Here is a 44,283-nt window from a genome sequence, read left to right as displayed (position 1 = left end):
GCACAACCCGCCTCGCGGGCAGTCAGGCACAACCCGCCTCGCGGGCAGTCAGGCACAACCCGCCTCGCGGGCAGTCAGGCACAACCCGCCTCGCGGGCAGTCAGGCACAACCCGCCTCGCGGGCGGCGCTGCGCGCCTGTGCCCGCGAAGCACAGCATGAACCGCCGGGGAGTTAAGCGACCGACGGGAGGGTGTCACCCGCGTACGCGGCATCCACGTCGCCGGTTTCGCCGGCCTGTGCCGCGCGGCGGCCGAGGATGAACACGTAGGCCAGGAACGCGAGTTCAGCCAGCACCCCGATCCCGATCCGGGCCGCGGTCGGCAGGCCCGACGGGGTCACGTATGCCTCGATGACGCCGGACACCAGCAGCACGCATACGAGCCCGAGCGCGATGGCGACCACGGTTCGGCCGTGGGCGGCCAGTGCCTCCGCGCGGGTTCTGCCTCCGGGATCGACCACGACCCAGCCCAGGCGCAAACCCGTGCCGGCGGCCACGAAGACGGCGGTCAGCTCGAGCAGGCCGTGCGGGGTGATGAGTCCGAAGAAGACCTCGCCGCGGCCCGCGGCGATCATCAGGCCGGCCGACACGCCGAGGTTGGCCGCGTTGGCCGCCAGGATCAGCACGACCGGCACCCCGAGCAGCACGCCCAGCACGAGCGCGCCCGCGGCGAGCCAGGCGTTGTTGGTCCACACCTGAGCGGCGAACGACGCCGCCGGTCCGGACGAGTAGTACGTCTCGAAGTCGCCACCCGGTCGGGTCATGGCGCGGATCTCCTCCGGCGCCGCGATCGTCGCCTGTACCTCCGGGGTGGCGGCGACCCACGCCGCGAGCACACCGCTGAACAGCAGGAAGACCACCGCGGTGAGCCCCCACCAGCGGCGGCTGTGGTACATCGCGGCGGGCAGCCGCCGGGCGAAAAACGTCCCGATCTCGCGCCACGTCGGGCTGGGCGCCCCGGTCACCGCCGCCCGCGCCCTGGCCACCAGCGACGACAAACGCCCGACGAGCACCGGGTCCGGCGCCGTGGCCTGGACGATCGACAGGTGCGTCGCGGCTCGTTGGTACAGCGTGACGAGCTCGTCCGCCTCCGGTCCGCGCAGCCGCGCGCCCTGCCGGAGCAACTCGGTCAACCGGTCCCACTCGGCCTGGTGGGAGGCAACGAAAACGTCCACGTCCATCGCGGCCCAGCCTATCGCCGCCCGCAGGCGTTCCGGCGCGGATCACGAAATGGCGTTCACCCCGGCCCGAGGTGTCGCAGTGGGCCGGGGTGAACGTTGCCAACTGATCAGGCGGTGGTGCAGGCGACGTCGTTGAGGGTGAACGACGTGACCGGTGCGTTGCTGCCGGAGTAGGTGCCGTTGAAGCCGATGCCGACCGAGGCGTTCGGTGCGATCGTTCGGTTGTAGTCCATGTTCACGGCCGACACTGCCGCGCTGCCGGGCGCCTGGGTCCAGGTCGCGTTCCAGCCCTGGCCGACACGTTGGTCGCCGGGGAAGGTGAACTTGAGCGTCCAGCCGGTGATCGGCGTCGTGCCGGTGTTGGCGATCGTCACGTTGCCGGTGAAACCGCTGCCTCCGCCCCAGTTCTGGGTCTGGTAGGTCACGCGGCACGGGCCGGTGACCGGGCCCGCCTGGGTGGTCACGGGGACCGCGCCGGAGTTGGCCGAGGTGTTGCCCGCCGCGTCCCTGGCGCGCACGGCGAACCGGTAGGTGCTCGACGGTGAGAGCCCGGTCGCGGTGAACGAGGTCGTCGCGCTGTTGCCCACCGGGGTGAACGTGCCGCCGCTCGCTCCTGGCGCGCGGAGGATCTCGTACCCGGTCACGCCGACGTTGTCGGTCGAGGCGCTCCAGCTCAGTGCCGCCGAACTGGAGGTCACGCCGGGCGCGGTCGGGGTGCCCGGGGTGGTCGGCGCCTGCGTGTCGACCGTCCCTCCACCGTAGATCGTCGCTTCCCGCGCGGTCTGCCGGATCCCGTTGGCGCCGTTGAAGATTCGCTGGCCCCACGAGGTGAGCTGCGCCGGGTTGAAGTTCGTCACCATGTCCAGGTACTCGACGCCGCCGCCGTTGCCGCTCCACGACCAGCCGATGTAGCCGAGCCCTCGGGCCTGTGCCTGCGCCATGATCGTGTCCTCGTCCGGGTTGCCGTCCGAGTGGTTGTGCCCGAACTCCCCGACCACCAGCGGCAGGTTGGCGGTGCGGAACGCGTCGAAGTAGGCGTTGATCTCCGCCGCCGTGTCGTACACGCCGTACATGTGGATCGAGAAGACGGTGTTGCGGTCCGGGTCCGCGGCGAAGACCGTCGCGGCGTTGTCACGCATGATGTTCTGCCAGTCCTGGCCCCACATCGGCGCGTCGACCATGATCAGGTGGTTGAACCCGTTGGTGCGCAGGCGGTTGACGGCGTTCGACGTGGCCGTCGCCCACGTCGAGCTCACCTGCTGGTTGTTGCCGAACGGCTCGTTGCCGATGTTGATGACGACGTGGCTTTCCTCGCCGACCAGCTCACTCTTCTGACTGATCCAGTAGGACACCGCCTGGTCCAGGGTCGCCGCGGCGCCCTCCTCACCGAAGCCCGTGGTGTCGTGCGCCTCCAGCACGCAGATCAGCCGGTTCTGCTTGCACAGGTCCACGATCGCGCCGACGTCCGTCGACGGACCCCACCGCTGCCCACTGCCGAGCACCACCCGGACCGTGTTCGCGCCGAGGCTCTTGATGTTCGCGAACGAGGACGTCTGGTTCGTGTACCAGACATGCGGGTGGCTCACGCCACGCATCACGAACGTCGACCCGTTGGCCTCCACGATGCGCGTGCCGTTCACCCGCAGCCCGACCGGGACGGACTGGGCTCCTGGCACATGGACGAGCATCGAGCACAGGACGGCGAGCACGGTCACGACTGCCGCCCGAAGAACAACTCTGTTCATTCGGTTCCTCGATCCTTCGATTCCTGGGAGCGCTCCCAGAATAACCCGATGTCAATGGGCGGGCGCCACTGTCGCACAGCCGCGACCACATCGTGCCCACCGCCGGATTGCGACCAATGTCCCGGTCCGTGCCACCGGAAATTTCGGCTTCGGAGTGTCCGAGGACGGTGTTGCCATGGCCCACGGGTGTGGGTCACTATGGGAACAAGCTCTGGGAGCGCTCCCAATAGTGGCGCTGCCGCCGCACTCAACGAGGAGTCGCGATGAGGCGTCTCGTTCGGGCCGTGATGACCGTGAGCCTGCTGGCAGGCGGGTTGACCGCCGGGATCGCCGCACAGCCGGCCCAAGCGGCCGTGACATGCGAGAAGTTCGCCACCGTCGCCATCCAGGGTGGACGGTACAACGTCCAGAACAACCTGTGGGGCGCGGACACGGCTCAGTGCATCGACACCACGGCGTCCGGCTTCACGGTGACGCAGGCCAACCACAACAAGCCGACCAACGGCGCGCCGGCGGCGTACCCGTCGGTCTACTTCGGTTGCCACTACGGGAACTGCACGGGCGGCAGCGGCCTGCCCCTCCAGGCCAGCACCGGCACGTTCACCGGGCTGCGCAGCAGCGTGTCCATGAGCTACCCGAGTTCGGGCACGTGGAACGCGTCCTACGACCTCTGGTTCGACCCGACCCCGCGCACCGACGGCCAGAACACCGGCGCGGAGATCATGATCTGGCTCAACCACCAGGGCTCGATCCAACCGATCGGGTCGCGGGTCGGCTCGGCCACCCTGGCCGGCGCCACCTGGGACGTCTGGTTCGGCAACGTCGGCTGGAACGTGATCTCCTACGTGCGGACCTCGGCGACCCCCTCGCTCGACTACAGCGTCAACGAGTTCTACAGCGACGCCGTCAACCGCGGCCACGCCCAGCGCAACTGGTACCTCACGAGCATCCAGGCCGGCTTCGAGCCGTGGATCGGCGGCGCCGGACTCGCGGTCAACGCGTTCTCGGTGACCAGCGGAGGCACCCAACCACCGCCGCCTCCCCCACCGACCGGGACCTGCCGCGTCACCTACGCGCCGACCTCGTGGCAGAACGGCTTCACCGCCAACGTCACCGTCGCCAACACCAGTTCCAGCACGGTCAACGGCTGGACGCTGGCGTGGACCTTCGCGGGCAACCAGCAGATCACCAACGGGTGGAACGCCACCATCACGCAGAACGGAAACGCCGTCACCGCACGGAACCTGAGCCACAACGGCGCGATCGCCCCGAGCGGCAACCAGGCCTTCGGCTTCCAGGGCACCTACTCCGGCACCAACAACACCCCGTCGAGCTTCACGCTCAACGGCACCGCGTGCACCATCGGTTGAGGGAGAAGTGATGCGCACTCGAACACTGCTCGTCGCCGTGCTCACCGCGCTGACGACCGGTTCCGCGGCGGGCGTCGCCGCCGAACCGGTCGGTGTGCGGGCGGTGCCGCCGACGCCCACGGTCGCCAGCACGGTGGCGACCGGCCTGGCCTCGCCATGGGGTACGGCGTTCCTCCCGGACGGTTCGGCACTCGTGTCCGAGCGGAGCACCAGGCAGATCAAGCGAATCGCGAACGGCACGGTCACCACGATCGGCACCGTCCCGGGTGTCGTCCCCGGCGGTGAGGGCGGGTTGCACGGCCTGGCCGTCAGTCCGAACTTCGCCACCGACCGGTTGGTGTACGCGTACTTCACCGCGGCGAGCGACAACCGCGTGGCGCGGATGACGTTCAACACCACCCTGGGCCAACCGCAGGTGATCGTCTCCGGCATCCCGAAGGCGTCGATCCACAACGGCGGCCGGCTGGCGTTCGGCCCGGACGGCATGCTCTACATCTCCACCGGCGACGCGGGCCAGTCCGGCAACTCGCAGAACCCGTCCTCGCTCGGCGGCAAGATCCTCCGGGTCACGCCGACGGGCGCGGCCGCGCCGGGCAACCCGACCGCGGGCAACCGGATGTGGAGCATGGGCCACCGCAACGTGCAGGGCCTCGCGTTCGACAACGCCGGCAGGCTGTTCGCGAGCGAGTTCGGCCAGAACACCTGGGACGAGCTGAACCTCATCCAGGCCGGCCGCAACTACGGGTGGCCGACGGTCGAGGGCATCGCCAACAACCCCAACTTCGTCAACCCGCTGGTGCAGTGGCCGACGTCCCAGTCCTCGCCGTCCGGCATCGCCTTCTCCCGCAACACGGTGTGGGTGGCGTCGCTGCGCGGCCAGCGGCTGTGGGCGGTGCCGGTACTGAACGGGGCACTCGACGGCAGCCCGGTGAACTTCTTCAACGGCACCCACGGACGGCTCCGCATGGTCACCACCGCACCGGACGGCTCCCTCTGGCTGATGACCAACAACACGGACGGCCGAGGCACCCCACGCCCAGGCGACGACCGAATCCTGCGCCTGACGTTCTAGTGAGCAGACCGTGAGCCGGGGCTCGGGCTGCGCTAGTTCCTGCCGGGCTGGTTGTTGCCCCTGCCGTTGCCCGGGCTCTCGGACGACACCACCTGGTCGGAGTTGATCAGTGGGGTGCCGTCGTCGGACACGGTGATCTCGTGCTGGAGGGTTTCGCTGACCTTGCCGCGGCCTTCCTGGGTGTACTCGATCTGGACCACGACCGTGCTCCCGTCGACACGGGGCGCGCCGGTGATGCGGAGATCCTTGACACCGGCCCAGTACGCCTCGAACTCGGGCCGGTTCTGTCCCTGCAGGTTCGGGCCGAGCAGTGCCCACGCGCTGTCGACGTCCTCCGGCAGCAGCGTGTAGAAGTCGGTGACGACCCGCTGGAACGCCTCGGCGTCGGGGGCGGGCGGCGGCTCCGACGAGCTGCTGGACTCGGTGGTGGTCGACGTCGTGGTCGGTGGTGTGGTCGAGGGCGGGGCCGTGGGTGAGTCGGCCGACGACGTGGCCGGCGGCGGGCTGAACGCGTTCGGTCTGTTGTCCTCCGGTTGTCTACTTGCGACCAGGAGGGTGAGCAGGCCCACCGCGAGCAGACCGACCGCGGCGAAAGTGAGGCGTCGCCACCGGGCGGCGGGTGTCCTCGGCACGACGGGGTCCATGTCGTCCAGCGTGGGGTCGCTCTCGACGTCCGTGATCGGGACGGGCTGGGTGTCGGAGTCGTCGAACGGGTGGTCGGTGACGACGTCCTCGAGTGTCTCCGCGACCTCGGACATCGTGGGCCGCGCGGCGGGATCGTCGCGGAGCATCTCGGTCAGGACCCCGGTCAGCGGGCCGGCGTGGCGGGGTGGCGGCGCCTTGCCCTCGGCGACGCGTTCGAGCTGGGCGACCGGGTTGCCGGCCCGGCCGAACGGCGGCTCGCCCTCCACCGCCGCGTAGAGCGTGGCGCCCAGGGAGAACACGTCCGACGCCGGCGTCGGCGGCTCACCCCACGCCGCTTCCGGGGACAGGAACGCCGGGGTGCCGGCCACCAGCCCGTCGCCGGTGACGTCGCCGCTGTACTGCGAGAGGCCGAAGTCGGTGATCTTCGCGCCGCCCTCCGGGGTGAGCAGGACGTTCCCCGGTTTGACGTCACGGTGCACGATCCCCGCGGCGTGCGCGGCGGCCAGCGCGGACGCGATCGCGGCACCGATGCGGGCGACACGCGTCGGCGACAGCGTGCCGTACTCCGCGATGGCGGAGTCCAGGCTCTCGGCCGCCAGATACTCCATGACCAGCACGGGGTGACCGATGTCGTCGGACGTGACGTCGAACACGGCCACCGCGTTGGCGTGCTGGAGCCGCGCCGCGATGCGCGCTTCCTTGAACACCCGTTGCCGCGCCCGTGTCGCGTCGTCGTCTGGCAGCCCGGGCGGCAGTCGCAGCTGTTTGAGCGCTACCTCCCTGGCCAGGCGCAGGTCGTCAGCCTGCCACACCACGCCCATCGCGCCGGCGCCCACCGCCGACCGCAACCGGTAACGCCCCGCGACCACCCGACCCGCACCCCACATCGCACCTGCCACCGCCGCATTGTCGTTGACGACCGTCCAGACGCCAACCTTCGTCCGTTGGAAATGAGCGCGGTAGGGCAGCACGAGCTGGGGGGAACAACCGGCGCCCTACCGCGCTCGACCGGGCGGCGGTGAGGGGGGTTCCGCCGCGCGGTTGGCTGGGGCCGTGACACAAGACTGCGCCGACTTCGCGGGCGGTACATCCGGAAACCTACGTAGCCGGTACGGAATTTGGGCGCAAAGGCTCACGGAGCGGAGTGTTGACTGCGCGCTCCGTCACCACTAACGTCCAGAGGAAAGCGCTTTCCAGTGAGGGACACCCACGATGTCCGAGCTGTCCAGGCGAAACCTCTTGATGGGCACCGCTTTCGCGGGCGCCTTCGGCTTACCGCGTCCGAAGGTTATCACCCCACCTGACCACGGTGAGGTGGGGCAGGCACGCTGGCTCGACGGGCGTGCACCGGCGGCCACGCCGGGCGTCACGTGGGGCATGCCGTGGCCGAGGGGCCGGTTCCCCGCCGGCCAGGACTTCACGGTGTCCACGGTGGACGGTGCGCCGGTACCCGCACAGACCTGGGTGACCGGCTACTGGCCGGACGGCTCGGTCAAGTGGACCGCCCACGCGATGGGCCAGCAGGCCGCGACAGCGGCGAGCTACCGGGTGGCTCCCGGCCAGCCGGTAGCGCCGGCCACCCCGGTGACGGTGTCGACGAACCGCGACACGGTCGACGTCGACACGGGCGCGATCCGGGTGCGGTTGGGTCGGCGCGGCACCGCGCTGGTGCGTTCGATCGCACGCGGTGACCGGGAGATCGCCCGTGATGGCGAACTGGTGGGCCTGCGGACCGACAGCGCCGACGACGCTTCGGCCCGGCGTGAGTCCTTCACCAGCGTCATCCGGTCCGTTCGGGTCGAGCAGTCCGGACCGGTGCGGGCGGTCGTGCGTGTCGAGGGCACGCACCGGGTCGGACGGCGGGAGTGGCTGCCGTTCGTGGTGCGCCTGTACTTCTACGCCGGCGGCGACGGCGTGCGAATGATCCACACGTTCGTCTTCGACGGTGACCACGAACGCGACTTCATCGCCGGGCTCGGTGTCCGCTTCCACGTCCCGCTGACCGACGAGCCGTACAACCGGCACGTCCGTCTGGCCGGCGCCGGGGACGGTGTGCTCGCCGAGGCCGTACAAGGAGTCACGGGACTGCGGCGCGATCCGGGCGCCGCGGTCCGAACCGCCCAGATCGCCGGGCAGCGCACGCCGGACATCGGTACCTGGGCCACGACCGTGTCCAACCGGATCCAGTACATCCCGACGTGGGGCGACCACTCGCTGCGGCAGCTGTCCGCGAACGGCTTCCAGATCCGCAAGCGCACGAAGCAGGGGCGCGGCTGGGTCAGCGTGCACGACGGCGGCCGAGCCTCGGGACTCGGTTACATAGGCGGGCCGAGCGGTGGGTTCGCCTTGGGAATGAAGGACTTCTGGCAGCTGCATCCCACACAGGTGGACATCCGCGGCGCCGCAGGAGAGGTGGCCGAGCTGACGCTGTGGCTGTGGTCGCCCGACGCGACGCCGATGGACCTGCGCTCCTACCACGACGGCATGGGCCAGGACACGTTCGCGAAGCAGCTGCAGGGGCTTGAGGTCACCTACGAGGACTACGAGCCCGGCTACGACACACCGCAGGGAATCGCCCGCACCAGCGAACTGATGTTCTGGGCGCTCCCGGGCACGCCGAGCGTGGAGCGGTTCGCCGAGCTGGCGGCCGCGGTCCGCACTCCCCCGCTGCTGATGGCGCCGCCGGCACACCTGCACGCGGCGGGCGTGTTCGGCGACTGGGCGCCGGTGGACCGGTCCACCCCGGCCAGGGCACGGATCGAGGACCGGCTGGACTTCCTGTTCGAGTTCCACCGCGGCCAGGTCGAGCAGCACGGCTGGTACGGCTTCTGGGACTACGGCGACGTGATGCACACCTACGACAACGACCGGCACGTGTGGCGGTACGACGTCGGCGGGTTCGCGTGGGACAACTCCGAGCTGTCCACGGACATCTGGCTGTGGTACCAGTTCCTCCGAAGTGGACGGTCGGACGTGTTCAGGATGGCCGAGGCGATGACGCGGCACACCGGTGAGGTGGACGTCTACCACCTCGGCCGCTTCGCCGGGCTCGGCACGAGGCACGGCGTGCGGCACTGGGGCGACAGCGCGAAGCAGCTGCGGATCAGCACCGCCGCCAACCGCCGGTTCTACTACTTCCTGACCGCCGACGAGCGCGTCGGCGACCTGATGCGCGAACTGATCCACACCGACCGCACGTTCCTGGCGGTCGACCCGATCCGCAAGATCCGCACTGAGCCGTACACGCCGGACCCGCACGCGCTGAGCATCGGCTTCGGCACCGACTGGGGCGCGCTGGCGGCGGCGTGGCTCACCGAGTGGGAACGCGGCGGCGACCCGCTCGCCCGGCAGCGGCTCGAGTCCACGATGCGCACGATCGGCGCGCAGACCAACGGTTTCGTGCAGGGCAGCGCGCTGTACGACCTGGACACCGGCGAGTTCGCGGTGGCGGCCCCGCCCGCGGTCAGCGTCTCGCACCTGTCGGCGGTGTTCGGCCTGGTCGAGATGTGCAGCGAACTGGTGGACCTGCTGGACGTGCCCGAGTTCAGACGCGAGTGGCTGCGGTACTGCCGCTTCTACAACGCGACCGCCGCCGAACAGACCGCCGAGTTCGGCGCATCGTTCGGCAACCTGAACCTGCGACAGGCACACGCCCGGCTCACCGCGTACGCCGCGGCCAGAACCGCCGACGCCGCACTGGCCGCCCGCGCGTGGCAGGAGTTCCACGCGGGCGCCGCCGGCTACGGGCCGAACGTCTCCTGGCAGACCACGCGGGTCGAGCCACCAACGGTGCTGACACCGAGGGACGAGACGGACTTCGTCTCCACCAACGCCTCCGCCCAGTACGGCCTGGCCGCGATCCAGTGCCTGGCACTGGTCGGCGACCACCTCACCTGACGGTGCTCACCTCGCGGCATGAGTGTCCCATTCGATCGAACTCGCGTGAGAAAGTTGTCCACAGGCCTTGCTGACCAGGGGTTTTGTCTCTGTGGGTTGGTACGATGGCCTCGGGGTGGCCCCCCGGGTATGGGTGGGGGATGCCTGCGCAACCATCTGTGTTGGCGTTGATCATGAATCGCTTGTCCGCGGCCCGTCGGCGTCGGTGTCCCATGGGTGCCCTTTGGGACGCTGAGCGTCCCGAGGTGCCCTTCAGGGCATACGGCCGGACCGCGCCAGGCCGAACGACGGGCGGCGATGTCACCGGAAGCCCAGTTCGCGGCCGGCCTCGGCGAACACCTCCAGCGCGCGGTCGAGGTGGTGCTTCTCGTGGGCCGCGGTGACAGTTGTGCGGATCAGGGCGTGGTTGGCCGGTACGGCGGGCGGGAGTACGCAGTCGGCGTGGACACCGCTGTCGAGTAGCCGCCTGGCGAACTGTCGGCAGACGAGTTCGTCGCCGATGTTCACCGGGACGACCGTGGTGCCCGCGGTGCCGGTGTCGAAGCCCAGAGCGGACAGGCCGGCGCGCCAGTACGCGGTCAGTTCCCGCAGCTTCGCGACCCGGTCGGGCTCGGCGGCGAGGATCTCCAGCGCGGCCGCGGCGGCGGCCACAGCGGGCGGTGCGATGGCCGAGGAGAACCGGCCGTGGAAGCGCACGTAGTCCACCAGGTCCGCCGGGCCGGCCAGCCAGCCGCCCACCGACGCGAGGCTCTCCGACAGGGTGCCGGTGAGCACGTCGGCGCAGCCGAGCACGCCCAGCTCCTCCTCGACGCCCCGGCCCGTCGGGCCCGCGGTGCCGAGCCCGTGCGCGTCGTCGACCGCGAGCGGGACGCCGTGCCGGTCGCAGATCTCCCGGAGCTCGCGGAGCGGCGCGAGGTCGCCGGACATCGAGTACACGCCGTCGACCATGACCATCGCCGGCGCGCCCGCCGTGGCCAGCTTCTGGTCCAGGTCGGCGACGTCGTTGTGCCGGAACTGGACGAACCGGCCGCCGCCGACGGCGACCCCGTCGTACACGCAGGCGTGGCACTCCTCGTCGGCGACGAGCACCGTGCCCGGCCGCAGGAACGCCGACAGCAGACCGATGTTCACCTCGTAGCCCGTCGCGAACAGCAACGCGTCCTGACGTCCGACGAACCGGGCGAGCGCACGCTCCAGGTCGCGCTGTGCCGGTGTCGAACTGTTCAACCGCGAGACGCCCTGCGCGAGCGCGGCGGCCGCGGTCGCCTCGCGTACTCGCGGGTCGGCGGTCAGCCCGAGATAGTCGTTGGCGCCCAACATGATCAGCTCACGGCCGGCGTGCTCGACGGGGTGGAACGGCATCAGGTCGGCGTCGGTGACCTGGCGGGTCCGGTCGAACTCGCGTGCCTTCGCGAAGACATCGCCGTGCCGGGTGGCGGCGGGCGCGGGCAGCAGCTCGGCCAGGTGCGCCAGCTCGGCCAGCACTTCGTCGCGTGGCGTGCTGAGGTCGACGAGGCAGGCCAGCTCGTCGACGCCGGCGGCGGCCAGCCGCTCGACCCGGGCGGCCACGTGTGTGGCCATGCCCGAGGACGCGCGGAGGTCCAGCAGGACGGTGAAGTGCCCGGGATCGTGACCGTGCGCGGCTCGGGCGTTGCGGTACGCGGCGATCTTGGTGCCGAGCTTGGCGGTGTCCTGGAACGACAACGGCGTGAGGACGTGTGCGCCGGCGGCGCCGGCCTGGGCGAACCGGTCGGTGCCACCCACGCACAGCAGCCACGGCCCGCCCCGCCACATCCGGCGGACCTTGCGGGCGCCGGCCAGCAGCTCGTGCTGGTACTCGGCGGCGAAGGCGAGGTCGACGCGGCCGTGCGAGAGGTTGTCGACGACGGTCCACTCCTGTGCGGTGGACACCGCGTCGCGGTCGGGCACGACGACGCTGCCGGGGCGGATCCGCAGCCGGCTGGTGGTCGTCGCGAGTGCCGCGCCGAGGACCGCCGGGGTGGGGAACGGGCCGCCGAACCGGGGGAAGTTCCGTTCCGGCACCCAGATCGCATGGAACCCGCGCTCGTCGGCGAACCTGGCGCACTCCAGGAACAGCGCGTGCTTGCCGGTGTCCTCCGGGTCGCTGGCGAAGCAGAAGAGGCTGAGCCGGACGTTCGTCGCGGGTGCCGGCTCGGCGGTCGTCAGCTCCTTGTGGGCCGCGCTGACGAGGAGCGTCGACTCCGCCAACCCGTGGCAGGGCAGGAAGCTCTCCGGCCGGAACCCGGCCGGCGCGAAGTGCCGCGCGAACCGGTCGAGCACGGCCGGGTTGACCGGTTCCGCGCCGACGAGGGCCACGTCCCACCGGCTCAGGTCGAGGTCCTCGACGTCGGCCGGTGCGACCTTCCGGACGGCGTGCTCGTAGCAGAGGTTGGGCCCGCCGCTGACCGCCCGGCCGCTCTCGGCGACCGTCCGCAGCCAGGCGAGCGGGTCGCGGAGGAACGCGGTGGGTGACATCAGGGTGACCGGGCAACCCGTGTGGACCGGGGCCAGCAACGCACCGACGAGGCCCATGCCGTGGTGGGGCGGCAACCAGGACACGACGTGGTGGTCGGGCTCGGCGCCGAACGCGTGCGCGATCGCATCGAGGTTGTGCATCAGGTTCGCGTGGCTGACCGCGACTCCGCGCGGTGACCGGGTGGTTCCGGAGGTGTACTGGAGGAACGCGATGTCGTCGCCGCCCGGCCGGACCGGCTCCGCGATCGGCTCGCCCGGCGCGTCGCTGACCAGCCGGGTGAGCGTGCCGTGCTCAAGGCAGTAGGCCTCCGGCGCCAGTACTGCGGTGGCGTCACAGTCGGCGGCGAGTGCCGTGAACGCGGCTGTGCCCGCCGCGCTGGAGGTGTACGCGGCGGGCACGGGTATGCGGGCGGCGAGGAGGCAACCGAAGAACGCGGTCACGAACGGCGGTCCGAAGACCGACGGGACCAGCACGCGGTCGCCGGGGGCGGTGGCCGACGCGACGGTGAAGGCGATCGTGGCGGCCCGCCGGTACAGCTCGCCGTAGTCGAGCGTCTCCCCGGTCAGGTAGGTGTAGGCGGGCCGGTCCGGCGTCTGCTCGGCTCTGGCCACCAACACGTCGACGAGCGTCGTGCCACGATCCCCCATGTCGCGTCCCCCTTGCGTCCCAGGGGGACTACGGGATCATGCCGCGTCGGGTCGCGTCAACTGGCGATTCGCCCAGGATGGTTCGCCGCACTGTGGACGCCAGGTGCCGAGGTGTGTCCACTGCCGACCCCATGAGTAGTACATGAGGATCGTGGGGCGGTGGCACCGTGGACACGGCTGTGGGGTCGAGTTGATTCTCACCTCGTCCTCCTCCAACTCTGGAAGTACTACGAGGCTGCCGCGCCCGACCGCACGGGCGAACCGGGGAAGATACGTAAACCGCTACGTAGATCCGCGCCCGGCCAGCCACGAGGCGACCTGGGTACGGGACGTGAAACCGAGCTTGACCAGGATGTTCTCGACATGGGTCTCGACGGTGCGCCGGCCGATGACCAGCGTCGCGGCGATGTCCTTGTTGCTCATCCCCTGTGCGACCAGTTCGGCGATCTCCTGCTCACGGCGAGTCAGCCCGCTGGACTCGGCGGCGCGGGCGTGCCGGGTGGTCGCCTTGACCGGCTTCTCCTCCAGGACGTACTGGATCACCTCGTCGAGCCCGTGGTCGGCCCCGATGGCGAAGGCGGTGTCGAAGGCCTCGGCGCCCAGTGCCTCCCGGGCCCGCCCGGCGCACTGCTCGTCGAAGCCCTGGTACGGGCTCATCTCGCCGACGCGGGCGCCGGACAGCCGCCAGACGGCGTTCGCGCAGCCGAGCAGCCGGGCCACCCGCTCGTGCTCGCCGGCGGACGAGTGGCACCACGCCAACGCCTCGACGAGGAACGCGAGCAGGGTGCGGTCGGTCAGTCGCAGAGCGACGGCCTCGCGCAGGAGTTCCGCGCCAGAGCGGTGCTGGCCCGCAAGCCAGCGGTGGACCGCGACCGCCCACAGCGCGTAGCCCCGCGACCACCGGGCCTGGTGCCGTTCGGTGAGCGCGAGGGCCTCGGCGGCGGCCTCCTCGCCGCGCGGGTCCTGGAGGAAGAACCGTACGGCGGCGAGCAGGATCAGTGTGTCGAACACCAGAAGCGGGTTGCCGGCCACGCGGTACCCGACCAGTGCCCGCTCCAGCGACTCGGCGCCGCCGGGCAGGTCACCGGCGAAGAACGTCGCCATCCCCGTGCACTCCGCGTGCGCGGCGCGGAGCTGGTCGTCGTCGAGCTCCTCGGCCAGTTCCGCCAGCTCGGCCAGCATGTCCCGCGCGGTGTCGCCGGCGCCGGTCTGGATCGCCAGGAACGACGCCGCGTACAGGGCACGGGCCCGCACCATGGTGCGCTCGCGGAAGAGCTCGAGCCCTCGGCAGAGGTACTGGTAACCCTCGAGCACGAAACCGGCGCCGTACCAGAAGTTCCACAGTGACGCCGCGATGTCCAGCGCGTGGCCGGCCTGGTCCGGTGTGGACAGACAGTGGTCGAGCACGGACCGTAGGCTCGGGTGCTCGCGCCGCAGCCGCACCAACCAGTCCAGCTGCCCTGGCCCGAACCCCTCCTGCCGGTACCGCCGCGCCAGGTTCGCGTAGTAGTCCGTCTGCCGGTCCAGTACGCCCTGCTCCCCGTCCCGCTCGACGAGCTTGCCGGTGGCGTACTCGCGGACGGTCTCCAGCATCTGGTACCAGGCCTGCCGGCCGAACGTGCCGTCCTTTCTGGACAGGACCGATTTGTCGACCAACCCGCTGAGGACGTCGAGCACGCTCGTGTCACGCACCTCGCCGACGTACTCGGCGGCGTCGAGGTCGAACCCGCCCGGGAACACCGACAGCTGCGCCCACAGCCGCTGCTCGTCCGACGAGCACAGGTCGTAACTCCAGTCGATCGTGGCCTCGATGGTCCGCTGTCGGGGCGACGCGGTCCTCGGGCCGGCGGTGAGCAGGCCGAAGCGGTCGACGAGCCGGGCGTCGAGCTGGTCGACCGACAGGACCCGCAGGCGGACCGCGGCGAGCTCCAGGGCGAGTGGGATGCCTTCGAGTCGCCGGCAGACCCTGGACACCGCCGCGCGGTTGGCGGCGGTGAGCTCGAAGCCGGGCAGCACCGCGGCGGCTCGCTCGACGAAGAGCGTCACCGCGTCGAACCGCGTCGCGTCGCCGTCGATGTCGGTCGGCACGGTGAGCGGGTCGAGGTGGAGAATGTGCTCGCCCTCCGTGTGCAGTGCGTGCCGGCTCGTGGCGAGCACCCGAAGACCACCGGCGGCGGCGAGGAGCTTCTGCACGAACATCGCGCACTCGTCGGTCAGGTGCTCGCAGTTGTCGAGCACCAGCAGCAGTTGCCTGTCCTCCAGGTACTCGGCGAGCGCGGCGGTCTGGTCGGCCGTGCTCCGCAGGCCGAACACGGTCGCCACGGTGTTCGCCAGCAGGTGCGGGTCACGCAGGTGAGCCAGTTCGACCAGCCACACGCCGTCGGGGCAGCCCCTGCGTATCTCGTCGGCGATCCGCAACGCGAGCCGGGTCTTGCCGACCCCGCCAGGGCCGGTCACCGTCAGCAAGCGGGCCGCCGCGAGGAGTCGCTTCGCCTCGCTCAGCTCACGCCGCCTGCCGACAAAGCTGGTCAGCTCTGCCGGCAGGTTACCGACACTGCGGCGCGGCCCGGCGCGCATGGGACCGAGTGTATGTCCGAATCGCCGTTATGCGACCCGGTCGTAGCCGAGCGGTCCTGTCCACTCCGTACGGTTACCTGTCAACCGCCGATGTCGGCCTGCGGACCCGCGTAGGTGCGCAGCAGGCCCGGCACCGAAGCGGCCGGGTCGAGCGTGTAGGCGTAGAAGGACGACGGGGTGAAGGCCGAACCGCCGGTCTCCTGCTGGCCGCTCGAGTTGACCACGATGCTGCCGGACTGCCGCAGCTGGGCGGCGTCGTCCCGGTAGTACGGGTCCTTCACGTTCTCGAAGTAGCTGTTCTCCAGCACCATCTTCGTCGCGCCGCGGGAGTAGTTGCCGTACGACCGGACGTTCTGGAGGTAGTTGTTGTAGAGGTGGGCGTATGCGACGTTGTCGGTGCTCGGGTTGCGCTGGTTGGTGTCGCGGATCCAGTTGTGGTGGATGGTCATCCGCGCGGTCACGTTGGTCGTCCACCCGATGCCGAACGACTTGTTGTTCTGTGCCAACACGTTCCAGGACACGGTGAGGTAGGACGTGTCCTTGCGACTGTCGATCAGGCCGTCGTTCATCCGCGTGATTGTGTTGTGGTCGATCCACACGTGGTGTGCGCCGTCGAGCTGGATGCCGTCGTAGTCGAAGTCCTTGTCGTCCGGGTCGTCGGACGCCATCAGGGTGTCGCGGATCGTGAGGTTGCGGATGATCACGTTGTGGACGCCCGTGCCGAGGAAGAAGCCGCCGTTCACGAGATGGCCGCGGGTGCCGACGCCGACGATGGTCTTGTTCGAGGCCACGCGTAGCTCGGTGCCGTACGGGGTCGCGGTGACCGTTCCGCCGACCCTGATCACGTACGGCTCTGCGGCCGTGGCGTACCGGACCAGGTCGGCGTAGGTGGTCACGGTGACGGTCGCTCCGCCCGCCCCGCCGGTCGTGGTCGGCACACCCATTCCGTTCGTCGCGGCGAACCCGTCGGACGTCGCCGGCCACGCCCGCGCGTCGGCCATCTGGACGGCGCCGACCGGGTTCCAGCCGTCGGTGCCGGCGAGGTAGCGCTGGGGCGTGTAGTTCGGGGCCTGCGCGTCGGGGAGCTGCGGACGGTTGGTGCCGGTGCCCGCGCCGGGCCCGGTGTTGCGGTACTCGGTGAAACGCGCGTTCTGCCAGACGTTGCCGGACATGTCGGTCCACGGCTGGCTGGTCTTGATCACCGCGTCCAAAGTAGATTCCCGGTACAGGACCTGGGCGTTCGGACCCCACGGCCGGCCGAGCTGGGTGCTGCCGGCCGTCGCGGCGCCGCGGATCCGCGAGCGGTAGACCAGGAAGCCGTACTGCTTCGTCGGCGCGGTCCGCGCGGCCGTGATCGGCGCGCCGGTGGAGCGCTTCTCGTAGATGTCGCAGTTGTGGAACACGGCGGTGCCGCCGCCGAAGATGAAGTCGACCGTGCCCTCGATGTAGGAGTCCACGATGTAGGCGCGTGCGGCGTCGTTGACCAGGAACGTGTCCTGGTCGCCCAGCAGCCGCACGTTCCGCAGCACCGCGCGGTCGGCGTTGAGGTGCAGCGCCACCGCCTGCTGCCCGCTGGGCACCGAGCTTTCGTTGAGGTCGTTGGAGATGGTCAGGTTCGTGGCCACGAAGTCCCGACCGTGCACGAACGCGGTGGCACTGTTGAAGGTGCCGTGCGTGTAGGCCGAGTTGTTGTACACGATCAGGACCTGCGAGGCAGAGGTGCCGAGGCCCTGCAGTGTGATCATCGGCTTGTTCGCCGGCACGGTCACGACCTCGCGGTAGGTGCCGGGCTTGATGGTGATCGTGGCGCGGCTGGCATTACCGGTGGGCACGGCGTTGATCGCCGCCTGCACGGTGCGGTACTGCCCGCTGCCGTCCGCGGCGACCGTGAGCACGGCGGCCGCCGCCGGTGAGGGCGCCACCAGGACGAAGGCCGCGAGCAACGTCAGCACGACCATGAGGGCACGCGACATCAAGTCCTCCCCATTGAGAGACATGTGATCGCTAACAAGTAGGAGCGCGTGACGGCGAAGCAAGGCAGGGAGGCCGTCACGCAACTGATGTGAACGCTAACAGATCGTGATTGCCGGATCAAGGCCGGCGCTTCGGTATGTTTCGAGGCCGCGCCGAAAATTGGGCGAAAATTCTGCCATGTATCGGTCATGGAGGTAGCGACAAATCGGCGCGAGACCAGGCGGGTCCGGGTTTCGGTGCTGTTTTCGGGCCGAGAATTCACCGAAACCGAGTCGGTTGACTATGTCGTCGACCAGCACGCAGAATCCCAGCGTCATCGTCCGATTGCTCAGTGTGAGGTGGCAGGTATGCGGGCGCACAGGGTCACACTCGCGGCGATCGTCTTCGTCGCGGTGGGCGCGGTGGGCGCGGTGCAGGGCGCGCCCACCGCGGCGCAACCCGGCTCCGCGTGGCCGATGGGTGGGCACGACCACGCGAACACCCGCTGGAACCCGGTCGAGCGGACCCTGTCCCCCGCGACCGTGCCCAACCTGACCGCCAAGTGGACACATGCCACGCGAGGAGATGTCTCGGCCACGCCGGCGGTGGTGGGCGGCGCGGTCTACTTCCCAGACTGGGGCGGCGGTTTCTCCAAAGTGGACGCGGCGACCGGGGAACCGCTCTGGCAACGCTCGGTTCCCGAGTACGTTGGCATCGCCGAGGCGGTGTCCCGCAGCAGCCCCGCCGTGGTCGGCGACACCGTCTACATTGGCACGCAACGCGGTGCCCGACTGTTGGCGATCGACACCGCGACCGGCGACCTGCGATGGTCCACCACGATGGACGACCACCCGTCCGCCATCCTCACCCAGTCGCCGATGGTGTCCGGCGGGATCGTGTTCCAGGGCGTCTCCTCCGACGAGGAGATCGCCGCCATCGACCCCGCCTACGACTGCTGCACCTTCCGGGGCAGTGTGGCGGCGGTCGACGCGGCCACCGGCGAGATCCTCTGGCGGACGTACCTGAACCCCGGCACGGAGGCCGGCTCCGCTGGCCGGTACAGCGGCACCGCGGTGTGGAGCGGCACGCCGGCGATCGACCCGCGAACCCGCACGCTCTACATCACGACCGGCAACAACTACACCGTGCCCGACAGCGTCGAGGAGTGCCAGGAGAGTGGCGGGACGCCGAGCGAGTGCGCGCCGGACAACCACCTGAACTCGATCGTCGCGCTCGACACGCGGACCGGCGCGATCAAGTGGGCTTCCGGGGAGGACACCTTCGACACGTGGAACGGCGGCTGCATCATCGGGCCGCCGCCGAACAACTGCCCGCCGATCGCGGGCCCTGACCACGACTTCGCGGACGGCGCGCATCTGCTGACCGTGCGCGGGCCGGACGGCCGTCCCCGCAAGCTGGTCGGCGCCGGGCAGAAGAGCGGCATCTACTGGATGGTCGACGCCACCACCGGCGAGATCGTGTGGAGCGCGGCCGCGGGTCCCGGCTCCCCCGTCGGCGGGATCCAGTGGGGCACCGCCACCGACGGGGACCGGGTGTACCTGGTGGAGACCAACTTCTTCCGCGCGGAGTACGGGCTGCCCGACGGCCAAGTGATCGACTACAGCTCGTTCGCCGCGCTGGACGCGGCGACCGGCGAGGTGGTCTGGCAGATCCCGGAGCCACACGGCGGTCTGGCCCAGGGCGCGGTCAGCGTGGCGAACGGCGTGCTGTACGCGGGTTCGCTGGCCGGCCACATGTACGCCATCGACGCCGCGACCGGCGAGGTCCGGTGGGAATCGCGTGGCGAGGGTTCGTCGAACGCCGGCCCGGCGATCGTGAACGGCACGGTCTACTGGGGCAACGGCTACCAGCGCGCCGGCATCGGCACCGCGAGCCGCACCTTCTACGCCTTCGACCTTCCGCGGAGTTAGCCCCATCCACCTCGCCAGCGACAACGAAGACATGAGCGAGGTGGTTTCCATGAGCACGAAGAACTTCACTGCCCGGCACCGTTCGATGTTGCGCGCGATAGCCGCCGGCCGAGGGCAGATCGTCGTCGACGGGCACGCGAACCTGACCGTGGACGGACTGTGGTGCGATTTCGCCGCCACCAACGACCTGGTCGACAACGACCTGGTGCGCCCGGCGTGGCCCGCCCCGGCCGGTACCGTCGCGCCGGCCGTGCTCACCCGAGGTGGCGTCGAGACGTTGGCGACCCTGACCGCCTGACTATCCTGTGACCACAGGAGACAGTCGGAAGGCGATCGATGGAGCACGGCAGTATCCACGCCGCGGACGGCACTCGTTTGGCCTATCAACGGCAGGGCACCGGCCAGCCGATGGTGCTCCTGGCGGGACAGGCGAACAACCACACGTGGTGGAACCGTGCCAGGCAAGACTTCCCGAGCACGATCACCATGGACTACCGAGGCACCGGCGCGAGCGACAAACCCGATGTGCCGTACTCCACAAGGCTTTTCGCCACCGACGTGATCGCCGTCCTCGACGCGCTCGGTGTCGGGGAGGCCGACGTCTACGGCACGTCCATGGGCGGTCGCGTGGCACAGTGGGTGGCCGCGCGCAACCCGACCCGCGTGCGACGCCTGGTCCTCGGCTGCACCTCCCCCGGCGGCGAACACGGCGTCGAACGCACGAACGAGGTACGCCGCACGCTGATCGGCCCGCAGGCCCGCGCGGCACTGACCGACCTGATGTACACACCGGAATGGCAGGCCGACAACCCCGGCCCGTACCGCGTGCTGGGCGATCCGAACATGCCACCCCACGCGGTCCGCCAACACCTCCTGGCCAGCAACGAACACGACGCGTGGGACGCACTCCCCGACATCGTGGCCCCAACCCTGATCCTGCACGGCGAGGACGACGCACTCACCCCGGCGGCCAACGCCCCACTACTCGCCGACCGCATCCCGAACGCCAGAACACACATCTTCCCCAAGGCACGCCACGCCTACTTCGACGAGTGCCGCCCACTGGCAAGCACACTGGTGACGGACTTCCTCACCGAGGACCTCTGACAGCGGCTCATCGTCCCGAAGGGCACCCTCGGGACGATGAGCACAGATCCACCGATGGTCTTGGTGGCTCGGGGTGCGCCCAATGGACTCGCTGCTGCGCGGTTTCGGGCGCGAAGCGCCCGAACCGCCTGACGTCACGAGGCGACGGCGAAGGGCCGGCGGCCATGCGAGGAAGGCTCACGTCGCGCTGGCAGCGCACCGGCAGCGCGAATGGCGTGTTCACGCCACGGGCGATGTCTCGAAAGACGCGCTCGTGTCGTTGAACGTCCCGATCGCGTCTTTCAGGACACCGGCCACGTCCCCAACGCGTCCTTCGCGAGACGGCACCTGCGGGTGCGCGCCGAGCGCTGCACGCGAAGCGGGCCTGACCAGGCCCGCACCTCCCCGCAAGGTGCGACTCCCGACAAGATCATCGGTGGATTGAGGCTGAGCGTCTCGAAGGGCACCCGTGGGGCACCGTCCGAGCCCGGCGCCGCTACATGTCGAGGTTTCGGCGGGTCTCCTCCGCGCTCTGGTCGCCGCCGATCTGGCTCTCGTCGAACAGGGGGCCGTCTTCGCGGACTTCTTCTTTGCCTTCGCCCGCGAGGCCTTTCGCGATGCCGATGCCCGCCTTGATGCCAGCGCCGGTGATCAGCGGGCTCAGGCCGGCGTCCAGGCCGAGCGCCGTCGTGACGACGCGGCGGCTCGGGACGAAGGTGGTCCGGTCGACGACCGGACCGAACAGGCCTGCTCGCTTGCCCGGCTCGATCATCTTGCCGACGCGGAACTTCGCCGCCACGACCTCGATCTTTCCGGAGACCTTCACGAGGAACTTCATGAAGTCGTCGAGCAGGCGGCCGAAGACGCCGAGGTGTTTGGTGACCTTGGCGAACACACTGGCGGCCTTGGCGATGGACGCGGTCATGGCCGCCGCGACGGAGCCGCCCAGGGTGATGACCGACGAGGCGAGCGCGGGGAGCCAGATGGTGATCAGCCACGACACCAGCTCGGAGATCAGGGCCTTGATCACCTCCTCGATGACGACCATCACCATCGACCACATCTTCAGCACCTCGGCGACCGAACCCGCGCTCGACCCGACACCGCGGATGCCCGACGAGAAGTCGCCCAGTGCGGCGCGCGCGGCGTCACCGGCGTCGTTCGTCCAGTCCTTCAGCGAGGTGTCGCCGGTCTTCTCGAAGTCCTCCGCCAGTGCGACGAAGCCTTCCGCGATCGAGACGAAGTTGTCCGAGGCGTGGCCGATGGCCGGGCCGTCGCCGCTGACCTGGTGCAGTGCGTCCTGCAGCGGCTGCACCAGTTCCAGCAGCATGTTCAGTCCGTGGCTGACCAGCCAGCCGATCGGGTCCATCGCGAAGAAGGTCACGTCCATGGCGGCGAGGCCGACGAACTTCGCGCCGTCGCCCACCAGTTGGCCCGACGCCGCGGCGAGGTCGCCGAAGTCGTCCGCCGCGGCGGCTTGCTGGGCGTGTTCTGCGACCGACTTGCCGGTCTTCCAGATCGGGCCGACGACCGGGGTCTTCTCGGCCGCACGGTCGAGGTTCGCGGGGAAGCTCTCGTCGTACTGGCTGACGTCCAGGCTGTCCGCGATGCTCGGTTTGGGTTCGGTCACGGAAAACCCCTCACTTCGGGCCGTCGAGCATGGCCTGGTGCCGGCCGAAGTCGATCACCCGGTCGTCCTCGTTGCCCTGGTAGACGGCGACGGTGTCCTTGACCTTCGTGGTGAGGTCGTCGACGCCCTGCTTCATCTCGTCCAGAAGGGAACGCAGCTCGGTGAGCCGGTCGGTGTAGGACTGCTTGGCCCAGGCCCCCATCACGCCCCAGGCCTCGTTGGTCACGTCGGCCTGGTCGATGGCGCGGCCGAACTTGTCCGCCTCGCTCGTGTAGTAACCGAGCTGGTTGGCGTAGCTCGACAGCGCGCCGAGGTCGACCTGCATCCCGCCGGACGGGTTCGTCATCGTGCTGTCCTCCCCGAATCAGCCGTAGATGGAGTCTTCGCTGTAGTCGTCGTCATCCCGCGCCGGGCGCCTGCGCGGCTCGGGCTGGTGTGACGGCGCTTCGTCCACAGTGGTTCCCAGCGCTTGCGCCTGGGCCTGCCGGACCTGGTCGACGGTGCTCGCGCCGAGTGCGCCGCCGACGGTGTCGTCGACGATGCCCGCCTGACGCCGCACCGCCTCGGCGACGGCCTCGCGCAGGGTGGCCATGATCGTCGCGGACAGCGCGGTGGACGGCAGCCGCATGGCGTCCGGGGTGAGCTGGATGTCCTTCACCGCGCCGCCGGCGGCGGCGACCACACGCACGGACCGGTCCGGTGAGGTCGCCACGACCTCGAGCTCCGCCAGTTTCTCCCGCATGTCACCGATGCCGCCGAACTTGCGCTCGGCCTGGGTGATCCTGGACCGGAACTTCTCGAACTCGGCGGCAAGCCGTTCCAACTCGGCGGACACGGGTAACTCCTTGATCATGTGGCGTTGGCGCACAGCATGCCAGGTCGACCACGTCCGGGAGGGCGAAACGTCCCATCTGATCCGCCGCTAACCTCACTGACCGTGGCACAACCGAAACCCGAGTACCAGCAGCTGGTCCGCGCGCTGGCCGAGAGCCAGTGGGGTGAACCTTCGGTCGTCGTCCACATGGGTGACGTCGGCCCGGCCTTCGACGTGCCGGGGCGCCGCAAGGACGGCACGGTCACGGGCACCAAACTCGTCCGGCGGTTCTTCTGGAACCTGTTCCGCGGCACCATCGGCGGCCTGGTCAGCCTGGTGCTGTCGGTCGCGGGTGGCGGCGCGGCGTCGGTCTTCACCCGGAGCGGCAAGGTCACCGGCCCGGCGAACGCCCAGGCGCTCGGGCTCGTCGACGCGGCGAAGGCGGCCCGAGGCGCGTGGCTGGTCGCCTCGCCGTCGCACCTCGCCGTGGTCGACACCGGCCCGGTCTTCTACGACCCCCAGGACAACCCGCCGCCGAGGATCGTCTGGCACGCGGAGAAACCGCACCTGCCCCGGATCGCGCCCGGCGGCCGGCGCATCAGCTGGCCTGACGGCTCGGTGTTCGAGTTCACCTTCTCGGCCAAGGAACTGCGGTCGGAGTGACCGGCCAAGTCAGCTCCCCGGTCGACAAGTACTAAAGCCAGCTTGAACAAGTTGCCTTGAAGATATAGCGTTGCGGCCGTGGATGTCTCCGAATCGGCCGCGCAGGCGGCACGCGAGCTGCGGGTCGTGTTCGGCCGGCTGTACCGGCGGTTCAAGGAGCTCTCGGACAACCAGGAGCTCACCCCGTCCCAGGCGTCGGTGCTCAGCCGGCTCGGCAAGGACGGGGACGCCTCCGCGAGTGACCTCGCCGCGGCAGAACGGGTGCGCCCGCAGGCGGTCGTGCCCACGCTCGCGGTGCTGTCCGAACGCGGGTTGATCGAACGCCGTCCCGACCCCGACGACGGGCGACGACAGCTGATCTCACTGAGCCCGGCCGGCCGCGCGCTGTTCGACGACGCCCGGCGCGCCGGCGACGAGTGGCTCACCCGCGCGATGGACGAGCTCTACACCGAGACCGAGCGGCGGACGCTGATCGAGGCGATGGCGTTGCTGGAACGGCTGACCCAGCCATAGGAAAGGACCTCGCACCCATGCTCACCATCCTCGACGAACGCACCGCCCTGGTCGTCGTCGACCTGCAGAACGGGTTTCTCGCCCGCCCCGCCGCGCCACACACCGCACAGGACGTCATCGCCCGTGCGGCCGAGCTGGCCGAGGCCTTCCGCGCGGCGAGCCTTCCGGTCGTGCTGGTGCGGTACACGGTGGCCGCCGACGGTTCGGACGCCACGCCGGGCCGCACGGACATGTCCCGGCACGCCGGCGCCGCGCCGCCGGAGGGTTGGGACGCCATCGTCGACGACCTCGCCGGACACCCGGGCGACATCGTGGTGACCAAGCGCAACTGGGGGTCGTTCCACGGGACCGACCTGGACCTGCACCTGCGCCGCCGGGGTGTCACCCAGGTCGTGCTGTCCGGTGTGGCCACGAGCCTCGGCGTGGAGTCCACCGCTCGCGCCGCCCACGAACACGGCTACCACGTCACGCTCGCCACGGACGCGATGACCGACCTCGACCCCACCGCCCACGAGCACAGCGTCGGGAAGATCTTCCCGCTGCTTGGCGAAACCGGCACGACCGCGGAGGTCCTCGAACTGGTGAAGAACCGTTAGGCGAAGCCCATGCCGCGCCGGCCGATGTCGTTCAGCTCGGCCTCGGTGAAGCGGCCGACCCAGTCCCGTTCGTAGTGCTCCTCGGGGAAGTCGGCGGGGCTGGAGCCCGTCAGGAACGCCTCCCGCACGTGCCGCGCGTACTGCTCGTTGCGCGGACACCACGGCGCGGCGGGGATGTACATGACGTTTCCCCAGCCCCGCTGGTCGGTGACCGGGGCGACGCTGTGGATCATGTCGCAGTGCCACCAGACCGAGTCGCCGGCACGCACGTCCGGGATGCCCGCCTGCGCCTGCACAAGCAGCGGATGCCACTTCTCGCTCGCCGGGAAGACCTGGTTGACGGTGACGCCGCACATGTCGTCGTCCGGCACGTCACGCAGGAGCGGGCGCAACAGCAGGTAGGCCATGGCCTCCGGGATCGGCACGGTATGCAGGACACCCTGGTCGTGGTCCATGTCGGACAGTGCCGTCCATCCCTGGAAGGTGCGGAACGCCGAGCACATGGTCGAGCCGGGGTACTGGGGACCCGCGGTGCGGTGGGCGGCGTCCCACGGGTCGTACTCCTCGACGTCGCCGGAGAACAGGTGCCGGAAGGCGGCCTGGTACTCCCGCGTCATCCACAGGTCGAGGGTGCCAGGGTCGAGGTGGGTGCCGAGGCCGCCGGAGTTCGCGCCGGGTGGGCGGCGGCGGATCCGGTCCGGGTAGAGCGCGTCCCGGGCCGGGTCGAACCACTGGACACCGTCGGACTCGTGGCGCCACAACGAGTTCAGGAACGACCGCACGCGGGCCATCCGCTCGCTCTGCTGCGCCTGCATCTGCGCGCGTGACCAGTAGACGGGGTAGATCTCCGGTTTCGAGTCCACGCTGCCGAAGAAGTCGTCCCCGGGGCCTCGGTAGATCTCGAAGAAGTGGTTGCGTTCCACGTAGTCGAGGATGTCGGCGTCCCACGCGACGGCCTGCGAGCGGTCGAAGTGGCCACGCACCACGAGGCAGCCCCGGCGCTTGAGCTTGTCCAGCTGCGCGGCCGTCACGGTGCCGTTCTCGATGTCCGAGTACTCGATGACCGGCCAGACGCTCTCGCCGCGCGCGAGGTCGGCGTCGATCTCGGCCACGCGGGCCTCGGCGCGCCGCGTGACCGCCGCGAACACGTCCTCGATCGAACGGCCGGACGCCTCGATGTGGGCGCGGAGCGCGGGTTTGAGCTCGCGGATCGCCGCGGCCAGGTCGGGTGGCGTGGTCTGCCAGTGGGGTACGAGGGTCGCGGTCATGCTTCTCACCTTTTAATCAGGACTCCTAACTAGAACCGTAACCGCCAGTCCGCCATTTAGGCAACAGTCCTTACTAGGATTACGGCGTGAAGCCGAGCCTCGACCTGCTGCGGTCGATGACCGACGAGCACGTGCTGCGCACGCTCATGCACCGCGAGCGCGCGACACGCGCCGAGATCGCCGTCGCCACCGGCATCTCCAAGCCCACCATCTCCGACAGCGTCCGGCGGCTGGCCGCGGCCGGACTGCTGGTCGACACCGGGGAACGCACGACCGGGCGCGGCCGGGTCGGCTCGTACTACTCGCTGGCCACCGACGTCGGCATGGCACTCGTGGTGGAGATCGCCCCGTCCGGCGTGACCGGCGAGGCGGTCGACGTGTTCGGGTCGGTCGTCGCGCGCGGGTCCGCCCCGCTGGACAGGAAGGCCGGGGAAGCCAGGACCGCGCGGGCGCTCGTCGAGGTCGCCAGCCCGCTCTCCGAGCAGGTCACCGGCGGGTTCAGAACGGCGGTGGTCAGCGCGGCGGACCCGGTCGACCGCCGCACGGGCGCGCTGGTGCACCTGCCGGACGCGCCGTTCCTGGTCGGTGAGCTGGCTCCCGTCGCGCTCCTGGCGCCGCTGGTCGATGGTGCGGTGCTGGTGGACAACGACGTCAACTGGGCGGCACGGGCCGAGATGGCCACCGGCCACGCCAGCGGTGTCCGTGACTTCGTCTACCTCCACCTCGGCGAGGGGCTGGGGTGCGCGGTGGTCAGTGACGGCGAGGTCCGGCGCGGCCATGGCGGTCTGGCCGGGGAGATCGCCCACCTGTACACGGTCGGTCCGAACGGGACGGCCATGCCGTTGACGGAGGTGTTCGCCAGCACGGGCCTACGGCGTCCCGCGTCGACCGCCGTCGACGTCGACGCCTTGCGTGCCGCGACCGCCGGCGACTCCGCCCTGCGTGCGGTGCTCGCGAGCGCCGTGTGCGGAGCGCTGCTGGCCGCGGTGTCCCTCGTGGACCCCGAGATCGCCGTGCTCGGCGGCGAGTGGGGCCGCGACTTCGTGCCCGACGTCGAGGATCAGCTGCGTCGGGCGGCGCGCCGGGTGCCGGTGGTCGCGGCTCGCGTCGACGAGCCTCAGCTGACAGGCGCGCGTGCCCACGCCGTCGAGGAGCTGCGGGAAGTGATCATCGAACCGACTCGGGCTGCCGCGTCCGGCTGACACGCGTGCCGAGCGACAGCAACCCACGCTTCAGCAGCGGCGCGAGCGGGCGTTCCACATAGCGGTGCACCAGCCAGGCGAGGGCGATCATCGCGGCGGTGACCACGGCCACGAGCAGTGCCGGCGGGACGCTCCACTGCGCGCTGAAGAGAATCGGGCCCCCGAGGTCCAGGTGCAGCAGGTACAGGGGGTAGGTGGTGGCGCCGAGGACGACCAGCCAGCGACCCCGCACCCGGGAGAGCCACCCGAGCGCGACGGCGATGACCAGCAGGAAACACCCCGCCAGCCACACCACCGCGGGCCACCGCACGATCTCCTCACCGGGGTAGGACTCGAGTCCCGCGCGGTGAAGGGCGGCCGGTGTGGACAGAACGAACGACGCGGCGACGATCCCCCACGACACGAGCGTCGGCCCGAAGCGGTACATGAGGTAGCAGCCGATGCCGCCGGTGAACAGGGGCGCGTAGTCGGTCATCAGTACGGTGTGGACGATCAGGTCGTCGGGCACCACGGCCTTGCACACGGTCACCAGGCCCAGCCACACCACACAGAACCCGGCCACCCGCTGGTAGGTCAGACCCCACCACACGATCAGGGAGAACAGCAGGTAGAACCGCAGTTCCGCCCACAGTGTCCAGTACACCTCGGCGACCGGCGGCACCCCGACCGCGTCCTGGAACATGGTGAGGTTGACCAGCGTCCAGTCCAGGGTGACACCCCGGTGGTTCCACGGGTACAGGGTCAGCACCGCCGCGATGGCGAGCACTGACAGCCAGTAGGCGGGATAGAGCCGGACCACTCTGGACAGGAAGAACGAGCCGACCCCGCGGTCCCAGGCGCTCATGCAGATGACGAAGCCGCTGATCAGGAAGAACAGGTACACGCCGAGCCAGCCGTAGGCGGCGGTCTGGTCCGGGAAGATCTCCACGGCTGGCCGCTGCCACACCCGGTCCATGGTGGTGAAGTGGTAGGCGACGACCGCGAACGCCGCCAGGAACCGCAAGCCGTCGAGCACTTCGAGCCTGGGCCGTTCCGTCACGCCATCCCTTTCCGCCGTCCAGCACCTCTACTGGAAGCACGTAGGAAGGCGGCGGGTGGTTTCAGGCCATGCTGAACTTCTCGGCGTGCACCTGCGTGCCGGGCACCCCCAGCGCGTGGAGGGCGGCCAGCACGGTCTGCGTCATGGCGGGCGGCCCGCACACGTACACGTCGCGGTCGGTGATGTCGGGGACCAGCGCGTGCAGGCGCGCCGGCTCGAACGGCCGTACCCCGTCGGCGCTGCGCCCCGTGAGCAGGTGCAGCCGCCCTCTGTGGGCCGCGACCAGCTCCTGGACCTCACGCAGCAGCACGGCCTCCCGCGGGTCGCGGACCCGGTAGAGCACCACGACGTCGCCGGCCGCCGGCTCCTGCAGCAGGGCACGCACGGGGGTGATGCCGACGCCGCCTGCGATGAGCAGCGCCCCGGGCCGGCTGCGGTGCAGCGACGTGAACGACCCGTACGGACCCTCCAGGAACACGCGGGTGCCGACCGGGAGCTGGCGCAGGGCCGCGCTGGTGTCCCCCACCGCCTTCGCGGTCAGGCGTAGCGAGCGGCCGTCGGGTGCGGCGGACAGCGAGAACGGGTTGGCCAGCCACCAGTGGTGCAGGCCGGGGAACCGCCAGACGCAGAACTGGCCGGCCCGCGCGGGCAGCCGGTCGAGGTGGCGGCCCGTGACGTGCACCGAGACCACGTTGGGCGCCTCCGGCACCACGGCGGCGACCTGGAACCGGTGGTAGGCGTTGCGCCACAGTGGTACGACGATCCGACCGACCACGAGGGCGCCGAACGCGAAGAGCCACAGCGCCCACCAGTAGATCCTGGCGAACGGCGAGGACTTGAAGGTGGTCGTCTCCAGCAGCTGGTGGACGAACGCCAGCCCGAGCGCCAGGTAGACCAGCAGGTGCAGGCCGTGCCAGGTCTCGTACTTCAGCCGCCGCCGGACGTATTTCAACGAGATGGCCCCGGTGACGACGACGGTGGTCGCGGCCAGCATGCCGAGCAGGGACGCCGGCACCCCGGCGAGTGCGACGAACGTCTTCGCCATCGTCGTGTCGTCGAGCGTCGCGTATCCGAGCACGATCAGCGTGGCGTGCGTGAGGATGGTCCACAACAGACTGAAACCGACCCACCGGTGCCACACGGTCAGCCGGTCCATCCCGACGCGACGGTCCAACCAGGGCAGTCGGGCCACCAGTAGCAGTTGGAACATCATCAGCAGCGCGGCGTGCAGGCCGACGAACTTGGCGACCGTGAGAATGTCGTTCTTGCCTTCACCCTCGGTGAAAAACAGGAACTCGACCACCGCGACGTTGGCGGCGACGAACGTCCACAACGCCCACCGCGCCGCAACGACCGGCGGCACGGTGCGCCGCCGCACCTGCTGGCTCGTCGTCGCCATGGCACACCTCCGCAAATCCGTCCTTCATGTACGGATCGCTCACACGGCCCGACTCGTGACACCGGTTCGGTTCGCGCACACGGTCCGCTACCGCGCGCATCCCTTCCCCGTGAAACCATCACGGCCGTGCTGAGTGAAGAGTTGGCGGGCATCGCCGCCCAGTACGGTCTGTCACCCCTGCCGGTGGAAGGCGGCTTGTTCCGCCGGACCTGGGCGGGTCCCGAGGACGCCACCGGCCGCCCGGCCGGGTCGGCGATCATCGTCCTGCTCGCCGTGGAGGCCGAGCTGTTCTCGGCCATGCACCGGCTGCCGATCGACGAGGTGTGGCACTTCTACCGGGGTGATCCGATCGAGCTGTTGTTGCTCGATCCGGACGGTGGGTCGCGGGTCGAGGTGCTCGGCTCCACACAGCACGTCCAGTTCACCGTGCCGGCCGGCACCTGGATGGGCGCGCGGGTCGCCGACGGCGGACGGTGGGCGCTGTGCGGCACCACCATGGCGCCGGGCTTCGTCGAGTCCGACTACGAGGGCGGCGACGCCGACGCCCTCAGTGCTCGGTACCCGGACGTCGCCGACCACATCCGGGCGCTCTGCCGGCCCGGAGCGCCGACGAGGATGTCCGACGATGCTTGATCTCTCAGGTACCGCGACCCTCGTGACCGGCGCCAGCGGCGGTATCGGGCGCGGCATCGCGCTGCGGTTCGCCGAGGCGGGCAGTGCGGTCGCCGTGCACTACCGCCGCGACCGGGCCGGCGCGCACGCGGTCGTCGCACAGATCCGCGACACCGGCGGCGCCGCGGCCGCGTTCGAGGCCGACCTGTCCGACGACACCGCGTGCCGCGCGCTCGTACGGGCCGCCGAGGAGTGGGCCGGCCGGCTCGACGCCCTGGTCAACAACGCCGGCATCCAGCCGGTGGAAGCGTTGCCCGGCATGTCCGCGACGAGCTGGCGCACGATGATCGAGACGAACGTGACCAGCGCGTTCGCCTGCACGCAAGCCGCCGCCGAGGTCATGGCCGGCCAGGGCGGCGGCGCGGTCGTGCACATCGCGTCCATCGAGGCGAGCCAGCCCGCGCCCGGCCACGCGCACTACAGCGCGGCCAAGGCGGCGCTGGTCATGCACGCCCGCGCGGCGGCCCTGGAGTACGGCCCGCGCGGCATCCGCGTCAACGCCGTCTCCCCCGGGCTCATCGACCGGGACGGCCTCGACACCGACTGGCCCGATGGCGTCCAGCGGTGGCGGGACGCGGCGCCGCTGTCCCGGCTCGGCACACCCTCGGACGTCGGCAACGCCTGTGTCTTCCTCGCCTCTCCTCTCGCCGCGTGGATCACCGGACACAACCTCGTCGTCGACGGCGGGGTCTCCACGCACCCCACCTGGTGATCAGTCCAGGTAGTAGGTCGCGTCCGCGCGGCCGGCGGCATCGGTCACGGCCTGGACGTACAGCAGGGAACTGGACTGCCTGACGTAGCGGCCCGCGTAGTTGAACGACTCGAACGAGACCCCGGCGCCGTCTGCGAGACCGGCGCGCCGATGGAAGCTCGCGTCGTTTCGGAACGTCGCTGAGCCGTCGCTGCGTTCGACCCACACCTCGAAGTTCTTGTGCCGCAGGTAGTAGCCGGGGAAGTTCGTGGACTCCAGCGACACCGTGCCGCTGCCGGCAAGGCCGGTCACGACGCGGAACTGGGAGTCGGCCAGGTTGGCGGGGTTCGGGTCGATGCGCGCTCGGAAGTCCCAGTGCCGCACGTACCGGTTCGGGTCACTGTAGGTCCGGAGCCGGTACGGGGTGACGCCGTCAGGCACCGGGATGCCGAAGTTCGGGGTGCCGTCGGCGTTCCAGTACAGCTTCTGCAGCCGGGTGGCCCGGTTCGGGTCGTTCAGCGGGTCGCCGCTGATGTCCCGGTAGTTGCGGGCGTGGTAGACGAAGATGTCGCTCTGCCCGTCCTCCGAGGTGGTGAACTGGTTGTGCCCCGGGCCGTACTGGCTGGTGGCGGCGTTGCTGGTGAAAACGGGCTGGCTGCTCTTCGTCCACGACGACGCGTTGAGGAGGTTGCTCGACGCGGACGCGGTCAGCATGCCGAGGCAGTAGTTCGCGTCGGTGGCACTCGCCGAGTAGGTCAGGAACACCCTGCCGTTGCGCTGGATCACGGCGGGCCCCTCGTTGACCCGGAAGCCCCGCGTCTCCCAGTCGTAGGTCGGCGTGGTCAGCAGCGTCGGGGTGCCGGTGATCGTCCACGGGTTGCTCATCCGTGCGATGTAGACGCTCGAGTTCACGTTGGAACCCGGCGGTTGCTGCGCCCACACCAGATAGCGCGTTCCGTTGTGGACGAACGTGGACGCGTCCAGTGAGAACGTCTCCCACGGCGTGACGAGCCGGCCCCGCTCGGTCCACGTGCCGGTGAGCGGGTTGGCGCTGGCGCTCTCCAGGACGTACATCCGGATGCGCCAGACGTCCTCCGCGTTGCCGGCGGCGAAGTAGACGTACCAGCGGCCGTCGATGAAGTGGATCTCCGGGGCCCAGATGTGCGCACCCATCGGACCGGTAGCGTGCTTGGTCCAGATCGTCGTCTCCGGCGCGGTCGCCAGCCCCGCGAGCGTCGTCGCGCGGCGCAGGACGATCCGGTCGTAGGCGGGGACGGTGGCGGTGAGGTAGTAGAACCCGTCGGTGTGCTTGAAGATCTGGGCGTCCGCACGCTGCCGGATCAGCGGGTTGGTGAACTGCACAGCCGCCCTCGGCTCGGCGGCCGAGGCGGCTGTCGCCGGCGCCGACACCAGGCCGAGCAGGGTCAGCACGGCAGCGAGCATCGCCCGACATCCTTGTCGTGACACGTTTGTCTCCCTCTGCTTAGACGGGTTGCAGCCGCCACTGCTGGCAGTTGTTGTTCAGCCAGGTCCACTGGCGCACCGCGGTCCCGTCGGCCGTGCCGCAGTTGGCGACGTCGGCGACCTTGCCGCTGTTCGCGTTCACCAGCCGCACCCAACCATCCTGGCCGGTCACGACCGGCTGGAAGCGCTGGCACCGGTTGTTCAGCCACGCCCACTGCCGCATCGCGGTGCCGTCCGCCGTGCCGCAGTCGGCGATGTCGAGGACCTTGCCGCTGTTCACGTTCACAATGCGGCTGGTGTCGTCACCGAGGTCCTCGAACCGCCACCGCTGACTGGCCGCCCCGGTACAGGTCGCCTGCTGGGCACCCGCGCCGTCGGCCGTGCCGACCTGGAGACACTTGCCGCTGTTGCGGTTGACGATCGTGTAGCTCGTCGGCGTCGCCGCGGTCTCCCCGGACGGACCGTCCACAGTGGTCCCCAAGCGAACGGGAGTGCCGAAGTTCGGGGTACCGTCAGCGTTCCAGGTGAACTTCTGCGCGCGGGTCGTGCGGCCGTTGTCGCACCCGTCGCTCGCGGAGTCGTTGGCGTGGTAGACGATCCAGTCCTCGGTGCCGTCCGGCGAGGCGAAGAAACCGTTGTGCCCCGGGCCGTACACGCCGTTGCCGTCGCTGCGCTGGAACACCGGCTGCGGCGACTTCGTCCACGCCGAGGCGGACAGCGGGTTGCCGCCGTTGTAGGTCAGCAGACCCAGCTTGTAGTTCGGCCCCCAACAGGCGCTGGCCGAGTAGACGATGAACGTCTTCCCGTTGTGGTACAACGGTTCGGGACCTTCGTTGACGGTGCCGTCCTGCCGTTCCCATGGATGCGTCGGCGTGGAGATCGTCGTGAGCGGGCCGCTGACCGTGTACGGGTTGCTCATCGGCGCGATCACCAGGTTCTGGGTGCTGCCCCAGACACTGCCGAGCAGATAGCGTTGCCCACCCAACTCCAGGACACTGCCGTCGATCAGCCCGACGTCGTTGCCCGGCGCGAACAGCTTGTTCTTGTAGGTGTAGGGCCCCATCGGGTCGGCGCCGGCGCTCTCCAGGACGTGGACGCGCTGGTTGTTGACGTAGTCGGTGCCCGCCGGACCACCGCTGAAGTACAGGTACCACCGGCCGTTCGCCGGATGCAGCTCCGGCGCCCAGAAGTTGCAGCACCGCGACGCCTGGTCCGCGGCCCACACCTGCACACTCGGCGCCGTCGCCAACCCGCCCAGCGTAGGCGACTTACGCATGGTCAGGACGGACGTCCACGAGGTGCTGACCAGGTAGTAGTTCCCGTTGTGGTACTCGATCCATGGATCGGCGCCCTTCTGCGCCTTGACCGGGTTGACGAAGGGCCGCCCGGCGGCCGCCGCACCACCCGCCAACCCACCGATGAGCACGATCACAACGACCGCGAGCAGAGTCAGCCGCCGCGGAGTCCGAGGCATCATTGCCTCCCTCTGTGGTTGGAACACGTTCAGTGCCAACGAGCTGCCGCATCATGTTAGCGCTCACACCGCACCGGCGCGAGAACCTGATCCAAAGCCTCTTTTCCAGAACTCCGAATGGGATCCCGGCGCCACCGTCGCCCCGGCAATAAAATCGGACATCAATATAGTACATAGCTTATGGAAGCCGAGGGAGAGGACCGCTGGAGAAACTCGCAACCGGGCCAGGTCTCGCCGAACCAGCACCGACAACACGGCACCGTCGTTAGGGTCACGGAAGCGTCTTCCTCGGGACGGGTCCCGAGGTAGACGGACAAGCTCGAAACGGTGGATTCCCGGATCTGGGGGCGAATCTGATGACTCGAGTCGGCGCGGCGAACACCAGGCGAAACCGCTGGAAGATCGTCGGCGCGTTGGCGAGCCTGGTTGCTCTCGTGGCCGTGGCCGTGCTCATCTGGCTGGTGATCGACGAGTTGGTCGACCGACCGCCCACGGCGGCCGACCTGACCGAGCAGGCCGGGCTGGTCGGCACGGCCGAGCTGCGCGTCGGGGTGAAGGACGACATTCCCGGAGTCGCCTACCGCGACCCGGAAACCGGTGAGTTCAGCGGTTTCGACATCGACATCGCGTACATGATCGCGGCTGATCTGGGGTTCCAGCCGCACCAGGTGCGTTTCATGGTGATCGAGGACGAGGACCGGCCCAAGATGCGGGCCCGGGACGGCGACAAGCACATCACCGTGCACCTGGTGATCGCGCACTACAGCATCAACAAAACGCGGGAGGACGAGGCGCGGGTCAGCTTCTCGGCTCCCTACCTCTTCACCGAGCAGTCCGTGATGACCCGACGCGGCCACACGCCGGTGCACGACATGTCCGATCTCGCAGGACGCCCGGTGTGCACGGTCAGCACGTCTACCTCGATGAGCCCCGCCGAGGAAGCCGACGCCGACGTCATGCCCAAGCAGAACTACGCGGAATGCCTGCGCGGGCTGCGTGACGGCACGTTCGAGGCGGTCACCAGCGACGCCGCGATCCTCGCCGGGTTCGTCGCCGCCGAGCCGGAGGTCTTCGAACACCACGACATCGGTCTCGCGCTGACCGAGTCGTGGGGCGTGAACACCGGCGGCAACGAGGCACTGCGCACCCTGGTGAACATGTCGCTGCGCTGCTCGTTGACCGATCCGAACGACCGCGACTGGGAGGACGCCTACGACAAGCACCTGCGCCCGATCGAGAAGGTGAACCTGCCGCAGCCCGTCGCGATCGACGAGCAGCCGCAGGTGGACGAGGTGAACGTGCGCGGGACGCCATGCGAGTAGCCGAGGACGTCGGCAAACCCGGCCGCGAGCCGGAGGCACGCAGCTTCCAGTGGACGCTCGCCCTGTTGCCCGCCTTCCCGATCGTGCTGCTCGTGCTCCGGCTGTGGCATCTCGGCCGGCAGGACCTGAACACGATGCTCGTGCTGGTGCAGAACGTCGGTCCGCTCGACCTGGTCAGCGCCCTGGTCATCTCGACGATGTGGGTGCCGCCGGTGGTGCTGCTGACCGGGCATGCGCTCGGCCTGCTCTACCAGGTGAGCGCACCGGCACGCGCGGCGAAGCGGCCGACCTGGCTGACCAGGACCGCGGACGCCACACCGGACTGGGCGATCGGTTTCACCGTCATGTGGGCCGCGCTCACCTGGCAGCTTCGGTTCCTACCGGCACTCGCCATGGCGGCGGTGGTGATCCTCGCGCTGACCGTCCGAAAGCGACACCCAGAGGACGGGCGGCGGATCCGGGTCGCGTGCCTGTACGTGCCACTGGTGGCCGCCGCGGCGACGTACCCGTTGGTGTGGCCGGCGATCACCAGCGCGGTCTCCCATGGGGAGATCACCCTCGCGTTGGTGCTCGCGCTGCCCCCGGTGCTGACGCTGGCGTTGACCGGCCCCATCCCGGAGCGGATCGCGCGGCCGGTCATCCATGCCCCGGCCACCGCGGTGGCGCTCGCCGGGCCGTTCGTCCTCCTCGCGATCTTCCTGCGGACGCCCGTACTGCCGTCGGTGGCGATCCAGCTCGAGGCGCTCGAGGGCGAGAGCGCCGAGGTGGTGCTCGGTTACGTCGTCGCGGTCGACGACACGGTGACCACGCTGCTCGACGACAGCGGCACGGTCCGGTTCGTGCCGAACACGGCGGTCGAGGCGAAGGTGCTGTGCGCTGGCGCGGAATCCGTGCCGTACAGCGAGGTCGACCTTCACGGCTGGCACGTCGAGGAGTCGCTCATGGAGTGGTACCTGCCCGACCGCGACCCGGGACCGACCGACGAGGTGCGCTGCGCCGGCCGACCCCGGTAGTCATCGCCGCTCGTCGAGAGGAATGCGCAGTGCCGTGATGGTGGTCGCCAGGAGTTCGTAGTGGCCCGCGAGAAGGCAGATCTCGATCGCCGCGCGTTCCGGGAAATGCTGGCGCAGCGTGGCCCACGTGTCGTCGGTGAGATCTCGGTCGTGGTGCAGTTCCTCCACCGCGGCGAGCAGGGCTCGTTCCCGGTCCGGCCAGTTGGGTGCGGTGGAACCGGTGCGGAGATCGGCCAGGTCGCCGTCGTCGAGGCCGACTCGCCGGCCGAGGCGGTGGTGGTGGTCCAGTTCGTAGGCGCAGTCGCGCAGCGTGGCAACCCGCAGGATCACCAGTTCGACCTCGCGCCGCCGCAGTGTGGTGCCGCGCAGCAGCCGTGCGGAGAACGGCAGCCAGGTGCGGAACAGCGGACGGTGCCGGCCGAGCACGAGGAACAACCCGATCGGGCGCAGGCCGAACCGGCGGCCGGTCACCCGCGCGACGAGTTGCGGCAGCAGCCCGGTCTCGCGTGTGGTGCCGGGGCGGACTCGTGGCTCGGTCATGGCTGCTGTGGGGTGGTGAACGGAACGTCCTCGTCCCTGGCGATGCGGACCGCCTCCTCGACTCGGCCCCGCACCCGGAACTCGATCACCCGTTGCGCGACGCCCCGCACCGGCAGCACCAGACCGACCCAGCGCGGGGCGACGATCCGCCGTGCCCGCTTGGCGATGCCGCGTTCGAGCGCGTCGATGGCCACGCCGATCGGTGTCGGTGAGGTGAAGGGGCCGCCCAGCGCCTTCGTGGCCGCCGTGCCGAAGCCGCGGGAGGTCATGTCCGTGTCCAGTTCGGCGAAGTAGGCGACGCCGGCCCGCGCGCCGGTCGGGGCCAGCTCGGCACGCAGTGTGGCGCCCAGCGCCGCGACCGCCGCCTTCGACGCGCTGTAGGCACCGAGCAGGGGCGGATGCACGGCGGCGGCGAGCGAGGCGACCGCCAGCGCGTAGCCGCCGGGGTGGGCGATGTGCGGACCCGCGACCCGCAGCGTGTGGTAGGTGCCGAGGAGGTTGACCCGCACGGTCTCGGCCATCACGTCGGGGTCGCCGCCGATGATCGGCAGTTGCTTGGCGATGCCGGCGTTGGCGACGACGACGTCGAGCCCGCCCAGCTCCCCCACCAGCTCACCGACCACGCGCGACACCTGACCGGGGTCGCCGACGTCGCACACCCGCCACGGCGCGGCACAGCGTTCGGCGACTTCGGCGAGCCGGTCGGGTTCGAGCCCGGCGAGGGCCACGCGCGCGCCCTTGGCGTGCAACCGTTCCGCCAGCGCCGCGCCGATACCCCGAGCCGCACCCGTGATCAGCACGCGGGAAGAGGCCATAACGCACCCTAGCCCGCCAGCCAAGATCGGCAACGGGCATTGCCCGTGGGGCAAGGATTTCGCCAAAGATCGGGTCGGGATTTGTTCGGAGAGCGCAACTTTCAGGGCGCGCCGACCTCGACGAAGGCGCGGATGCCGGCCACGATGCCGTCGAGTGGGACGGGCTTGGTGGTGCGGGCGGCGATGTCGCCGAGGACCTTGGCCGGCAGTTCCGGTGTGCCGGTGAGCTCCGTGGCGACCCAGGCGACGGTCCGGCTCGTGACCTTCGGCAGCCGCGACAGGCCGTCGGCGATGGCGGCCAGTTCGGCGTTCGCCAGTGCGGTGTCCGAGCGCGGCTCCTCGCTCGGGGCCGGGCGGCTCACGCGGGGTTCCGCGCCCTTGCGGAGCACGACGTTCTTCGCCGCCGGCAGCACCACGAGGGGTTCGGCGCACACCGTGCACGACTCGTCGTGCCGACCGAACGGGCCGCGCACGACGCAGCTCAGCCGGTCGGGGGTGGTGCTCAGGAACCAGAACGCCCAGCAGGACTGGCAGCAGAACACGTCGGTGACCGCGCCGTGCCACTGCCGCGTCACGGCGGCCTCCTGCTCACGGACGAGTCGCGCGGCGAAGTCCTCCCGTGCGGTGACCTCGCGGGCCGCGGCCTCCTCCAGCTCCGCGACCGTGCCACGCAGATCGGCTGCCTCACCCAGCAGCTCCGCGTTGGCGGAGGTCAGCTCCTCGACCTTCGCGCGAAGGTCGGCCACCTCCTGCTCGGTGCGGTCGAGGGCGGCCCGGTGCCGTTTCCGCATCCGCGTGTGCGCGTCCTCGGTCTCGTCCATGACCAGGTCGACCGCGACCTTCACCTCGCGGCGTACCGCCTCGCGCGCGGGCTCGAACTCGAGCAGCCACGACCACACCCGCCCAGCCATGGTCCACACCGTATCCATCCCGCCCCAAGATCGACTAGCGGCCACCGATTTGACACTTGTCAAATATCAGACAGCTGTAAATACTGACGTCGTGGACAGGCGGGTGACGCGATCACGGTCCGCACTGCTGACGGCGGCGGTGCGGCTGGTGTCCGAACGCGGCACGACGGCCATCCCGGTCACCGACCTCGCCGAGGCCGCGAACGTGAGCCGTCAGCTGATCTACCTGCAGTTCGGCGACCGGGACTCGCTGCTCGTGGCCGCAGCGGCCGACCTGGTCACCCGTGAGCTGCTCGAACGGAGCGAGGAATTCCAGCACGACGACATGCGCCCCGGCGTGCTGGCGACCACGCGCCACTTCGCCGAGCACCGGGCGTTCTACCGGCCGATGCTCACCGGCTCGTGCGCCTACGCCATGAGCCGAACCATGAACCAGGTCTTCCGCCCCTTCAACGAACGGTTCCTGCGGGAGCGGTTCGCCGGCCTCGACGAGGCCACGGCGAAGGACCTGGCGAGGTTCGCGGCCGCCGGGGCGGGCGAGATCGTCAACGACTGGGTCATCGACGGCCCCGAACCCCTTGATCCCCACGAGGCGGCTGATCGCCTGATGCGCCTCGCGGCAGTATTCCCAGGAGGGTATCGATGAACCTGACCAGCCACCTCCTCGAGCGCGCGCTGAAGCTGCCGCCGCCGGCGACCAGGGACGTGCTCGTCCAACGTGACGTGCGGGTGCCCATGCGCGACGGGGCGGTCCTGCTTGCGGATCGCTGGGCACCGCGCACCGGAGGCGCCGGTCTCCCCCTCACGCTGGTCCGCACCCCGTACGGGCGCCGAGGCCTCTTCTCCGCCCTGCTGGCCAGACCACTTGCCGAGCGCGGGTTCCAGGTCGTCATCCAGAGCACGCGAGGCGGGTTCGGCTCCGGCGGCGCCTTCAACCCGCTGCGGTGTGAACGCGAGGACGGCCTGGACACGGTCGACTGGGTGCGCGCGCAGCCGTGGTTCGGCGACGCGATGGTGCTGTTCGGCGGCAGCTATCTGGGTTACGTGCAGTGGGCGATGGCCGACCAGCTGCCGCCCGAGGTCAAGGCGATGGTGGCGTCGGTGACGGAGTCCGCGCTGACCATGGAGTTCCTGCGCGCGGACGGGTTCTCCCTCGAGACGCCCTTCAACTGGGGAGTGATGGTCGACGGGCAGGAAGGCCGGTTCGCCATGCTTCGCCAGCAGTTCACGGCGCGGAAGAACCTGCGGGCCCTCAACACCCTGCCGCTCAACCAGGCCGACGTCGCCGCCGCCGGTCACCGGATCGACTACGTCCAGGACATCCTCGCCGACGACGCGACGGAGAAGTGGGCGGAGATCGACCACAGCCACCGGGTCGCGGACGTCACCGTGCCCGTCAGCTCGATCGCCGGCTGGTTCGACATCTTCCTGCCCGGCCAGCTGCGGGACTTCCGGGCACTGCAGGACGCGGGCCGCTCGCCCCGGCTGACGGTCGGCCCGTGGCCGCATGTCGCGCCCGCCGCTGTGAGGATCGGCAACCGGGAGCTGTTCGAGTTCGCCGGTGCCCTCGCCCGCGGCGAGGAACCGCCGGCCAGGGAGCCCGTGCGGTTGTTCGTGATGGGTGAGGACCGGTGGCGCGACTTCCCGTCCTGGCCACCGCCCGGCTACGACGAACGACGCTTCCACCTGCAGCCCGGCGGCGCCCTGGCCGCGGACGTGGCCGGCGAGTCGGCGCCGGACGGCTACCGGTACGACCCGGCCGATCCGACCCCGGCGCTCGGCGGCGTTCGCATGTCCATGGGTGCCAAGGCCGGCAGCGTCGACAACACCAAGCTGGAGGCGCGACCCGACGTCCTGACGTACACGACGGCCGTGCTGGCCGAGGACGTCGAGGTGATCGGCGACGTCAGCGCCGAGATCTGGTTCCGCTCCAGCCTGCCGTTCGCGGACGTGTTCGTCCGGCTGTGCGACGTCGACGAGAAGGGACGCTCGTTCAACGTCTGTGACGGTCTGGTCCGCCTCACCGGGGCCGAGGAGACCTGCCTGGCGAACGTGCGCCTGTGGCCGACGGCGTACCGCTTCAAGCGCGGGCACCGCATCCGGGTCCAGGTGTCCAGTGGCGCGTTCCCACGCTTCAACCGGAACCCGGGCACGGGCGAGCCGCGCGGCACCGCGTCCACACTGCGCGCGGCCGACCAGCAGGTCTTCCACGACCCCGCGCACCCGTCGGCCATCGTGCTGCCGATCCGGTCTTGAACCTCCCGTGACGGGAGGTTCTACGGTCGCGGTGTGGCTGAGGAACGGTGGAGCATCGGCGATCTGGCGAGCGCCAGCGGCGTCACGCTCCGGACTCTCTATTACTACGACGAGATCGGCCTGGTCTCGGCCAGTGAGCGGACGGGGGCGGGGCACCGGCGCTACACGGCGGCGGACGTGCAGCGCCTGTACCGGGTGCGGGCGCTGACACAGCTTGGCCTGTCGCTCGACGAGGTGGCGACGGTGCTACGCAGCGGGGCGGAGAACCTCACGGCCCTCCGCGACCTGCTCGCGGCGCAGCTGGCCGACCTGGACGTGAAGGCACGCCGCATCAACGAGGTGCGGCAGCGGGTGCTCGGGCTGGTCGAGCTGCTCGACGGCGAGACCATGCCCGAGCCGGAGCGGTTCCTGGGGACGCTGGAGGTGACGGCCCAGCTGCACGGCCATCTCTCCGAACAGCACTGGGACGCGCTGGCCGCGCGGCGGGCCGAGCTGGGTGACGACACGGTCGACGCGCTTCGGGCGGAGTGGGTCACGATCGTCACGGAGCTGCGCCGGCACCTGGTGAACGGCACGCCGGCGCGGGATTCGGCGGTCCGTGAGCTGGCCGGCCGGTGGCAACGGGTCGCGGAGGCATTCCGCACCGGCCAGCCGGATCTCGACGAGCGGATCCAGGCCGCCGGCGAGGTCGTGTGGCGGCAGCACGGCGCGCGGATCAGCGAGTACGTCAGCGACCGGGCCGGCTGGTCGGCGCCCGGTGAGATGGCGGACATCGTGGACTACGTCCAGCGTGCCATGAAATCGTGAACGCCCACTGGCTCCGCCCGCACGGATCCGGAACGGTTCGCGCTGGCCCAGCGGTGCGCGGTCACCGCCCGGCACGCGCGTTCCTCCAGGCTATGGCGGCCGGACCGCGACGCACCTACGACTCGGCGGCGGGAGTTTGTTCCTGCACCGCCCGATCCCGGGCGGTGCACCCGGTCATACCGAGGTGTTCACCGAGGACCTGACCACGCTCGACCCGACCAGCCTCGACGCGCTGCTCGCCACGGCCGGCATCCCTCGATATCTGCTTGATCTACGCTCGGTCCCGGCTTCCGGTCCGATCGCCGAACGCTTCGCGGCGGTGACGTCGATCATGACCGGCACGCAGGCGACACCGGTGAACCCGACGGCCGCGTTCGACGCCCTGGTCTACGTCGACCAGGTCACGCCGTGGCACACCAGCCTCGCCTACTGACGGGCGGCAGGGCGAACGGAGCGCGCGAGGTATGTCCGACCAGATAACCGTGACGATGATCTCCGGCGGCATTGCCCTGCTCGTGGCGCTGCTGGGGATCGGTGGGGCGATCGCCGCCCAGCTCGTCGCCACCCGTCGAGCGTTCGAGAACTCACTCGCGTTGTTCGAACGCCAGGCAGCCGAAGCACAACAGGCACGTGACGAGGCTGCCCGGATCCAGAACCGCCACCGGTTCGCCGACCAGAAGAGGAGCACCTACGGTCGGGCGCTCCGCCTTGCCGACGAGCTCGTCGGCGCCCGCGAGGAGGAACGCCTGGCCAACCGGAACTTCGAACGCACCAAGCGGGTCCTCGAGCGGGTCGGCGACCAGTCCGACGCCCTTGCCAAGACGGTGGACGACTTCCGGAACTCGGCCAGCGAGCAGCATGATCGAGTACGCCGCCTCGCCGTCGAGCTCGCCGATGTCGTCGGCGAGATCCAGCTACTGTCGGACAACACCGTGCGCTCGGCGGCCGACCGGCTCCGGAAGTCCGCGCAGACCGCCAGCCACGTCGAGGAGTCCCGGTACGTCGAGGACCGCGACGCCTTTCTCCTCGCCGCCAGGAACGAGCTCGACGTGGAGCCCGCGTGACACCTCAGCCCTTGACGGCGCCCTGGGTGATGCCGCTGACGAAGTTGCGCTGGAAGATCAGGTACAGCGTGACGATCGGGCCGATGACGATGATGCTCGCGGCGGACAGGAGCGGGATGTTCGCCGAGAACTGGCCGACGAACAAGCCGAGTCCGGTCGGCGCGTTCCGCAGTTCCGGGTCCTGCATCAGTACGATCACCAGCAGGAACTGGTTCCACGACCACATGAAGTAGAGCACTCCGAGCGTGGTGAGCGCCGGCCACGAGATCGGCAGCAGTACGCGGGTGAGGATCGTCAGGCTGCGGGCGCCGTCCACGCGGGCGGCGTCGAGCAGTTCCACCGGCAGCGCGGCGAAGTGCGTCTGCATCCAGTACACGCCGAACGGCATGAACAGCGCGGTCTCGGCCAGGATCACGCCGAGGTAGGAGTTCGTGAGGCCCACTGTGGACAGGTCGAAGTACAGCGCGACCACGACCAGCTCGATCGGCAGGGTCAGGCCCAGCACGAACGCCACCGACAGCGCCCGGCCGCCGAACGGGTTCAGCGTCGCGAGCGAGTAGGCCGCGAGCGTGGCGAGCACGAGGGAGAGCGGCACGACCCCGGCCGCGATGATGAAGCTGTTGGCCACCAGCCGGTCGAACCCGGCCTCCTGCCACGCCTCGACGAAGTTCGACCACGTCCACTCGGTCGGCCAGGCGAGCCCGGCGATCGGCGCCCCGGACGGGTGGAACGCCGCGAGCGTGACGCCGACGAACGGCAGCAGCACCGCCACCGCGAACAGCGTCAGCACGAGGTACCTGGCGGCGACCATGACACGCGGGTTCACGAGCGCTCCCTGGTGATCAGGCGAATGGCCGTCACGAAGACGATCACGACGAGGGTGAGCACGACCGCGAGTGCGGAGGCCGTGCCGATGTCGGCCTCGTTGAAGGCGAGCCGGTACACGAGCAGGCCGGGCACGGTGGTCTGGTTCACGGGGCCGCCGTTGGTGGTCACGAACACGAAGTCGAAGCTGGCCAGCGCGGCGATCGTGGTGATGACGCTGGCGATCGTGACCTCACCGCGCAGGGCCGGCAGCGTCACGGTGAAGAACTTCCGCACCGGCCCGCCGCCGTCCAGAGCGACCGCCTCGTAGAGAGCGACGTCGACTTTCTGCACGCCGGAGAGGAAGAGCACCATGCACAGCCCGCTCATCGCCCAGGTGCCGATGAGGCCGAGGGCGACGAGCGCCGTGTCGTAGTCCCCGAGCCACGCCCTGGTCACACTGCCGAGGCCGATCAACTCCAGTCCCCGGTTGACCAGCCCCCCGTCGCTGTACATCCACCGCCAGGTGATGCCGACGGCGACGAGTGGGAGCACCTGCGGCAGGAAGAAGATCATCCGGTACGCGGTCATGCCGCGTACGCCGCCCTGGAGCAACGCCGTCATGAGCAGCCCGAACGCGCACGGGATGACCGCGAAGAACAGGATCAGCACGATCGCGTGCCACAGCGCCGGGCCGAGCGTGGGGTCGGTGAACACCGTGACGTA

General features: G+C 70.0%; 38 protein-coding genes (1 of these 38 cut by a window edge). 19 read left to right on the top strand and 19 right to left on the bottom strand.

All coding sequences use genetic code 11. The annotated features are described in order from the left end of the window. Positions 1-172 precede the first annotated feature (172 nt). Together VF106_RS35945 and VF106_RS35940 are read right to left on the bottom strand one after the other, a co-directional pair. A complete protein-coding gene (locus VF106_RS35945; RefSeq protein ID WP_330844406.1) occupies positions 173-1,180 on the bottom strand; it encodes a stage II sporulation protein M in 1,008 nt (335 codons plus the stop codon). 107 nt (positions 1,181-1,287) lie between these two features. Continuing rightward, on the bottom strand, positions 1,288-2,925 hold the full coding sequence (locus tag VF106_RS35940; RefSeq protein WP_330844405.1) for a cellulase family glycosylhydrolase: 1,638 nt from the start codon (positions 2,923-2,925) through the stop codon (positions 1,288-1,290). Positions 2,926-3,188: 263 nt separating this feature from the next. Between VF106_RS35940 and VF106_RS35935 the strand changes: the two genes are divergently transcribed. Beyond that, entirely contained in the window at positions 3,189-4,295 is a 1,107-nt protein-coding gene (locus tag VF106_RS35935; RefSeq protein WP_330844404.1) for a glycoside hydrolase family 12 protein, read from the top strand. A 10-nt stretch (positions 4,296-4,305) separates the two neighbouring features. Beyond that, positions 4,306-5,367, top strand: a complete 1,062-nt coding sequence (locus VF106_RS35930; protein ID WP_330844403.1) for a PQQ-dependent sugar dehydrogenase — start codon at positions 4,306-4,308, stop codon at positions 5,365-5,367. A 32-nt stretch (positions 5,368-5,399) separates the two neighbouring features. Here VF106_RS35930 and VF106_RS35925 read toward each other — a convergent pair whose 3' ends face one another. Further along, positions 5,400-6,911 (bottom strand): serine/threonine-protein kinase, encoded by a 1,512-nt coding sequence (locus VF106_RS35925; RefSeq protein ID WP_330844402.1) that lies wholly within the window; start codon positions 6,909-6,911, stop codon positions 5,400-5,402. A gap of 313 nt (positions 6,912-7,224) precedes the next feature. Between VF106_RS35925 and VF106_RS35920 the strand changes: the two genes are divergently transcribed. Then, positions 7,225-9,909 carry an exo-rhamnogalacturonan lyase family protein gene (locus VF106_RS35920; protein ID WP_330844401.1) on the top strand — a complete coding sequence of 895 codons (2,685 nt, stop codon included), beginning with the start codon at positions 7,225-7,227 and terminating at the stop codon, positions 9,907-9,909. A gap of 300 nt (positions 9,910-10,209) precedes the next feature. Here the strand turns inward: VF106_RS35920 and VF106_RS35915 are convergent, their stop codons facing one another. The 3 genes from VF106_RS35915 to VF106_RS35905 all read right to left on the bottom strand — a co-directional run bounded on the left by VF106_RS35915 (position 10,210) and on the right by VF106_RS35905 (position 17,603). Beyond that, positions 10,210-13,053, bottom strand: coding sequence for an aminotransferase class I/II-fold pyridoxal phosphate-dependent enzyme (locus VF106_RS35915; RefSeq protein ID WP_330844400.1), 2,844 nt, complete (start codon positions 13,051-13,053; stop codon positions 10,210-10,212). 282 nt (positions 13,054-13,335) lie between these two features. Further along, positions 13,336-15,630, bottom strand: a complete 2,295-nt coding sequence (locus VF106_RS35910; protein ID WP_330844399.1) for an ATP-binding protein — start codon at positions 15,628-15,630, stop codon at positions 13,336-13,338. Between the two features lie 80 nt (positions 15,631-15,710). Next, the gene (locus tag VF106_RS35905; RefSeq protein WP_330844398.1) at positions 15,711-17,603 is read right to left on the bottom strand and encodes a pectinesterase family protein; all 1,893 of its coding nucleotides are present in this window, start codon (positions 17,601-17,603) and stop codon (positions 15,711-15,713) included. Positions 17,604-17,951: 348 nt separating this feature from the next. Here VF106_RS35905 and VF106_RS35900 point away from each other — a divergent pair, with 348 nt between their 5' ends. The 3 genes from VF106_RS35900 to VF106_RS35890 are packed head-to-tail and all read left to right on the top strand — an operon-like array spanning position 17,952 to position 20,621. After that, the gene (locus VF106_RS35900) at positions 17,952-19,514 is read left to right on the top strand and encodes a BamB-related PQQ repeat family beta-propellar protein (RefSeq protein WP_330844397.1); all 1,563 of its coding nucleotides are present in this window, start codon (positions 17,952-17,954) and stop codon (positions 19,512-19,514) included. 49 nt (positions 19,515-19,563) lie between these two features. Further along, positions 19,564-19,812 carry a hypothetical protein gene (locus VF106_RS35895; protein WP_330844396.1) on the top strand — a complete coding sequence of 83 codons (249 nt, stop codon included), beginning with the start codon at positions 19,564-19,566 and terminating at the stop codon, positions 19,810-19,812. Positions 19,813-19,850: 38 nt separating this feature from the next. Continuing rightward, complete coding sequence (locus tag VF106_RS35890) at positions 19,851-20,621, top strand: alpha/beta fold hydrolase (protein WP_330844395.1); 771 nt, start codon at positions 19,851-19,853, stop codon at positions 20,619-20,621. Between the two features lie 475 nt (positions 20,622-21,096). Here the strand turns inward: VF106_RS35890 and VF106_RS35885 are convergent, their stop codons facing one another. The 3 genes from VF106_RS35885 to VF106_RS35875 are packed head-to-tail and all read right to left on the bottom strand — an operon-like array spanning position 21,097 to position 23,065. Further along, entirely contained in the window at positions 21,097-22,230 is a 1,134-nt protein-coding gene (locus VF106_RS35885; RefSeq protein WP_330844394.1) for a hypothetical protein, read from the bottom strand. 10 nt (positions 22,231-22,240) lie between these two features. Next, on the bottom strand, positions 22,241-22,576 hold the full coding sequence (locus VF106_RS35880) for a hypothetical protein (protein ID WP_330844393.1): 336 nt from the start codon (positions 22,574-22,576) through the stop codon (positions 22,241-22,243). Positions 22,577-22,594: 18 nt separating this feature from the next. Beyond that, positions 22,595-23,065 (bottom strand): YbaB/EbfC family nucleoid-associated protein, encoded by a 471-nt coding sequence (locus VF106_RS35875; protein WP_330844392.1) that lies wholly within the window; start codon positions 23,063-23,065, stop codon positions 22,595-22,597. 102 nt (positions 23,066-23,167) lie between these two features. On the opposite strand from VF106_RS35875, the gene VF106_RS35870 reads away from it, so the two are divergent. The 3 genes from VF106_RS35870 (at position 23,168) to VF106_RS35860 (ending at position 24,816) form a co-directional block, all read left to right on the top strand. Beyond that, entirely contained in the window at positions 23,168-23,707 is a 540-nt protein-coding gene (locus tag VF106_RS35870) for a hypothetical protein (RefSeq protein ID WP_330844391.1), read from the top strand. Between the two features lie 78 nt (positions 23,708-23,785). Then, positions 23,786-24,220: a MarR family winged helix-turn-helix transcriptional regulator gene (locus VF106_RS35865; RefSeq protein WP_330844390.1), complete on the top strand. Its 435-nt coding sequence runs from the start codon at positions 23,786-23,788 to the stop codon at positions 24,218-24,220. Positions 24,221-24,237: 17 nt separating this feature from the next. Continuing rightward, positions 24,238-24,816 carry an isochorismatase family protein gene (locus tag VF106_RS35860; RefSeq protein ID WP_330844389.1) on the top strand — a complete coding sequence of 193 codons (579 nt, stop codon included), beginning with the start codon at positions 24,238-24,240 and terminating at the stop codon, positions 24,814-24,816. Here the strand turns inward: VF106_RS35860 and VF106_RS35855 are convergent. After that, positions 24,813-26,084 carry a DUF1479 domain-containing protein gene (locus tag VF106_RS35855; protein ID WP_330844388.1) on the bottom strand — a complete coding sequence of 424 codons (1,272 nt, stop codon included), beginning with the start codon at positions 26,082-26,084 and terminating at the stop codon, positions 24,813-24,815. The two genes, VF106_RS35860 and VF106_RS35855, sit on opposite strands and share 4 nt — an antisense overlap. Before the next feature lie 86 nt (positions 26,085-26,170). Between VF106_RS35855 and VF106_RS35850 the strand changes: the two genes are divergently transcribed. Next, entirely contained in the window at positions 26,171-27,286 is a 1,116-nt protein-coding gene (locus VF106_RS35850; RefSeq protein ID WP_330844387.1) for an ROK family transcriptional regulator, read from the top strand. On the opposite strand, the gene VF106_RS35845 is transcribed toward VF106_RS35850, so the two are convergent. Next, complete coding sequence (locus tag VF106_RS35845) at positions 27,252-28,325, bottom strand: acyltransferase family protein (RefSeq protein WP_330844386.1); 1,074 nt, start codon at positions 28,323-28,325, stop codon at positions 27,252-27,254. The two genes, VF106_RS35850 and VF106_RS35845, sit on opposite strands and share 35 nt — an antisense overlap. 61 nt (positions 28,326-28,386) lie before the next feature. Next, a complete protein-coding gene (locus VF106_RS35840; protein WP_330844385.1) occupies positions 28,387-29,724 on the bottom strand; it encodes a ferredoxin reductase family protein in 1,338 nt (445 codons plus the stop codon). 126 nt (positions 29,725-29,850) lie between these two features. On the opposite strand from VF106_RS35840, the gene VF106_RS35835 reads away from it, so the two are divergent. Continuing rightward, entirely contained in the window at positions 29,851-30,357 is a 507-nt protein-coding gene (locus VF106_RS35835; RefSeq protein WP_330844384.1) for a cupin domain-containing protein, read from the top strand. Next, positions 30,350-31,108: an SDR family NAD(P)-dependent oxidoreductase gene (locus VF106_RS35830; RefSeq protein WP_330844383.1), complete on the top strand. Its 759-nt coding sequence runs from the start codon at positions 30,350-30,352 to the stop codon at positions 31,106-31,108. Before VF106_RS35835 ends, VF106_RS35830 begins: the two co-directional genes overlap by 8 nt. Here VF106_RS35830 and VF106_RS35825 read toward each other — a convergent pair whose 3' ends face one another. Together VF106_RS35825 and VF106_RS35820 are read right to left on the bottom strand one after the other, a co-directional pair. Next, entirely contained in the window at positions 31,109-32,530 is a 1,422-nt protein-coding gene (locus VF106_RS35825) for a family 43 glycosylhydrolase (RefSeq protein WP_330844382.1), read from the bottom strand. 40 nt (positions 32,531-32,570) lie between these two features. Next, on the bottom strand, positions 32,571-34,025 hold the full coding sequence (locus VF106_RS35820) for a family 43 glycosylhydrolase (RefSeq protein WP_330844381.1): 1,455 nt from the start codon (positions 34,023-34,025) through the stop codon (positions 32,571-32,573). Between the two features lie 356 nt (positions 34,026-34,381). Here VF106_RS35820 and VF106_RS35815 point away from each other — a divergent pair, with 356 nt between their 5' ends. Together VF106_RS35815 and VF106_RS35810 are read left to right on the top strand one after the other, a co-directional pair. Further along, a complete protein-coding gene (locus tag VF106_RS35815) occupies positions 34,382-35,347 on the top strand; it encodes a transporter substrate-binding domain-containing protein (protein ID WP_330844380.1) in 966 nt (321 codons plus the stop codon). After that, a complete protein-coding gene (locus tag VF106_RS35810) occupies positions 35,338-36,360 on the top strand; it encodes a hypothetical protein (RefSeq protein WP_330844379.1) in 1,023 nt (340 codons plus the stop codon). The genes VF106_RS35815 and VF106_RS35810 overlap by 10 nt, the downstream gene beginning before the upstream one ends. Here the strand turns inward: VF106_RS35810 and VF106_RS35805 are convergent, their stop codons facing one another. The 3 genes from VF106_RS35805 to VF106_RS35795 form a co-directional block, all read right to left on the bottom strand. Then, positions 36,361-36,900, bottom strand: a complete 540-nt coding sequence (locus VF106_RS35805; RefSeq protein ID WP_330844378.1) for a carboxymuconolactone decarboxylase family protein — start codon at positions 36,898-36,900, stop codon at positions 36,361-36,363. Continuing rightward, complete coding sequence (locus VF106_RS35800) at positions 36,897-37,715, bottom strand: SDR family NAD(P)-dependent oxidoreductase (RefSeq protein WP_330844377.1); 819 nt, start codon at positions 37,713-37,715, stop codon at positions 36,897-36,899. The genes VF106_RS35805 and VF106_RS35800 overlap by 4 nt, the downstream gene beginning before the upstream one ends. Before the next feature lie 101 nt (positions 37,716-37,816). Further along, positions 37,817-38,626 carry a hypothetical protein gene (locus tag VF106_RS35795; protein ID WP_330844376.1) on the bottom strand — a complete coding sequence of 270 codons (810 nt, stop codon included), beginning with the start codon at positions 38,624-38,626 and terminating at the stop codon, positions 37,817-37,819. A 103-nt stretch (positions 38,627-38,729) separates the two neighbouring features. On the opposite strand from VF106_RS35795, the gene VF106_RS35790 reads away from it, so the two are divergent. The 5 genes from VF106_RS35790 to VF106_RS35770 all read left to right on the top strand — a co-directional run bounded on the left by VF106_RS35790 (position 38,730) and on the right by VF106_RS35770 (position 42,753). Next, on the top strand, positions 38,730-39,272 hold the full coding sequence (locus VF106_RS35790; RefSeq protein ID WP_330844375.1) for a TetR/AcrR family transcriptional regulator: 543 nt from the start codon (positions 38,730-38,732) through the stop codon (positions 39,270-39,272). Then, positions 39,269-40,882: a CocE/NonD family hydrolase gene (locus tag VF106_RS35785; RefSeq protein ID WP_330844374.1), complete on the top strand. Its 1,614-nt coding sequence runs from the start codon at positions 39,269-39,271 to the stop codon at positions 40,880-40,882. The genes VF106_RS35790 and VF106_RS35785 overlap by 4 nt, the downstream gene beginning before the upstream one ends. Before the next feature lie 33 nt (positions 40,883-40,915). Then, on the top strand, positions 40,916-41,689 hold the full coding sequence (locus VF106_RS35780) for a MerR family transcriptional regulator (RefSeq protein ID WP_330844373.1): 774 nt from the start codon (positions 40,916-40,918) through the stop codon (positions 41,687-41,689). Between the two features lie 184 nt (positions 41,690-41,873). Then, positions 41,874-42,122 (top strand): hypothetical protein, encoded by a 249-nt coding sequence (locus VF106_RS35775; RefSeq protein WP_330844372.1) that lies wholly within the window; start codon positions 41,874-41,876, stop codon positions 42,120-42,122. Between the two features lie 31 nt (positions 42,123-42,153). Further along, a complete protein-coding gene (locus tag VF106_RS35770; protein ID WP_330844371.1) occupies positions 42,154-42,753 on the top strand; it encodes a hypothetical protein in 600 nt (199 codons plus the stop codon). A gap of 4 nt (positions 42,754-42,757) precedes the next feature. Here VF106_RS35770 and VF106_RS35765 read toward each other — a convergent pair whose 3' ends face one another. Both VF106_RS35765 and VF106_RS35760 read right to left on the bottom strand, forming a co-directional pair. Next, the gene (locus VF106_RS35765) at positions 42,758-43,579 is read right to left on the bottom strand and encodes a carbohydrate ABC transporter permease (RefSeq protein WP_330844370.1); all 822 of its coding nucleotides are present in this window, start codon (positions 43,577-43,579) and stop codon (positions 42,758-42,760) included. Then, positions 43,576-44,283, bottom strand: the 3' portion of a protein-coding gene (locus tag VF106_RS35760) for a carbohydrate ABC transporter permease (RefSeq protein ID WP_330844369.1). 228 nt of this gene lie beyond the right edge of the window; the window shows 708 of its 936 coding nt (coding positions 229-936); its start codon lies off the right edge, out of view; the stop codon is at positions 43,576-43,578. Before VF106_RS35760 ends, VF106_RS35765 begins: the two co-directional genes overlap by 4 nt.

This window comes from Actinophytocola sp. (genome assembly GCF_036378875.1).
GTDB lineage: Bacteria > Actinomycetota > Actinomycetes > Mycobacteriales > Pseudonocardiaceae > Actinophytocola.
The sequence above is the reverse complement of the archived record's forward strand: the minus strand, read 5'-3'. Positions and strand labels throughout refer to the sequence as shown.

What these genes read in the sequence shown, in the direction of transcription:
- VF106_RS35880 (WP_330844393.1), bottom strand. Translation starts at nt 22,576, where the DNA reads ATGACGAACCCGTCCGGCGGGATGCAGGTCGACCTCGGCGCGCTGTCG.
- VF106_RS35920 (WP_330844401.1), top strand. Translation starts at nt 7,225, where the DNA reads ATGTCCGAGCTGTCCAGGCGAAACCTCTTGATGGGCACCGCTTTCGCG.
- VF106_RS35895 (WP_330844396.1), top strand. Translation starts at nt 19,564, where the DNA reads ATGAGCACGAAGAACTTCACTGCCCGGCACCGTTCGATGTTGCGCGCG.
- VF106_RS35900 (WP_330844397.1), top strand. Translation starts at nt 17,952, where the DNA reads ATGCGGGCGCACAGGGTCACACTCGCGGCGATCGTCTTCGTCGCGGTG.
- VF106_RS35820 (WP_330844381.1), bottom strand. Translation starts at nt 34,025, where the DNA reads ATGCCTCGGACTCCGCGGCGGCTGACTCTGCTCGCGGTCGTTGTGATC.
- VF106_RS35830 (WP_330844383.1), top strand. Translation starts at nt 30,350, where the DNA reads ATGCTTGATCTCTCAGGTACCGCGACCCTCGTGACCGGCGCCAGCGGC.
- VF106_RS35840 (WP_330844385.1), bottom strand. Translation starts at nt 29,724, where the DNA reads ATGGCGACGACGAGCCAGCAGGTGCGGCGGCGCACCGTGCCGCCGGTC.
- VF106_RS35945 (WP_330844406.1), bottom strand. Translation starts at nt 1,180, where the DNA reads ATGGACGTGGACGTTTTCGTTGCCTCCCACCAGGCCGAGTGGGACCGG.
- VF106_RS35940 (WP_330844405.1), bottom strand. Translation starts at nt 2,925, where the DNA reads ATGAACAGAGTTGTTCTTCGGGCGGCAGTCGTGACCGTGCTCGCCGTC.
- VF106_RS35930 (WP_330844403.1), top strand. Translation starts at nt 4,306, where the DNA reads ATGCGCACTCGAACACTGCTCGTCGCCGTGCTCACCGCGCTGACGACC.
- VF106_RS35800 (WP_330844377.1), bottom strand. Translation starts at nt 37,715, where the DNA reads ATGGCCTCTTCCCGCGTGCTGATCACGGGTGCGGCTCGGGGTATCGGC.
- VF106_RS35855 (WP_330844388.1), bottom strand. Translation starts at nt 26,084, where the DNA reads ATGACCGCGACCCTCGTACCCCACTGGCAGACCACGCCACCCGACCTG.
- VF106_RS35825 (WP_330844382.1), bottom strand. Translation starts at nt 32,530, where the DNA reads ATGCTCGCTGCCGTGCTGACCCTGCTCGGCCTGGTGTCGGCGCCGGCG.
- VF106_RS35860 (WP_330844389.1), top strand. Translation starts at nt 24,238, where the DNA reads ATGCTCACCATCCTCGACGAACGCACCGCCCTGGTCGTCGTCGACCTG.
- VF106_RS35785 (WP_330844374.1), top strand. Translation starts at nt 39,269, where the DNA reads ATGAACCTGACCAGCCACCTCCTCGAGCGCGCGCTGAAGCTGCCGCCG.
- VF106_RS35915 (WP_330844400.1), bottom strand. Translation starts at nt 13,053, where the DNA reads ATGGGGGATCGTGGCACGACGCTCGTCGACGTGTTGGTGGCCAGAGCC.
- VF106_RS35795 (WP_330844376.1), bottom strand. Translation starts at nt 38,626, where the DNA reads ATGGCTGGGCGGGTGTGGTCGTGGCTGCTCGAGTTCGAGCCCGCGCGC.
- VF106_RS35805 (WP_330844378.1), bottom strand. Translation starts at nt 36,900, where the DNA reads ATGACCGAGCCACGAGTCCGCCCCGGCACCACACGCGAGACCGGGCTG.
- VF106_RS35905 (WP_330844398.1), bottom strand. Translation starts at nt 17,603, where the DNA reads ATGTCGCGTGCCCTCATGGTCGTGCTGACGTTGCTCGCGGCCTTCGTC.
- VF106_RS35815 (WP_330844380.1), top strand. Translation starts at nt 34,382, where the DNA reads ATGACTCGAGTCGGCGCGGCGAACACCAGGCGAAACCGCTGGAAGATC.
- VF106_RS35910 (WP_330844399.1), bottom strand. Translation starts at nt 15,630, where the DNA reads ATGCGCGCCGGGCCGCGCCGCAGTGTCGGTAACCTGCCGGCAGAGCTG.
- VF106_RS35810 (WP_330844379.1), top strand. Translation starts at nt 35,338, where the DNA reads ATGCGAGTAGCCGAGGACGTCGGCAAACCCGGCCGCGAGCCGGAGGCA.
- VF106_RS35890 (WP_330844395.1), top strand. Translation starts at nt 19,851, where the DNA reads ATGGAGCACGGCAGTATCCACGCCGCGGACGGCACTCGTTTGGCCTAT.
- VF106_RS35935 (WP_330844404.1), top strand. Translation starts at nt 3,189, where the DNA reads ATGAGGCGTCTCGTTCGGGCCGTGATGACCGTGAGCCTGCTGGCAGGC.
- VF106_RS35770 (WP_330844371.1), top strand. Translation starts at nt 42,154, where the DNA reads ATGTCCGACCAGATAACCGTGACGATGATCTCCGGCGGCATTGCCCTG.